At 61.8% G+C, this 42,497-nt stretch carries 43 protein-coding genes; 14 read left to right on the top strand and 29 right to left on the bottom strand.

What is annotated here, in order from left to right; translation table 11 throughout:
- The first annotated feature begins 184 nt into the window (after positions 1-184).
- A complete protein-coding gene (locus J4D28_RS26505; RefSeq protein WP_009050574.1) occupies positions 185-1,051 on the top strand; it encodes a fatty acid desaturase in 867 nt (288 codons plus the stop codon).
- Positions 1,052-1,179: 128 nt separating this feature from the next.
- Here J4D28_RS26505 and J4D28_RS26500 read toward each other — a convergent pair whose 3' ends face one another.
- The 14 genes from J4D28_RS26500 to J4D28_RS26435 all read right to left on the bottom strand — a co-directional run bounded on the left by J4D28_RS26500 (position 1,180) and on the right by J4D28_RS26435 (position 15,807).
- A complete protein-coding gene (locus J4D28_RS26500; protein WP_009050573.1) occupies positions 1,180-1,578 on the bottom strand; it encodes an EamA family transporter in 399 nt (132 codons plus the stop codon).
- 32 nt (positions 1,579-1,610) lie between these two features.
- On the bottom strand, positions 1,611-1,985 hold the full coding sequence (locus tag J4D28_RS26495) for an EamA family transporter (RefSeq protein ID WP_009050572.1): 375 nt from the start codon (positions 1,983-1,985) through the stop codon (positions 1,611-1,613).
- Positions 1,982-2,902: an arginase gene (locus J4D28_RS26490; RefSeq protein WP_103331145.1), complete on the bottom strand. Its 921-nt coding sequence runs from the start codon at positions 2,900-2,902 to the stop codon at positions 1,982-1,984. Before J4D28_RS26490 ends, J4D28_RS26495 begins: the two co-directional genes overlap by 4 nt.
- Before the next feature lie 216 nt (positions 2,903-3,118).
- Positions 3,119-3,448, bottom strand: a complete 330-nt coding sequence (locus J4D28_RS26485) for a GlpM family protein (RefSeq protein ID WP_162096444.1) — start codon at positions 3,446-3,448, stop codon at positions 3,119-3,121.
- A gap of 30 nt (positions 3,449-3,478) precedes the next feature.
- Entirely contained in the window at positions 3,479-4,804 is a 1,326-nt protein-coding gene (locus tag J4D28_RS26480; RefSeq protein ID WP_009050570.1) for a sigma-54 dependent transcriptional regulator, read from the bottom strand.
- On the bottom strand, positions 4,801-6,702 hold the full coding sequence (locus J4D28_RS26475) for a sensor histidine kinase (RefSeq protein WP_009050569.1): 1,902 nt from the start codon (positions 6,700-6,702) through the stop codon (positions 4,801-4,803). The genes J4D28_RS26480 and J4D28_RS26475 overlap by 4 nt, the downstream gene beginning before the upstream one ends.
- A 177-nt stretch (positions 6,703-6,879) precedes the next feature.
- Positions 6,880-7,614 (bottom strand): amino acid ABC transporter ATP-binding protein, encoded by a 735-nt coding sequence (locus tag J4D28_RS26470; protein ID WP_007927141.1) that lies wholly within the window; start codon positions 7,612-7,614, stop codon positions 6,880-6,882.
- On the bottom strand, positions 7,611-8,282 hold the full coding sequence (locus J4D28_RS26465; protein WP_009050567.1) for an amino acid ABC transporter permease: 672 nt from the start codon (positions 8,280-8,282) through the stop codon (positions 7,611-7,613). The genes J4D28_RS26470 and J4D28_RS26465 overlap by 4 nt, the downstream gene beginning before the upstream one ends.
- Positions 8,282-9,028 carry an amino acid ABC transporter permease gene (locus J4D28_RS26460; RefSeq protein ID WP_009050566.1) on the bottom strand — a complete coding sequence of 249 codons (747 nt, stop codon included), beginning with the start codon at positions 9,026-9,028 and terminating at the stop codon, positions 8,282-8,284. Before J4D28_RS26460 ends, J4D28_RS26465 begins: the two co-directional genes overlap by 1 nt.
- A 189-nt stretch (positions 9,029-9,217) precedes the next feature.
- Positions 9,218-10,132 carry a glutamate/aspartate ABC transporter substrate-binding protein gene (locus J4D28_RS26455; RefSeq protein WP_009050565.1) on the bottom strand — a complete coding sequence of 305 codons (915 nt, stop codon included), beginning with the start codon at positions 10,130-10,132 and terminating at the stop codon, positions 9,218-9,220.
- Positions 10,133-10,570: 438 nt separating this feature from the next.
- Entirely contained in the window at positions 10,571-12,109 is a 1,539-nt protein-coding gene (gene glpD / locus J4D28_RS26450) for a glycerol-3-phosphate dehydrogenase (RefSeq protein WP_009050564.1), read from the bottom strand.
- A gap of 411 nt (positions 12,110-12,520) precedes the next feature.
- Positions 12,521-13,276: a DeoR/GlpR family transcriptional regulator gene (locus tag J4D28_RS26445; protein ID WP_007922413.1), complete on the bottom strand. Its 756-nt coding sequence runs from the start codon at positions 13,274-13,276 to the stop codon at positions 12,521-12,523.
- 95 nt (positions 13,277-13,371) lie between these two features.
- Positions 13,372-14,877, bottom strand: a complete 1,506-nt coding sequence (gene glpK / locus J4D28_RS26440) for a glycerol kinase GlpK (protein ID WP_009050562.1) — start codon at positions 14,875-14,877, stop codon at positions 13,372-13,374.
- A 78-nt stretch (positions 14,878-14,955) separates the two neighbouring features.
- Complete coding sequence (locus J4D28_RS26435; RefSeq protein WP_009050561.1) at positions 14,956-15,807, bottom strand: MIP/aquaporin family protein; 852 nt, start codon at positions 15,805-15,807, stop codon at positions 14,956-14,958.
- A 381-nt stretch (positions 15,808-16,188) separates the two neighbouring features.
- Between J4D28_RS26435 and ybaK the strand changes: the two genes are divergently transcribed.
- A complete protein-coding gene (gene ybaK / locus J4D28_RS26430; RefSeq protein WP_041984396.1) occupies positions 16,189-16,659 on the top strand; it encodes a Cys-tRNA(Pro) deacylase in 471 nt (156 codons plus the stop codon).
- Positions 16,660-16,755: 96 nt separating this feature from the next.
- Here the strand turns inward: ybaK and J4D28_RS26425 are convergent, their stop codons facing one another.
- Both J4D28_RS26425 and argF read right to left on the bottom strand, forming a co-directional pair.
- Positions 16,756-17,865 carry an ABC transporter ATP-binding protein gene (locus J4D28_RS26425; RefSeq protein WP_009050559.1) on the bottom strand — a complete coding sequence of 370 codons (1,110 nt, stop codon included), beginning with the start codon at positions 17,863-17,865 and terminating at the stop codon, positions 16,756-16,758.
- Entirely contained in the window at positions 17,862-18,782 is a 921-nt protein-coding gene (argF, locus tag J4D28_RS26420) for an ornithine carbamoyltransferase (RefSeq protein WP_103331144.1), read from the bottom strand. The genes J4D28_RS26425 and argF overlap by 4 nt, the downstream gene beginning before the upstream one ends.
- 508 nt (positions 18,783-19,290) lie before the next feature.
- Between argF and J4D28_RS26415 the strand changes: the two genes are divergently transcribed.
- From J4D28_RS26415 to grxD, 3 genes are all read left to right on the top strand, one after another.
- A complete protein-coding gene (locus tag J4D28_RS26415) occupies positions 19,291-19,581 on the top strand; it encodes a hypothetical protein (RefSeq protein WP_016703436.1) in 291 nt (96 codons plus the stop codon).
- A 126-nt stretch (positions 19,582-19,707) separates the two neighbouring features.
- Positions 19,708-21,816, top strand: a complete 2,109-nt coding sequence (locus J4D28_RS26410; protein WP_101283370.1) for a molybdopterin oxidoreductase family protein — start codon at positions 19,708-19,710, stop codon at positions 21,814-21,816.
- A 96-nt stretch (positions 21,817-21,912) separates the two neighbouring features.
- Positions 21,913-22,251 carry a Grx4 family monothiol glutaredoxin gene (gene grxD, locus J4D28_RS26405; RefSeq protein WP_007922425.1) on the top strand — a complete coding sequence of 113 codons (339 nt, stop codon included), beginning with the start codon at positions 21,913-21,915 and terminating at the stop codon, positions 22,249-22,251.
- 118 nt (positions 22,252-22,369) lie between these two features.
- Here the strand turns inward: grxD and bfr are convergent, their stop codons facing one another.
- Positions 22,370-22,843, bottom strand: a complete 474-nt coding sequence (bfr, locus tag J4D28_RS26400; protein ID WP_009050554.1) for a bacterioferritin — start codon at positions 22,841-22,843, stop codon at positions 22,370-22,372.
- Positions 22,844-23,044: 201 nt separating this feature from the next.
- A complete protein-coding gene (locus J4D28_RS26395; RefSeq protein ID WP_016703434.1) occupies positions 23,045-23,263 on the bottom strand; it encodes a bacterioferritin-associated ferredoxin in 219 nt (72 codons plus the stop codon).
- A 326-nt stretch (positions 23,264-23,589) separates the two neighbouring features.
- Between J4D28_RS26395 and J4D28_RS26390 the strand changes: the two genes are divergently transcribed.
- Complete coding sequence (locus tag J4D28_RS26390) at positions 23,590-24,192, top strand: peroxiredoxin (protein ID WP_007922432.1); 603 nt, start codon at positions 23,590-23,592, stop codon at positions 24,190-24,192.
- A 70-nt stretch (positions 24,193-24,262) separates the two neighbouring features.
- Here the strand turns inward: J4D28_RS26390 and rnt are convergent, their stop codons facing one another.
- A complete protein-coding gene (rnt, locus tag J4D28_RS26385) occupies positions 24,263-24,937 on the bottom strand; it encodes a ribonuclease T (RefSeq protein ID WP_009050553.1) in 675 nt (224 codons plus the stop codon).
- Positions 24,934-25,980, bottom strand: coding sequence for a dihydroorotase (gene pyrC, locus J4D28_RS26380; protein WP_038576260.1), 1,047 nt, complete (start codon positions 25,978-25,980; stop codon positions 24,934-24,936). Before pyrC ends, rnt begins: the two co-directional genes overlap by 4 nt.
- A gap of 156 nt (positions 25,981-26,136) precedes the next feature.
- Between pyrC and J4D28_RS26375 the strand changes: the two genes are divergently transcribed.
- The 3 genes from J4D28_RS26375 (at position 26,137) to J4D28_RS26365 (ending at position 29,368) form a co-directional block, all read left to right on the top strand.
- Positions 26,137-27,045 (top strand): OmpA family protein, encoded by a 909-nt coding sequence (locus tag J4D28_RS26375; protein ID WP_009050551.1) that lies wholly within the window; start codon positions 26,137-26,139, stop codon positions 27,043-27,045.
- A 129-nt stretch (positions 27,046-27,174) separates the two neighbouring features.
- On the top strand, positions 27,175-28,392 hold the full coding sequence (locus tag J4D28_RS26370) for an argininosuccinate synthase (RefSeq protein ID WP_009050550.1): 1,218 nt from the start codon (positions 27,175-27,177) through the stop codon (positions 28,390-28,392).
- A 349-nt stretch (positions 28,393-28,741) separates the two neighbouring features.
- A complete protein-coding gene (locus J4D28_RS26365; protein WP_007922442.1) occupies positions 28,742-29,368 on the top strand; it encodes a response regulator transcription factor in 627 nt (208 codons plus the stop codon).
- Positions 29,369-29,557: 189 nt separating this feature from the next.
- On the opposite strand, the gene J4D28_RS26360 is transcribed toward J4D28_RS26365, so the two are convergent.
- The 8 genes from J4D28_RS26360 to metG form a co-directional block, all read right to left on the bottom strand.
- Complete coding sequence (locus J4D28_RS26360; protein WP_007922443.1) at positions 29,558-29,737, bottom strand: PA3496 family putative envelope integrity protein; 180 nt, start codon at positions 29,735-29,737, stop codon at positions 29,558-29,560.
- 107 nt (positions 29,738-29,844) lie between these two features.
- Positions 29,845-30,483 (bottom strand): endonuclease III, encoded by a 639-nt coding sequence (nth, locus tag J4D28_RS26355; protein ID WP_007922445.1) that lies wholly within the window; start codon positions 30,481-30,483, stop codon positions 29,845-29,847.
- Between the two features lie 7 nt (positions 30,484-30,490).
- On the bottom strand, positions 30,491-31,087 hold the full coding sequence (locus tag J4D28_RS26350; protein WP_103331143.1) for an Rnf-Nqr domain containing protein: 597 nt from the start codon (positions 31,085-31,087) through the stop codon (positions 30,491-30,493).
- Positions 31,080-31,691, bottom strand: a complete 612-nt coding sequence (locus J4D28_RS26345; RefSeq protein ID WP_096375299.1) for an RnfABCDGE type electron transport complex subunit G — start codon at positions 31,689-31,691, stop codon at positions 31,080-31,082. The genes J4D28_RS26350 and J4D28_RS26345 overlap by 8 nt, the downstream gene beginning before the upstream one ends.
- Positions 31,688-32,683: an RnfABCDGE type electron transport complex subunit D gene (locus J4D28_RS26340; protein WP_103331142.1), complete on the bottom strand. Its 996-nt coding sequence runs from the start codon at positions 32,681-32,683 to the stop codon at positions 31,688-31,690. The genes J4D28_RS26345 and J4D28_RS26340 overlap by 4 nt, the downstream gene beginning before the upstream one ends.
- On the bottom strand, positions 32,670-33,890 hold the full coding sequence (rsxB, locus tag J4D28_RS26335) for an electron transport complex subunit RsxB (protein ID WP_103331141.1): 1,221 nt from the start codon (positions 33,888-33,890) through the stop codon (positions 32,670-32,672). Before rsxB ends, J4D28_RS26340 begins: the two co-directional genes overlap by 14 nt.
- Entirely contained in the window at positions 33,887-34,474 is a 588-nt protein-coding gene (locus tag J4D28_RS26330; RefSeq protein ID WP_103331140.1) for an Rnf-Nqr domain containing protein, read from the bottom strand. Before J4D28_RS26330 ends, rsxB begins: the two co-directional genes overlap by 4 nt.
- Positions 34,475-34,606: 132 nt before the next feature.
- The gene (metG, locus tag J4D28_RS26325; protein WP_103331139.1) at positions 34,607-36,658 is read right to left on the bottom strand and encodes a methionine--tRNA ligase; all 2,052 of its coding nucleotides are present in this window, start codon (positions 36,656-36,658) and stop codon (positions 34,607-34,609) included.
- 195 nt (positions 36,659-36,853) lie between these two features.
- Here metG and apbC point away from each other — a divergent pair, with 195 nt between their 5' ends.
- Positions 36,854-37,948 carry an iron-sulfur cluster carrier protein ApbC gene (gene apbC, locus J4D28_RS26320; RefSeq protein WP_009050543.1) on the top strand — a complete coding sequence of 365 codons (1,095 nt, stop codon included), beginning with the start codon at positions 36,854-36,856 and terminating at the stop codon, positions 37,946-37,948.
- 69 nt (positions 37,949-38,017) lie between these two features.
- Here apbC and J4D28_RS26315 read toward each other — a convergent pair whose 3' ends face one another.
- Positions 38,018-38,776, bottom strand: coding sequence for an SDR family oxidoreductase (locus J4D28_RS26315; RefSeq protein ID WP_016703427.1), 759 nt, complete (start codon positions 38,774-38,776; stop codon positions 38,018-38,020).
- Positions 38,777-38,939: 163 nt separating this feature from the next.
- On the opposite strand from J4D28_RS26315, the gene J4D28_RS26310 reads away from it, so the two are divergent.
- From J4D28_RS26310 to groL, 4 genes are all read left to right on the top strand, one after another.
- The gene (locus J4D28_RS26310; RefSeq protein ID WP_103331138.1) at positions 38,940-39,671 is read left to right on the top strand and encodes a HugZ family protein; all 732 of its coding nucleotides are present in this window, start codon (positions 38,940-38,942) and stop codon (positions 39,669-39,671) included.
- Between the two features lie 66 nt (positions 39,672-39,737).
- Positions 39,738-40,214 carry an FxsA family protein gene (locus tag J4D28_RS26305; protein WP_007932702.1) on the top strand — a complete coding sequence of 159 codons (477 nt, stop codon included), beginning with the start codon at positions 39,738-39,740 and terminating at the stop codon, positions 40,212-40,214.
- Between the two features lie 253 nt (positions 40,215-40,467).
- Positions 40,468-40,761, top strand: coding sequence for a co-chaperone GroES (locus J4D28_RS26300; RefSeq protein ID WP_009050540.1), 294 nt, complete (start codon positions 40,468-40,470; stop codon positions 40,759-40,761).
- Between the two features lie 49 nt (positions 40,762-40,810).
- A complete protein-coding gene (gene groL, locus J4D28_RS26295) occupies positions 40,811-42,454 on the top strand; it encodes a chaperonin GroEL (RefSeq protein ID WP_009050539.1) in 1,644 nt (547 codons plus the stop codon).
- The last annotated feature ends 43 nt before the right edge of the window (positions 42,455-42,497 follow it).

The following is a 42,497-nucleotide window of genomic DNA, read 5'->3' as shown; positions in this document are numbered from 1 at the left end:
GGCTGAGTACCTCTGCCGGCATGCGCTGTTTCTGTAGGAGCGAGGCTTGCCCGCGATCCAGGCGCTGCGCAGTGCCTGAAGCACCGCGTCAGCATTCATCGCGAGCAAGCTTCGCTCCTATATCGGAGGAATTGGTCCACCCTTTGCACTGGCAGCCATGAACCCACTTTTCAGGAAGTTCTTCATGGCTCGTCCCGCTTATCGCCTGCTCGCCCATTCGTTGTGGGACATCGTCCCGATCCTGATGGCCCTGGCGCATTTTTCCTTCGTGCTCTGGCTGGTGCTGGCCTTTCACAGTCTGTCCTGGTGGGTGATCCTGCCGGCGGCGCTGCTGTATGCGGTCAGCCTGTCGTGGAGCATCAACAGCATCTCCCACAACCAGATCCACAACGCCTATTTCAGCCTGCCCTGGCTGAACCGCGCCTTCGACCTGCTGCTGTCGGTGACCATCGGTTTTTCCCAGACCCTGTACCGCGATATCCATAACCGCCATCACCGTGGCAACTCGGATCGGCCCGGGGCGGACGGCACCACGGTCGACCCGCTGTCGATCTACCTGCATGGCCGCAATGGCCAGCCAGACAATGTCTGGGCTTACACCTTCCTGAGTTTTTTCCGCGACGACCCCAAGGCCATCTACCAGGAAATGCAGCGCAAGCGCCCGGCGGACGCGCGTTGGGTCAAGGTGGAAATCGGCGTGACAGTGCTGGCCTATGTGGCGCTGGCGCTATACGACTGGCATGCGCTGCTGGTGCTGCTGCCGTTCTGGTACCTGGGACAGTCGCTGTCTTCGCTCAACGGCTACTACGAGCACCTGGGCGGCAACCCGGACCTGCCGATCGCCTGGGGCGTGAGTTCCTACAGCCGGCTCTACAACCTGATCTGGATGAACAACGGCTACCACGCCGAACACCACTACCGGCCGAAGATGCACTGGACCCGGGTCAAGGCCTTCCACCGCGAGATCCGCGAGCAGCAGCGGGCGGCGGGGGTGAAGGTGATCCCGCTGGCCCATGGCCTGGGCTTTCTGCTGAAACACCCGAAGCCCTGACACCCGCGCACCTGTAGCCGCTGCCGAGCCTGCGAGGCTGCGATCGACCGCGAAGCGGGCGCAGGATCTTGAGATCGCTGAAGGCCTCCGGCCTTATCGCAGCCTTCGGCAGCGGCTACAAAAGCCCTTCAGGCTTCCTCGCCCTCGGCCAGCAGGGCGATCCCGCCGATGATCACCAGCACCCCGACCCAGTGCAGCAGGCTGATCTGCTCGCCCAGGCCCAGCCAGGAGCCGAGCAACACCACCACGAACACCAGCGAACTCAGGGGGAAGGCCAGGGACAGGCTGCTGCGCCGCAGGATCAGCATCCACACGAAGAAGGCGCCGATGTAGCAGGCGATCGCCAGCAGCACTCCCGGGTTGACCGCCACCGCGGCCAGCCATTGCAGGTTGAAATCCATCTGGCCCAGCTGGTCGCCACCGACCTTGGTAGCGATCTGGCCGGCGCTTTCGAAGCCGATCAGCAGGGCCCAGAGCACCAGGGTGCCGAGGCGCCCGTGGAGCCAGCCGTGAGTCTGTGCAGTCATACCGTCTTTCCTTGTGAAGCGTTGAAGGGGGCTCAGGTGCTGGCGACGCACACCAGCATCACGCCGAGGGTGATGACCAGGGTGCCCAGCCAGCGCCGGCGGCTGACGTTCTCACCGAGGATCAGCTTGCCGGCCAGGACCACGCCGCAATAGGCCAGGGCCGCGGCCGGGAACAGCAGGCTCAGCGGCGCCCGGGACAAGGCTTCGAGCCAGACGAAAAACTCGATCACATAGGCGCCGATGCCGCACCACAACAGTGGTGCGTTGAACACCTGGCCCCAGAAGGCGTTCAGGCGAAAACCGCCTTCCAGCTCCGGCAGGCGGTCCAGGCCGAGCTTGAAACAGAGCTGGCCGATCACGTCGAGGACGATGGAAAAAGCCACCAGCAAGATAACGGTCAGGGTCACGGGAACAGCTCCTCGAACAGCGCCATCAGGGCTTCGTTGGTGGTCGCATTGCGCAGCAGGTCGGCCTCGCTCCAGCGTTCGGCCGGCGGCTGGTCGGAGCGCGCTTCCCAGCGCTTGAAGGCGTTGCTGAAGGCCGGCGCGGCGAACTCGCCACAGACGTCGATACCGAGGATGCGCTTGCGCGCCGCCAGGCTGTGCAGGGCTTGCAGCAGGTGGCTCAGGCGCATGCCGCCCTGGTCCCAGTTGGTCGCGGCGTCGGCGCTGGCCAGCACGTCCTTGTCGATGGTGATCCAGATCGCCTGGGTCGGCAGGCTGTCGATCATCTGCTCGAGGAAGGCAGGCCAGTCGAGCCCGGCCAGGTTGCGCCAGTGCAGGTGGTTTTCCTGCTGCTGGTGCCCGGCGCCGTCGCCGACCCGGCCCCAGACCTTGGAGGGCGCGTGCTGCCAGGGAAACAGCTGCAACTTGCCGCGTCGCAGCGCCTTGAGGTTGCCGCCGCGCAGCTGCGGGTTGTGCAGGTCGTCGCTGCACGGCCCGAGGGTGACGATGCGCTGGATATGCGGCAGCTGCAGGGCCCGGTTGACCCAGGAACCGCAGTGCCGGCGCGGCGCGAAGCGCACCCAGTCGGGGTGGTTGTCGAAGTGGATCAGGCTGACCGGCTGTTGCAGGTCGGCCAGGAAGGCCGGGGTCAGGTGGTGGTAGTCACCGGAGCCGACAAAGAAGATTTCCGGCTGCGGCCCACTGTGCGCGGGCCTTTGCCGCAGGCGCTCGGTGAAGTGGCGGTAGGTGCGTTCGGTGGACCAGAGCCGCAGTTTCGGGCCCAGGTCCAGCAGGTCCAGGCGTCGTGCCTGGCCGCTGCGCAGCCGGCGCTGGACAGGCTCTTGCGCGGTCAGGCTGTGGTCGAGATCGAGAATGTTCAAAGCAGGATTTACCCATGGCAGCGCCCCTCGAAAAAGCCGGCGTCACAGGTCGCAAACGCAGGCAGAGCGGGCTTTACAGGGTAAATGCAAGGGACGGGCCAGCACCTCGGCGAGGCAGGTCGGAGGTCATCGCGAGCAAGCTCGCTCCTACATGGACCCAGCGTCACCTGTAGGAGCGAGCTTGCTCGCGAAAAAAACGCATGGGCACCGCAGGCTTCAGGCGTGGACGCGGACCCAGACGCTGACCAGCACGGTGGCGGCCATCAGCCAGGCCACCGCGGCCACCGCCAGGGAGGCTTCCAGGCGCAGGCGGTCGACCATTACGTAGAGGGTTGCCAGGTACACGAAGTAGGGAATGATCGACCACATGCCGAAGACGATGGTGGTCTTCAGGTCGTCGATGGAACGGCCCTTGCCGACGATGTAGTGGGCGATCAGGGCGAAGGTCGGGAACAGCGGCACCAGGCCGGCGATGTAGTAGTTCCTGGTCTTGGCCAGGGCGGCGAGGATCACCACCACGGCGGCGCCCAGGCAGGCTTTCAGCAATAAATCCACGGTACTTCTCGCAGATGTCGGTTAGTGGCTCAGGCCGTATTTCTTGACCTTGTCGAACAGCGTGGTCTTGGCCATGCCCAGTTCCTGGCTGGCCTGGGTCAGGTTGCCGCCGCTGCGCTGCAGGGCGTCGTTGAGCAGGTTGCGCTCGAAGGCCTCGACCGCTTCGGCAAAGCCCAGGCCTTGCGCAGCGTTGCCGCTGGACTTCTTGAACGCCGGCAGGCCCAGGGCAAAACGTTCGGCGACGTTGCGCAGCTCGCGCACGTTGCCCGGCCAGTCGTGGCTCATCAGGTTCGACAGGGTCTGGTTGTCCAGCTCCGGCGCGGCGCGGTCGAAACGCAGGGACGATTGCTGCAGGAAGTGCTCGAACAACTGCAGGATGTCCTCGCGCCGTTCGCGCAGCGGCGGCAGCTCCAGGGTCACCACGTTCAGGCGGTAATACAGGTCGCTGCGGAACTGGTTGGCGCGCCCCAGCTCGTCGAGGTCGGACTTGGTCGCCGCGATCACCCGGCAATCCACCGCCACGCTCTGGTTCGAGCCCAGGCGTTCCAGGGTGCGCTCCTGCAACACCCGCAGCAGTTTGATTTGCAGGTTCATTGGCATGCTTTCCACTTCGTCGAGGAACAGCGTGCCTTCGTGGGCGTGCTCGATCTTGCCGATGCGCCGCTTGCCGGCGCCGGTGAAGGCGTTGGCCTCGTGGCCGAAAATCTCGCTTTCGAACAGGTTTTCCGGCAGGCCGCCGCAGTTGAGGGCGACGAACTGGTGGGTATGGCGGCGGCTGAAATCATGCAGGCAACGGGCGACCAGTTCCTTGCCGGTGCCGGTCTCGCCTTCGATCAGCACGTTGGCCGAAGTGTCGGCGACGTTGGCGATCAGTTCCCGCAGGTGCTGCATGGCCGGCGAGCGACCGATGATCCGTCCTTCGAGGGAGTCGCGCTCGGCCAGCTGGCGGCGCAGCGACGACACTTCCCGGGCCAGCCCGCGCTGCTCCAGGGCGCGCCGGGCGACCTCCACCAGGCGTTCGGGGGAGAAGGGCTTTTCCATGAAGTCATAGGCGCCTTTCTGCATGGCGCCGACGGCCATGGAGATATCGCCGTGACCGGTGATCAGCACCACCGGCAGGCTGCGGTCGCGGGCCTTGAGGCGGGTCAGCAGTTCCAGGCCGTCGATGCCCGGCAGGCGGATATCGCTGATGACGATCCCGGCGAAGTTGTCGCCGACCCGCTCCAGGGCTTCTTCGGCGCTGCCGACGCCGACGCAGGGAATGTCTTCCAGGGCCAGGGCCTGCTGGCAGCCGAGCAGGACATGGGGGTCGTCTTCGACGATCAGGACGGTAAGGTCGTTGTTCATAGCGGCTCGGCTTGTGTAGGGCTGACCAGGGGCAGGCTGAGGACGAAGGCGGTGCCGCCGTCGGCCGGGTGCTCGACGCCCAGGTTGCCACCCGTGGCGGCGGCCAGGCTGGCGGACAGGGTCAGGCCGAGGCCCAGGCCCTGTTCGCCGGGTTTGGTGGTGAAGAAGGGTTCGAACAGATGCTTGCGCGCCTCGGCGTCGATGCCGTGGCCATTGTCGCGCACCCGCAGGCGGTATTTGCCTTCGACGCTTTCGCCTTCCAGCCACAGCTCCGGCCGCGGCTGCGCCTGCATGGCGTCCAGGGCGTTGCCGATCAGGTTGACCAGGATCTGCTCCAGGCGGGTCTGGTCGATCTTGACCTGGACCTCGCTGAAGTCGCGGTGCAATTGCAGCGGCAGGTTTTCCAGGCGTGCGTTGAGCAGTTGCAGGGCAGCGTCCACGGCCTTGCCGAGGCTGGCTTCGCCCTGGTCCTCGCCACGACGGGCGAAGGAACGCAGGCTGGCGGTGATGCGGCCCATGCGGTCGATCAGTTCGTTGATGGTCTTGAGGTTGGTGCTGGCGGTGTCCAGGGCGCCGCGCTCGAGGAAACGCACGGTGTTGCCGGACAGGGTGCGCAGGGCGGCCAGCGGCTGGTTCAGTTCATGGGCGATGCTGGTGGACATCTGGCCGATGGCGGCGAGCTTGCCGGCCTGGACCAGTTCGTCCTGGGCGCGGCGCAGGGTTTCCTCGGCCTGGCGGCGCTCGCGGATCTGGCCCTTGAGCCGCTCGTTGCTGGCGCGCAGGTCGCTGGTGCGTTCGGCGATCCGCCGTTCCAGCTGGTTGTTGGCTTCCTGCAGGGCTTCGCGGGCGGCGAGGCGGGTGGCGATGACCTTGCGTCGCTCGTTCCAGGCGATCAGCAGGAAAGCCACCAGGGCGAAGGCCACGGCCACCAGGATGCCCTGGTTGATGGCTTCGCGGCGCAGGTCCTTGAGCGGGGTCAGCAGGGTGAAGTTCCAGGGCGTATCGCTCAGGGGCCGGGTCTGGGACAGGTAGCTGATTTCCTTGTCGTCGGATACCAGCTCGGTGTTGGCCGGGAAGGTCAGCTTCTCCACGCCTTCGGCCAGGCGCTCGCGGGCCAGCGGCTCCAGTTCGTTGAGGGTGAACCAGTAATATTGCAGGCTGCGCGCCAGACGCTCCTTGGTGTCGTCGCTCAGCGGGCGTACCGACCGCAGGCGCCGGGCCGGATCGCTGGAGAGGATGATGATGCCGTTCTCGTCGCTGACGAAGCCTTCCAGGCGGGCGCGTTGCCAGCGCTCTTCCAGGGCCTCCAGGCGCACCTTGACCACCGCCACGCCGATGATCTTGCCCTGTTCTTCCAGGCCGTGGGCCAGGTAGTAGCCGGGTTCGCCGTTGGTACTGCCGATGCCGTAGAAGCGCCCGGGCTGGCCGCGCACGGCATTCTGGAAATAGGCCCGGAACGACAGGTCTTCACCCAGGTAGCTGTCGACGTCGCGCCAGTTGCTGGTGGCCAGCACGCGGCCGGTGGTGTCCATCACGTAAATGGCCCGGCTGCGGCTGCGTCGGTTCAGGCCTTCGAGGTAATTGTTGACGGTCTGCCGGTGTTCCGGCGTCGGCTCGTTGAGCAGCAGCGAAACGCTGGATTCGAGTTCCAGCAGGCTGGGCAGGTAGGTGTATTTGCTGATCTCGCTTTCGACTGCGCGGGCGTGCAGTTCCAGCTGGCGTTCGCCGTTCTCGCTGAGGCTGCGGATGCCGTAGTGCTCGCTGACCCAGAAGCCGACGTAGCCCAGGCCGATCATCAGCAGGATGACCAGGGGCGGCAGGAACAGGTGACGGATCAGACGGGGTTTCACGGCGAGTGATGGCGGCGCGGCGCGATAGAGAGTGGGGTCGCATTTCATCACAGTGGTCCCGGGTGTACCAGTTGTCCGTCCATGGTGACGTCCCCGTGGTATTGCGAGCTGTAGCCGCTGCCGAAGGCTGCGATCGCCCACAAGGTGGGCGCCCGATCTTGAGATCGCTGAAGGCCTTCGGCCTTATCGCAGCCTGCGGCAGCGGCTACAGGGATTGCATGGTTTTTAGTGCTGCAGGATTTTCTCGAGGAAATGCTGCGCACGCTCGGAGCGGGCGTTGATGTCGCCGAAGAATTCCTCTTTCGGGCAGTCTTCGATGATTTTGCCGGCATCCATGAAGATCACCCGGTCCGCGACCTTGCGGGCGAAGCCCATTTCGTGGGTCACGCACATCATGGTCATGCCTTCGTGAGCCAGCTGCACCATCACGTCCAGCACTTCGTTGACCATTTCCGGGTCGAGCGCGGAAGTCGGTTCGTCGAACAGCATGACAATCGGGTCCATCGCCAGCGCGCGGGCGATCGCCACGCGCTGCTGCTGGCCACCGGACAACTGGCCCGGGTGCTTGTGGGCGTGGGCGGACAAGCCGACGCGCTCCAACAGTTGCAGACCTTTCTTGGTGGCTTCTTCCTTGCTGCGGCCCAGCACCTTGATCTGCGCGATGGTCAGGTTCTCGGTGATGGTCAGGTGCGGGAACAGCTCGAAGTGCTGGAACACCATGCCCACGCGAGAGCGCAGTTTCGGCAGGTTGGTCTTCGGGTCGGCGATGGACGTGCCGTCGACCACGATGTCACCTTTCTGGAACGGCTCCAGGGCGTTGACGCATTTGATCAGGGTGGATTTGCCGGAGCCGGACGGTCCGCACACCACGATCACTTCGCCTTTCTTGACCTCGGTGCTGCAATCGGTCAGCACCTGGAAGTCCCCATACCACTTGTTGATGTTCTTGATAGAGATCATACGGCAAACCTTTTTTGCAGACGCTTGACCAGCACCGAGGCGGCAAAGCTGATTGTGAAGTACACCAGACCGGCAACGATCAGGAACTCATTGGAGCGGCCGATGATGTCGCCGCTGGAGCGCGAAGCATTGAGGAAGTCCACCAGGCCCACGGTGTATACCAGCGAGGTGTCCTGGAACAGGATGATGCTCTGCTGCAGCAGCAGCGGGGTCATCTTGCGGAACGCCTGGGGCAGGATGATCAGGCGCATCATCTGGCCATAGCTCATGCCCAGTGCCTGGGCAGCGCCCATCTGGCCCTTGGGAATCGACTGCACGCCGGCGCGGACGATTTCGCAGAAGTACGCCGCTTCGAACATCATGAAGGCCACGATGCACGAGCCGAACGCACCGATCGGGGTGTCTTCGCCGGTGATCCAGCGCAGCACGAAGGGCACCGCCAGGTAGAACCAGGTGATCACCAGCAGCAGCGGGATGGAGCGGAAGTAGTTGACGTAGACGCCGGCGATGTTCGACAGCAGCTTGCTGTGGGACAGACGCATCAACGCCAGGATGGTGCCGAGGATGATCCCGCCGACGACGCCCAGGGCCATCAGCTTGAGGGTCATCAGCATGCCGTTCCACAGGCCGGGAATGGCCGGGACGACGCCAGTGAAATCGAATTCCATTATTTGCCCCCCACGGAGATCAGGCCGGGCACTGCGACTTTCTTCTCGACCATGCGCATCAGCAGCATCAGGCTCATGTTCAGGGTGAAGTAGATCAGCGTGGCCAGGGTGAAGGCTTCAAACAGGTTGGCCGAGAACTCGGCGGTCTGCTTGGTCTGCGCCAGCAACTCCATCAGGCCGATCAGCGAGGCCACGGAGGAGTTCTTGAAGACGTTGAGAAATTCCGAGGTAAGCGGCGGAATGATGATCCGGTAGGCCTGGGGCAGCAGCACGTTCCAGTAGATCTGCGGCAGCGAAAAGCCCATGGCGCGGGCCGCGGATTCCTGGCCGCGTGGCAGCGCCTGGATGCCGGTGCGCACCTGTTCGCAGACGCGGGCGGCGGTGAACAGGCCCAGGCACACGACGACGCTCAGGTAGGCCGAGGTGGTCGGGTTGAGGTCCTGCTTGTACCAGTCCTGCAGGTTTTGCGGCAGCAGGTCCGGTACCAGGAAGTACCAGATGAACAGCTGAACCAGCAGCGGTACGTTACGGAAGATCTCCACGTAGACGGTGGCGATGCCCGACACCAGGCGGTTCGGCACGGTCCGCATGACGCCCAGGATCGAGCCCAGCAGCAGCGCGACGATCCAGGCCACCACGGCAATGGCGATGGTCCAGCCCAGGCCCGCGATGAACCAGTCGAGATAGGTCTCGCTGCCCACGCCGGTGGACTTGAAGAACACGCCCCAGTCCCAGTTGTAATTCATTAGGGTCTCCCCTCTGATCGATCGATGTACAAGCACCCGCTTGGGGAAATCCGTTCCCGCCTGGATGACGCCCAGGCACACGCGATCGGCTCGACAACCACCGGTTCGAGTGTTTCCAAAAAAAGCCAGCAGGTAGTGACAGTCTCCTGAAAGGGCCGGGCCCTTTCAGGAGACAAGGTTAGTCAGGAATCAGGACTTTTTATCGTCAGCCGCTTTGTCGGTCGGGTTGGCGATCAGGGCCTTGAGCTCGTCGCTCATCGGGAACATCAGGTTCAGGCCTTTTGGTGGAATCGGCGACTGGAACCATTTGTCGTAGATCTTGTTGATCTCGCCCGACTTGTAGGTCGCGATGATGGCGTCGTCCACGGCCTTCTTGAACGGTGCGTCGCCCTTGCGGACCATGCAGCCGTAGATTTCGTAGGATTGCGCGGTACCGGTCACGGCCCAGTCGGTCGGTTTGCGAGCCTTGGCCATTTCACCGGCCAGCAGTGCGTCGTCCATCATGAAGGCGACGGCGCGGCCGCCTTCGAGCATGTTGAAGGACTCGCCGTGGTCCTTGGCGGAAATCACGTTCATGCCCATCTGTTTGTCGGCGTTCATCGCCTTGAGGATGCGCTCGGACGTGGTGCCGGCGGTGGTCACGACGTTCTTGCCTTTAAGGTCCGGGAAGTCCTTGTAAGGCGAATCTTTCTTGGACAGCAGGCGGGTGCCGATCTCGAAGATGCCGACGGAGAAGTCGACCTGCTGCTGGCGCTCGACGTTGTTGGTGGTGGAACCGCACTCGACGTCCACGGTGCCGTTCTGCACCAGCGGGATACGGGTCTGCGAGGTAACCAGGTTGTATTTGACCTTGAGATCCGGCATGTCGAGGTCTTTTTTCAGGGCTTCGACGATTTTCAGCTGGATGTCGTGGGAGTAGCCGACTGGAACGCCGGATGCATCCGCGATGTAGGAGAACGGAATGGAAGCGTCGCGATGTCCGAGGGTGATGGTGCCGGAGTCTTTGATTTTCTTCAGCGTGCCGGTGAGTTCGGCGGCGACCACTGGAGTGCTAATCAGAGCAGCAGCAATGGCTGCGCCCAACAGATGGGGAACGATGCGCATCAATATTTCCTCGACATTTGTTTTTTTTATGAAGCCAGTTCGACGGCTCTCTTATACAGCGAATGCCTTGACGGCTCCTGATGTGTGTTGGCGCATCAGGCATTCGTCGGAGAGTGTAGAGCATGAGTCGTGCCAGGCCAGCTGATCCGTATCAAGGCCTTGATTTGAAAGGCTATTAAATATTTATGGCGAATATTGTCGACGGTCTTTATCCGGTTATCCGAATCGACCCGAAAGTCGCGTTCGGAAAACCGAATGTCCAGCAAAGCCGGGCCTACCCCCTGTAGGAGCGAGCTTGCTCGCGATAGCGATCCGACTGTCGACACCTATGTCGAATGTCACGCAGTCATCGCGAGCAAGCTCGCTCCTACATAAAGCGGTGGCCATGAAAAAGCCCCCGGGCCGTGCGGCGCGGGGGCTTCTTTATAGAAGGGGCGATCAGGCGGCTTCGATCTTTGCCCGATTCTGCTCGACCTTCTGCAGGTAGTGCTGCAGTTTTTCCTGCTCGGCCGGTGTGGTGAACAGGCCCAGCTTGCTGCGGCGCCAGAGGATGTCCTGGGCATTGACCGCCCATTCTTCGCTGCACAGGTAATCGACTTCACGGGTGTACAGGCCGCCGCCCAGGTGTTCGCCCAGGTCGTTCAGGCTGTGCACGCCTTCCAGCAGGCGCCAGGTGCGGCTGCCGTAGCTGGTGGCCCAGCGGCGGGCGATTTCGCTGGGCACCCAGTCGAACTTCTGGCGAATTGCTTCGGCCAGCGCCTGCGGCGTGGTCATGCCTTCGCCGCCGGGCAGGGTCGAGTGGGCGGTCCAGCTCGGCTTGATGTGCTTGAAGAACGGCGTCAGCTGGGCCATGGCCGATTCGGCCAGCTTGCGGTAGGTGGTCAGCTTGCCGCCGAACACCGACAGCAGTGGCGCTTCGTCGGCATTGCCGGACAGCGCCAGGGTGTAGTCGCGGGTCACGGCCGACGGGTTGTCGGACTCGTCGTTGCACAGCGGGCGCACGCCGGAGTAGGTGTGCACGATGTCCTGGCGGCTCAGCTGCTTCTTGAAGTGGGCATTGACCACTTTCAGGATGTAGTCGGTTTCGCCTTCGGTAATCGCCACTTTCGCCGGATCGCCGGTGTACTCGCGGTCGGTGGTGCCGATCAGGGTGAAGTGGTTCAGGTACGGAATGGTGAAGACGATGCGCTGGTCTTCATTCTGCAGGATGTGCGCATGTTCGCCTTCGTACAGCTTCGGCACGATCAGGTGGCTGCCCTGGATCAGGCGGATGCCGTACGGCGAATCCAGTTTCAGGTCGTCCTTGATGAACTTGGCGACCCATGGGCCGGCGGCGTTCACCAGGGCCTTGGCTTGAATCGAGAACAGGCTGCCGTCGGCGCGCTCCAGGTGCAGGTGCCACATGCCCTTGCCGCGGCGGGCGCTGATGCAACGGGTCTGGGTGTGCACGTGGGCGCCTTTTTCGCGGGCGGCCATGGCGTTCAATACCACCAGGCGCGCGTCGTCTACCCAGCAGTCGGAGTATTCGAAGCCTTTGGTGATCTCGGCTTTCAACGGGCTGTCGGGACCGAACTTGAGGCTCTTGGAACCGGCGAGTTTTTCCCGCTTGCCCAGGTGGTCATAAAGGAACAGGCCGGCACGGATCATCCAGGCCGGACGCAGGTGCGGGCGGTGCGGCAGGACGAAACGCATCGGCTTGACGATATGCGGGGCCTTGGCCAGCAGCACTTCGCGTTCGGCCAGGGCTTCGCGCACCAGACGGAATTCATAATGTTCGAGGTAGCGCAGGCCGCCGTGGATCAGCTTGCTGCTGGCCGAGGAGGTATGGCTGGCGAGGTCGTCTTTTTCGCAAAGGAACACGGACAAGCCACGCCCGGCGGCATCGGCGGCGATACCGACGCCATTGATTCCACCGCCGATCACGGCAATGTCATAAATCTCGGCGAGAGGGGGCGCGGGCAAGGTGGAAGTGGGCATCGGCTGGCCTCGTGTTCTTCTGATATTTGAAATCGAACATTAATGTTCATTTACGAAAATACTAGCGCAGAAACACGTCGACAGCCAGTGGACTTCGATTGAAAAAACTCATCGAAAGGCGGGCAAAGGAAAATTTACGAACATTGTCGGACGCAAGGCAGGTGAGGCCGGGGAGCGCGATATGTAGTCGCTGCCGAGCCCCGACGAGGCTGCGGCTACAGGGAATAGGTTCCGGCAGGTGTAGCCGCGGTCGAGCACCAACGAGGTTGCGCTCGATCTGGGCGGCACTCCGACGCAGCGGGCGCCAAACCGGACGACACCATCGATCCGACATATCGCGTCGCCTGGTTTTACGGGGCTGCGCCCCGATCGCAGCCTCGCCAGGGCTCGGCAGCGGCTACGGGAGAGGGGTCAGACGACTTCCAGGCGAATCTTGTGTTGCTGCAGCAATTGGGTCAGCGCCGGAACCGGCTGCTGGTCGGTGACCAGGCAATCGATCAGGCTGATGGGGCCGAGGCGGATCATGGCATTGCGCCCGAACTTGCTGGAGTCGGCGGCCAGGATCACCTGGCGGGCATTGGCGATGATCGCCTGGGACACCCGTACTTCCTGGTAGTCGAAGTCCAGCAGGCTGCCGTCTTCGTCGATACCGCTGATGCCGACCAGGGCGAAATCGACCTTGAACTGGTTGATGAAATCGACGCTGGCCTGGCCGACCACGCCGCCATCGCGACGCACATTGCCACCGGTCAGCAGCACGTCGAAATCGTCCTTGGCGCTGAGCATGGAAGCCACGTGCAGGTTGTTGGTGATGATCTTCAGGTGGCTGTGATTGAGCAGCGCCCGGGCAATGGATTCGGTGGTGGTACCGATGTTGATGAACAGCGAGGCGTGATCGGGGATCTGCGCGGCGATGGCTTCGCCGATGCGTTGTTTCTCATCGCGCATCTGATCGGCGCGCATGGCGTAGGCGGTGTTTTCGACACTGGAGTCGTAGGCTGCGCCGCCATGGTAGCGACGCAACAGGTTCACTTCCGCCAACTGGTTGATATCGCGGCGGATGGTTTGCGGTGTAACGACGAACAGCTGGGCCATTTCCTCGATGCTGACATAGCCGCGTTCGCGGACCAGCTCGAGGATTTGCTGCTGACGGGGAGGCAGATTCATGGGGCTTCCTTTGGGCTGCCGTGCAAAATTTGCCCATGATGCCGCAGGAATCCGCTCCCGACCAGTTACAACCCGATACGAATCCGCGACTTGGCTTATTCAGCGCCTTCGTGCGGTTCCCAGTCGCGGGTACGGCTGACGGCTTTTTTCCAGCCGGCGTAGAGCTTTTCCTTCTCGGTTTCGGCCAGCTGTGGTTCGAACTCGCGCTCGATCACCGCCTTGCCGCGCAACTCTTCCAGGCTGCCCCAGAAACCGCAGGCCAGGCCAGCCAGGTAGGCCGCGCCCAGGGCCGTGGTTTCGCGCATTTGCGGGCGCTCGACCTGGGTGCCGAGGATGTCGGCCTGGAACTGCATGAGGAAGTTGTTGGCCACTGCGCCACCATCCACGCGCAGGGCCTTGAGGCGTTCGCCGGAGTCCTGCTGCATGGCGTCGAGGACGTCGCGGGTCTGGTAGGCGATCGACTCCAGCGCGGCGCGGATGATGTGGTCCACGCGCACGCCACGGGTCAGGCCGAACAGCGCGCCACGGGCGTAGGGGTCCCAGTACGGAGCGCCCAGGCCGGTGAAGGCCGGGACCAGGTACACGCCGTTGCTGTCCTTGACCTTGCTGGCGAAGTATTCGGTGTCGTGGGCATCGTTGATGATCTTCAGCTCGTCGCGCAGCCACTGCACGGTGGAGCCGCCGTTGAACACCGCGCCTTCCAGGGCGTAAGCCACTTCGCCGCGGGGGCCGCAGGCGATGGTGGTGAGCATGCCGTGCTTGGACTTGACCGCCTTGTCGCCGGTATTCATCAGCAGGAAGCAGCCAGTGCCATAGGTGTTCTTCGCCTGGCCCGGCTCGACGCACATCTGGCCGAACAGCGCGGCCTGCTGGTCGCCGGCGATCCCGCCGATGGCGATGCCGCTTTTGGTACGGCCGTAGATTTCCGAGGACGACTTCACTTCCGGCAGCATTTCCCGCGGGATATCCAGCACTTCCAGCATCTTCGCATCCCACTCCAGGGTGTGGATGTTGAAGAGCATGGTGCGCGAGGCGTTGGTGTAGTCGGTGACGTGGGTCTTGCCGCCGGTGAATTTCCAGATCAGCCAACTGTCGACGGTGCCGAACAGCAGTTCACCGTTGCGCGCGCGTTCGCGGCTGCCTTCGACGTTGTCGAGGATCCACTTCAGCTTGGTGCCGGAGAAATACGGGTCGGTGACCAGGCCGGTGGTATCGCGGATGTACTCTTCCAGGCCGTCACGCTTGAGCTGCTGGCAGATCTCGGTACTGCGGCGGCACTGCCAGACGATGGCGTTGTAGATCGGCCGGCCGGTGGTCTTGTCCCAGACCACGGTGGTTTCGCGCTGGTTGGTGATGCCGATGGCGGCTACCTGGTCATGGTGCAGGCCGGCTTGCGCCAGGGCCTCGACCATCACTGCGCTCTGGGTGGCGAAGATTTCCATCGGGTCGTGTTCGACCCAGCCGGCTTGCGGGTAATGCTGGACGAATTCGCGCTGGGCGGTGCACACGACGTTGGCGTCGCGATCGAAAATGATCGCGCGGGAGCTGGTCGTACCCTGATCGAGGGCAATGATGTAGTTCTTATTCTGAATGTCGGTCATGTCGATTGCCTTGGACAAAAATAAGGAAGTGGGCAAGAGGCGCAGGTCAGGGTTGGGCAGGACCTTGCGCCACCGGTTTCAAGAAGTTCTTACTTTGCCGTCAATGGCTTTTTCGGCATCCGTTGGAGCAGGGGCGACGGTTGGCAGGTGACGGGCAATCAACCCGCGGTAGGCCACGGCGCCGAGGCAGGCACCGATAATCGGCGCGAAGATCGGTACCAGGAAGTACGGAATATCGCGGCCGCCGGTGAAGGAAACCTCGCCCCAACCCATGAAGAATGTCATCAGTTTAGGGCCAAAATCCCGCGCCGGGTTCATCGCGAAACCGGTCAGCGGACCCATGGCGCTGCCGATCACGGCAATCAGCAGGCCGATCAGCAGCGGCGCCATCGGGCCGCGTGGCAAGCCGTTGTTGTCATCGGTCAGGGACATGATCACGCCCATCAGGATCGCGGTAATCACCACTTCGACCAGGAACGCCTGGGCGGTGGACAGCGCCGGGTTGGGATAGGTGGAGAATACCGACGCCAGTTCAAGGCTGGCCTGGGAGCCGCGGACCATCTGGTGGGCTTGTTCGTAATCGAAGAACAGGTTGCTGTACAGCGTGTAGACCAGCAGCGCCGCGCAGAAGGCGCCGGCGATCTGGGAGAAGATGTAGAACGGCAGTTTGCGCTTTTCGAAGTCGGCAAAGATGCACAGGGCGATGCTGACTGCGGGGTTGAGGTGCGCGCCGGAAACGCCGGCGGTGAGGTAGATCGCCATGCTCACGCCGATCCCCCAGATGATGCTGATTTCCCACAGGCCAAAGCTGGCACCCGCGACCTTGAGCGCGGCGACGCAACCGGTGCCGAAGAAGATCAACAAGGCTGTACCCAGGAATTCGGCCATGCACTGGCCGGAGAGCGACGGTTGTTGTAACGCAGTTGTCATGGAAAACCTCGGTTTTTGTTGTTGTCTGGCGCTGGCGTGAAGCGCTGAGCGCGATTTTCACCGTCGGCAGGATCCCCATCCTGGGCGCGGCTTACTGCTGGTTACGGCTGCTGGATCTACAACATGATATTCGCAAACGAAAAAATATAGACAAGAAACATTACTGTCAAAGGTCGAAAGTGAACCATTGGTCATTTTATAACTATCAGTTGTGTGAATGATCTTGCGGGAAGCGCGCGGGTTTTGTGCAAAAGGCGCGGCCAGCCTGGTGCCGGCGGTTGCCTGGGTTAGGGGATGGGCCTTGGAATAGAGCCTTTTGCTGGCGGATATCCTAGAATCGCCGGCACTGTTTCTGTTCTTTTCCCTGCCTATGGAGTTGCCATGACCCCTGCACTGGATCTGCTGAAAAAAGTTCGCGCCGAACATCGGGTGCACAGTTATGAACACGACCCGAAGGCGGCCTCCTATGGTCTGGAGGCGGCGGAAAAGCTCAGCCTCGATCCGGCGCAGGTGTTCAAGACGCTGTTGGCCAGTAGTGAAAAGGGCGAATTGCTGGTGGCCGTGGTGCCGGTCGTCGGAAGCCTCGATCTCAAGGCCCTGGCACACGCCGCCGGGGTGAAAAAAACCGAGATGGCCGACCCGGCTGCCGCGCAGCGCGCCACCGGTTACCTGCTGGGCGGGATCAGCCCGCTGGGGCAGAAAAAGCGCCTGCGCACCTTTATCGACAACAGTGCACAACCCTTTGCCAGCATCTTCGTCAGCGCCGGCCGGCGCGGGCTTGAGGTCGAACTCGCGGCCGCCGTGCTGGCCGAGCACACCCAGGCGACATTCGCCGATATCGGTCGCGACTGACTCGGCGTGCAGCCTGAGGTTTCAGTGTTGGTCGGGAAGGGAAGCGTTGAGGGGCATAACGACACAGGAGCCGGCGAACCGGCTCCTGCGGGATTGTCAGTGGGCGCCGCTGTAGCGACGAACGCCCGATTCAGACTGTGGCAGCTGCGCCGCGGTGCTGCCGGAGGCCTGGAACAGCACCAGGTGTTCGGCGGCCACGCGGATTCCCACATCAGCACCGACCTGGTGATCGGCGTGGCTTGGGAAGATCGACTCGAGCTGGCTGCCGGTCGGCAGTTGCAGGCGGTACAGGGTCGAGGCGCCCTGGAAGCTCTTGCCGACGATCCGCGCCTTGAGGGCGCTGTCCGGTGCATAAACGATATCGTCTGGGCGTAGCAGCACATCCACCGCGCCGCCGGGTGGCCAGGTGTAGGCACGGTTGCCGCGCAGTACGCCGAGTTCGGTCTGCACCGATTCCGGGCTGTCCAGCTGGCCACGGATGAAATAGCCCTGGCCGATAAAGCTCGCCACGAACGGCGTCAGCGGTTCGTGATAGAGGTTGTACGGCGTGTCCCATTGCTCCAGGCGGCCTTCCTTGAACACCCCGACGTGATCGCTGACGGCGAAGGCTTCTTCCTGGTCGTGGGTCACCAGGATCGCACTGGTGCCCCGCGCCTTGAGGATGTCGCGCACTTCGTGGCTGAGCTTGCGCCGCAGTTCGCCATCGAGGTTGGAGAAGGGCTCGTCGAGCAGCAGCAACTGCGGTTCCGGCGCCAGCGCCCGGGCCAGTGCGACGCGTTGTTGCTGGCCGCCGGACAGCTCATGGGGGAAGCGCTTGCCGAGGTTCTTCAGGTTGACCAGTTCCAGCAGCTCCTCGACCACCCGGTTCTTCTGCGGGTGCTTGCGGATGCCGAAGGCAATGTTGTCCGCCACGCTCAGGTGCGGGAACAGGGCGTAGTCCTGGAACACCATGCCGATCCGGCGGCGCTCCGGCGCCAGGGTGAAGCCGGCGCTGGAGATGGTTTCGCCGGCCAGCTGGATTTCACCTTCGTGCACCGGCTCGAAACCGGCAATCGCGCGCAGGGTGGTGGTCTTGCCGCAGCCGGAGGAGCCGAGCAGGCAACCGATATCGCCGGCGTTGAGGTGCAGGTTGAGGTTCTGCACGACCCGTTGGTCCTGGTAGCCGCAGGCGAGATTGCGCAGGTTAAGCAGTAATGGCTGGCTCATGCGTGGTGGTACGCCGGCTCGACCAGAAACTCGAGCAGGGCCTTTTGTGCGTGGAGACGGTTTTCTGCCTGGTCCCATGCCACGGAACGCGGATCGTCCAGCAGGTCGAGGCTGATTTCTTCGCCACGGTGGGCAGGCAGGCAGTGCATGAACAGCACGTCTGCGGCGGCCAGGTCGAGCAGCGCGCGATTGACCTGGAACGGTGCGAACAACTTGAGGCGCTCGGCGGTTTCTTCTTCCTGGCCCATGGAGGTCCAGACGTCGGTGCTTACCAGATGGGCGCCGATCACCGCGTCTTTCGGATCGCGCACGATGCTCACCCGATCGCCGGCCTGGGCGACGAATTCAGGGTTGGGGTCGTAGCCTTCGGGGCAGGCGATGCGCAGTTGGAAGTCGAACTGGATCGCCGCTTCTATATAGCTGTTGCACATGTTGTTGCCGTCGCCGATCCAGGCCACGGTCTTGCCCTGGATCGAGCCGCGGTGTTCGAGGAAGGTTTGCATGTCGGCCAGCAACTGGCACGGGTGCAGGTCGTCGGACAGGCCGTTGATCACCGGTACGCGGGAGTTGGCCGCAAACTCGGTCAGGGTGCGGTGGGCAAAGGTACGGATCATCACCGCGTCGAGCATGCGCGACATGACGATGGCGCAGTCGCTGATCGGCTCGCCGCGACCCAGCTGGGTGTCGCGCGGGGACAGGAAGATTGCCTGGCCGCCGAGCTGGATCATGCCGGCTTCGAAAGACAGGCGGGTGCGGGTAGACGACTTCTCGAAAATCATCCCGAGAACGCGGTTTTTCAGAGGCTCGAAGAGTACGCCGCGATTACGCAGGTCCTTCAGCTCGATGCCTCGACGAATCACGCTGACCAGCTCTTCGGGCGTGCAATCCATCAGGGAGAGAAAGTGCCTTGCGCTCATCATTAACTACCTTTTTGCAACAGACCGCAGATACTCAAAGCCTTGTTTTATCGAGAAACGGGCGAGACCTGCGGCGAAAGCCGCACGGGGCGACGAAATAGGGGAAGGCGCGATCTTATAATTAAATGTCGCGTCTTACCAATAGCAGGCTTGGTTTCTAAGGCTTTCACCACGTGCAGCGAGTGGCCAGGGTCAAAAAAACGGGCCATTCGTGACGTTTTCCAGCGTGTTCAGGTGGGCCCAGTCGGATGTGGAGTCGATCCACTTTGCGTAGGTCCGCAGCAGCATTTGTACACTGCGTCTCGACCGCTTTGCAACGCGACGCGTGGCCCATGCCGCTATCAGGCATCTGGCTGGCGCGGGCTGGTTTTTTCTCTGCTCGGCTCCTGGGTACTTTGAGCGTGGCGGGAAATGGAACGGCTCGCGGCAGGGGATATCGGCCAGAAATATTTCCTAAGGTGAAGGGCTGGGGTTATAAATGCGCACCGGCAACAGGGAAGTGCTTGGAATGGACTCGAAAGAACAGCAACTGAAGACACTGTTGGGGTTGACGACGCGAACCCTGACCGACCTGACGGCATCGATCACCTCGATGTCCTTCGAGTTGCTGCGCAGCGAAGACAGCACGACGCGCAACGCCGCGCGACAGATGATCGATCGCATGATGACCATCAGCAGCCATCTCGATGAGCACTGGCGATTGCTCGCCGAATTCAGCGGGCAGGGCAGCGAAGCACCGTTGGACGGCATGCTGCCGATCGCCCGGCAGGACGACCCTCCGAGGCTGCCCTCCAACTGAACCATCGGCTGGCTTGATGCTTGCCGATTCACAAGATGAACGTCCCTGGCGCTGATGTCGGTCTGGCACCATAGTTTTGTTCCCGCGGCCTGACGCTGGCCGCCCCGAATAAAATAGAGACTGGCCATGACCAAGACTCTCCATCACCGTGCCTGCCACCTGTGTGAAGCCATCTGTGGCTTGACCATCGAAACCACCGAAGTCGACGGCACCGGTCCGCAGATCACCTCGATCAAGGGCGATGCCCAGGACAGTTTCAGCCGCGGCCATATCTGCCCCAAGGCAGTGGCGCTGCAGGACATCCAGAACGACCCGGATCGACTGCGTCAGCCCATGCGCAGGGTCGGCAGCGATTGGCAGGCGATCGAGTGGAAGGAGGCCTTCAACCTGGTGGCCGAGCGCCTGGCGGCGATCCAGGAGCGGCACGGCAATAATGCGGTGGCGGTCTATCAGGGCAATCCCAGCGTGCACAACTATGGGTTGATGACCCACAGCAACTATTTCCTCGGCCTGCTGAAAACCCAGAACCGCTTTTCCGCCACCTCGGTGGACCAATTACCGCAGCACTTGAGCAGTTACCTGATGTACGGCCACGGGCTGTTACTGCCGATCCCGGATATCGATAACACCGACTTCATGCTGATCCTGGGCGGCAATCCGCTGGCGTCCAACGGCAGCATCATGACCGTGCCGGATGTGGAGAAGCGCCTGAAGGCGATCCAGGCGCGTGGCGGCAAAGTGGTGGTGGTCGACCCGCGGCGTAGCGAGACGGCAGCCATGGCCGACCAGCATGTGTTTGTCCGTCCTGGCGGGGATGTGGCGCTGCTGTTCGGCATGCTGCAGACGATCTTCGCGGAAGGGCTGACGCGTGACAGCCATCTGCCGGTGGATGGCCTGGCCGAGGTGCGTGAGGCCATTTCCCGTTTCAGTGCCGAAGCCATGAGCCCTTTGTGTTCGGTGCCGGCGCAGCAGATCCGCCAGTTGGCGCGGGACTTCGCCGCAGCGGACAGGGCGGTGTGTTATGGCCGGATGGGCGTGTCCACCCAGTCGTTCGGCACCCTCTGTCATTGGCTGGTGCAACTGCTCAACCTGGTGACCGGCAACCTGGACCGGGTCGGCGGCGCCCTGTGCACCGAGCCGGCGGTGGATCTGGTGGCGGCGACTTCGGGTGGGCACTTCAATGCCTGGCAAAGCCGGGTTTCCGGACGCCCTGAATACGGCGGCGAGTTGCCGGTCTCGGCCCTGGCCGAGGAGATACTGACCAAAGGGGAGGGGCAGGTGCGGGCGCTGATCACGGTGGCGGGCAATCCGGTGCTCTCCACCCCCAACGGACGGCAGCTGGAGCAAGCGCTGGATGGCCTGGAGTTCATGGTCAGCATCGATCTGTATATCAACGAAACCACCCGTTACGCGGATCTGATCCTGCCATCGACTTCGGCCCTGGAGAACGATCACTACGACACCACGTTCAATATGTTCGCGGTGCGCAATGTCAGCCGCTTCAACCAGGCGATCCTGCCCAAGCCGGAAGGGGCATTGCATGACTGGGAAATCTTCGTTGGCCTGGCCAGGGCCTTCGCCGGGCGGACCGGCAAGGAGCTCAAGCCGACCGTGCCGCCAGCGCAGATGATCGATAGAGGGCTGCGAGCGGGACGGTACGGCGAGACGTCCGAGTTCAATCTGTCGCTGGCGACGCTGGCCGACTATCCCCACGGAATCGACCTGGGGCCGCTCAAGCCCAATCTGGCGGCGCGCCTGAAAACCGAGAGCCGCCGGGTGCAGGCCGCTCCCGCGGCGATCATGGCGGACCTCAAGCGCTTTGCCGCGTTGCAGGCGCCGGCGGCCGATGAGTTGGTGATGATCGGCCGGCGCCATGTGCGCAGCAATAATTCGTGGATGCACAACTACCATCGGTTGGTGAAGGGCAAGCCTCGGCACCAGTTGCTGATGAATCCCGATGATCTGGCCCGGAGGGGGCTGGCTGACGGGCAGCGCGTGCGGGTCAGTTCGCGGGTCGGGGCGATCGAGGTGGAAGTCCTGGCCAGCAGCGAGATGATGCCCGGGGTGGTCAGCCTGCCCCATGGCTGGGGGCACGGTCGGCCGGGCGTACAGATGAGCATCGCGATGGCGCAACCGGGGTCGAGTGCCAATGACCTGACCGATGAGCGTCAGCTGGACGAGCTATCGGGCAATGCGGCGCTCAATGGCGTGCCGGTGACGGTGGAGGCGGCCTGAGGAGTCTGTCGGAGAGGCCGAGCATGGCGCTCGGCTTTCCGTTACAATGCGCCACCGTGTCGACAACAGAGTCGGAAAGTTCAGCCGAGGTGCTCCATGGATATCATCGAAACTATTAAAGAGCAGATTGCCAACAACACCATTCTGCTTTACATGAAAGGCTCGCCGAATGCCCCGCAGTGTGGCTTCTCCGCGAAAGCCGCTCAGGCCGTGATGGGTTGTGGTGAGAAGTTCGCTTACGTGGACATCCTGCAGAACCCGGAAATCCGCGCCAACCTGCCTAAATACGCCAACTGGCCTACTTTCCCGCAACTGTGGGTAGCCGGTGAACTGGTCGGCGGCAGCGACATCATGGCCGAGATGTTCGCCAATGGTGAGTTGCAGACCCTGATCAAGGCCGCCGCTGAAAAAGCTGCCGCCAAGACCGAAGCCTGATTTGCCCCTTGCAGGAGCGACACGTTCGCTCCTGCAAGTTGTGTGGATTTGTCCACGCAATAAAAAGCCCCGCCCTCGGAGAGGCGGGGCTTTTTTATGGGCTGAACCTTGAGAGAAGTTACTCGTCGCCCATCTGCGATTGCAGGTAGTTTTCCAGGCCGACTTTATCGATCAGGCCCAGTTGGGTTTCCAGCCAGTCGATATGTTCTTCTTCCGATTCCAGGATGTCTTCCAGCAGTTCGCGGCTACCGAAGTCGCCAACCGATTCGCAATGGGCGATGGCGGCTTTCAGGTCGGCGTGGCCGGTGCGCTCGATGCGCAGGTCGCATTCGAGCATTTCCTTGGTGTGTTCGCCGATGTGCAGTTTGCCCAGGTCCTGGACGTTCGGCAGGCCTTCGAGGAAGAGGATGCGCTTGATCAGCTTGTCCGCATGCTTCATCTCGTCGATGGACTCGTGGTATTCGTGCTTGCCCAGCTTGTTCAGGCCCCAGTCTTCATACATGCGCGCATGCAGGAAGTACTGATTGATCGCGACCAGTTCATTGGCAAGGATCTTGTTGAGATGCTGGATGACTGTGATGTCGCCTTTCATGATGGGGTCCTGCCCTGTAATTAGCGGTATATAAGGCAGAGTCTGAGCCGCACGATGATTAGTGTCAAACCTAAGTTATTGAATAATATATGAAAATTAATCGGAATAAGAATGTTTGTGTTCCGCGTTATGACGCTAAGCGATTGAATTACAGGCATAAAAAAGCCGGACATGAAGTCCGGCTCTTTTAAATGGCGTTAATTACGCAACATTAAATTCTACTGGGTAAGGAATCGCTGGCTGGCTGCTTTGCAGTTCGGTCAGGGTTTCACGTACCACCTGCTTGGCGAGGCAGGCGCATTTGCCACATTGACCGGCAACGCCTGTTGCTTGGCGTACTTCACGATAGCTGCAGCAACCGTCGTAGATTGCATCGCGGATTTGTCCGTCGGTGACGCCAGTGCAGAGGCAGACATACATAAGGTGAGAACCGTCGCTGGTTATGGCTCAATGCGACGGATCTTAATGTTAACGAGAATGATTGTCAAAGTGGTTTCCTGGAGCTTTTTGCCAGATGCGTGACTGGCAGACGAACGGTTTTTTCTACCACGGCCGATGAGCTATCCAGCAGGGCGGCTTTTTTGCTGCCTGAACCCGGGGGATGGAAAAACCACTAAGGACAGCTCAAAAACGCGGTGTATGATGTGCGGTCCTTACGAAGCGGGATCGAGTCACAGGGTTGTCGCTTGACGGCGGCACACTAGACTGGGTCCCATTCTTCATTCGATCACACCAGGAGATATCCAATGAGCGTACTCGTAGGCAAACAAGCCCCTGACTTCACCGTTCCCGCCGTTCTCGGCAATGGCGAAATCGTCGACAGCTTCACCCTGTCCTCGGCCATCAAAGGCAAATACGGCCTGGTGTTCTTCTACCCGCTGGACTTCACCTTCGTCTGCCCGTCCGAGCTGATCGCCCTGGACCACCGCATGGCTGACTTCAAGGCACGCAACGTTGAAGTGATCGCTGTTTCGATCGACTCGCACTTCACCCACAACGCCTGGCGCAACACCCCGATCAATGCCGGCGGCATCGGTCAGGTTCAGTACATCATGGCTGCTGACATGAAGCACGACATCGCCAAGGCCTACGACGTTGAGTCCGAAGGCGGCGTGGCTTTCCGTGGCGCATTCCTGATCGACGACAAAGGTGTCGTTCGTTCGCAGATCGTCAACGACCTGCCGCTGGGCCGTAACATGGAAGAGCTGATCCGTCTGGTCGACGCTCTGCAGTTCCACGAAGAGCACGGCGAAGTCTGCCCAGCCAACTGGAAGAAGGGCGACAAGGGTATGACTGCTTCGCCAGAAGGCGTTGCCGCTTACCTGAGCGAGAACGCCGGCAAGCTGTAAGCCGCGCTTCACGCATAAAAAAACCGGCCTCAGGGCCGGTTTTTTTATGCGCGGTCGATCAGCGACGGTATCAGTCGTTGAAGTCTTCCCAGCCGCCCATTTCCTTCCAGCGATTGACGATGCCGCAGAACAGGTCGGCAGTCTTCTCGGTGTCGTAGCGGGCGGAGTGCGCCTCACGGCCATCGAAGTCGATGTCGGCAGCCTGGCACGCCTTGGCCAGCACGGTTTGGCCATAAGCCAGGCCGGCAAGCGTCGCGGTGTCGAAGCTGGAGAACGGATGAAACGGGTTGCGCTTCATGTCCAGGCGCGCGACAGCCGCGTTGAGGAAGCCCAGGTCGAAGCTGCTGTTGTGCCCGACCAGGATCGCGCGTTTGCAACCGTTGGCCTTCAGCGCCTTGCGCACGCTGCGGAAGATATCGTTCAGCGCGGTTTCTTCACTGACGGCCATACGCAGCGGATGGTCGAGCTTGATCCCGGTGAACTCCAGCGCCGCGGCTTCGATGTTGGCGCCTTCGAAAGGCTCTACGCGGAAAAACAGGGTGTGCTCGGGGAACACGAAGCCTTTTTCGTCCATGCCGATGATGGTCGCGGCAATTTCCAGCAAGGCGTCGGTGGCCGAGTTGAAACCACCGGTTTCAACGTCGACGACTACCGGCAGGTAACCGCGAAAGCGTGCCGCCATTGGATGACGCGAGCCACCACCGTTGTGACCGTCCTGCTCGTCGTCGAAATGGTCTTCACTCACGCGTGTTCCTCCAGCAGGCGCCAGCGCAGTTTTTCACCGGCGCGCAGCGGGATGACGGTCAGCTCGCCGAAAGGCAGGCTGGCAGGGGCGGTCCATTCTTCACGAACCAGGGTGATGCGATCGGTGTTGGCCGGCAGGCCGTAGAAGCGCGGGCCGTTGAGGCTGGCGAAGGCTTCCAGCTTGTCCAGCGCATTGCGCTGTTCGAAGGCCTCGGCGTACAGCTCGATCGCGGCATAGGCGGTGTAGCAGCCGGCACAGCCGCAGGCCGCTTCTTTGGCGTGCTGGGCGTGGGGCGCGGAATCGGTGCCGAGGAAGAACTTCTGGCTGCCGCTGGTGGCGGCGTCGAGCAGCGCTTCCTGGTGCACGTTGCGCTTGAGAATCGGCAGGCAATAGAAGTGCGGGCGAATCCCGCCAACCAGCATGTGGTTGCGGTTGTACAGCAGGTGATGGGCGGTGATGGTCGCGCCGACGTTGGCCGAGGCCTCGTTGACGAACTGCACGGCGTCACGGGTGGTGATGTGTTCGAACACCACCTTGAGCGTCGGGAAGCGCTCGACGACGCGGCGCATGTGCTCGTCGATGAACAGCTTCTCGCGGTCGAACACGTCGACCTCACTGCGGGTGACTTCACCGTGGATCAGCAGCGGTAGGCCGACTTCGGCCATGGCCTCCAGCGCCGGGAAAATCTTGTCGATGCTGGTGACGCCCGAGTCCGAGTTGGTGGTCGCGCCAGCCGGGTAGAGCTTGGCGGCATGGACGAAACCACTGGCCTTGGCCGCGCGAATTTCTTCGGGCTGGGTGCGATCGGTAAGGTAGAGCACCATCAGCGGCTCGAAGCGGCTGCCGGCCGGCCGCGCAGCGAGAATGCGCTGGCGATAGGCGTCGGCTTCAGCGGCGTTGCGCACCGGAGGTACCAGGTTAGGCATGATGATGGCGCGGCCAAAGGTGCGCGCGACATCCGCGACAGTATTGGTCAACACGGCACCATCGCGAAGATGAATATGCCAGTCGTCGGGACGCAGCAGGGTCAGGCGGTCGGACATTGGGGATTCCAGGCGGGTCAAACTCCAGTGAATGCTACCGGAAAAGACTCTTCCAGGCACTCGCTATCAAGTTTTGCGTGAAGCTTCCGATATCCCGAAGGTATGCCGTAAACAGGCATTTCGATTTTCGTGATGTACAAGTCAGTGGAGCCTCCCGTGCGCCAGCGTTATCTAGCCTTGCTCAGTGTGTTCGCCAGTCTTCCCGCGATGGCGCTGACTTTCCAGACCCGTCTGGAGAGCATTGAGTGGACGGTCGAAGGCGATAAATTCGAGTGCCGTCTGAGCCAGCCGATCACCGATTTCGGTTCCGGGGAGTTCGTGCGTCGCGCCGGCGAGCAGGCGACCTTCCGCCTCAAGGCCTACAACCCGATGCTCGCTGGCGGTTCGGCGACGCTACTCGCAGCGGCCGCGCCGTGGCAGCCGGGGCGCGGCGACATCAACCTGGGTTCGGTGCGGCTCGGCAGCGGCGATGTGCTGTTCAACAGCTCGCAACTGCAGGCCGGGCGGCTGATCGGTGGATTGATGGATGGGCGCAGCCCGGTGGTTCGCCACTACTCCCGCGAGGGCGGGGTGTCCGAGGTGCGCTTGTTGCCGGTCAAATTCAGCAAGGCGTATGGCGACTATCAACGTTGTGTTGCCAAGTTGTTGCCGCAGAACTTCGATCAGGTCAGGCAATCCGAGGTCGGCTTCCCTGGGGGCGGTATCGATCTGGATGCCAAGGCCAAGGCCAAGTTGCAGGTGATGCTGGAGTTCCTCAAGGCCGATCCGACGGTCAATCACATCCAGCTCGATGGCCACTCGGACAACAGCGGCAACCGCTTGACCAACCGTGACCTGTCGCGCCGCCGGGCGCTGGCGGTGATGGAGTTCTTCAAGGCCAACGGCATTCCCGAATCGCAGATCGAGATGCGTTTCCACGGCGAACGCTATCCATTGGCACCCAACACCAACGCGGCGAACCGGGCGAAGAACCGTCGGGTCAACGTACAGCTGCAACGCGTCCCGGTCGCGGAAAAACCGGCACCCCAGGCTGCTGCTCCCGCCAACGCCGCGGCGACTTCCTGAAACGGCTGTCGTCGTCGCGCACTCGACATAATCTGTCGCTTCGTCGTCATAAGCTGTCGCGCCTCTGTAAATTATCCGCGTTGATCGGTAGACTTGATGGCTTTCCGTAGAACCCCGTGGAGTGATGGCATGGCGGACGTAAACAAGGTCGTTCTGGCGTATTCCGGCGGCCTGGACACTTCGGTGATCCTCAAGTGGCTGCAGGATACTTATAACTGTGAAGTGGTGACGTTCACCGCTGACCTGGGTCAGGGCGAAGAGGTCGAACCTGCACGTGCCAAGGCGCAAGCCATGGGCGTGAAAGAGATCTACATCGACGATCTGCGCGAAGAGTTCGTCCGCGATTTCGTTTTCCCGATGTTCCGCGCCAACACCGTCTACGAAGGTGAGTACCTGCTGGGTACCTCCATCGCTCGTCCGTTGATCGCCAAGCGCCTGATCGAGATCGCCAATGAAACCGGCGCCGACGCCATTTCCCATGGCGCTACCGGCAAGGGCAACGACCAGGTTCGTTTCGAACTGGGCGCCTACGCCTTGAAACCAGGGGTGAAAGTGATCGCTCCTTGGCGTGAGTGGGACCTGCTGTCCCGCGAGAAGCTGATGGACTATGCCGAGAAGCACGCGATCCCGATCGAGCGTCACGGCAAGAAGAAGTCCCCGTACTCGATGGATGCCAACCTGCTGCACATCTCCTATGAAGGCGGCGTGCTGGAAGACACCTGGACCGAGCACGAAGAAGACATGTGGCGCTGGACCGTCTCCCCGGAGAAGGCTCCTAACACCCCGACCTACATCGAGCTGACCTACCGCAACGGCGACATCGTGGCGATCGACGGCGTCGAGATGACCCCGGCCACCGTGCTGGCGACCCTGAACCGCATCGGCGGCGAAAACGGCATCGGTCGTCTGGACATCGTGGAAAACCGCTATGTCGGCATGAAGTCCCGCGGCTGCTACGAAACCCCTGGCGGCACCATCATGTTGCGCGCTCACCGGGCGATCGAATCGATCACCCTGGATCGCGAAGTGGCTCACCTGAAAGACGAGCTGATGCCCAAGTACGCCAGCTTGATCTACACCGGCTACTGGTGGAGCCCTGAGCGTCTGATGCTGCAACAGATGATCGACGCTTCCCAGGTTCATGTGAACGGCGTGGTTCGCCTGAAGCTGTACAAGGGCAATGTGATCGTCACCGGTCGCAAGTCCGATGAGTCGCTGTTCGATGCCAACATCGCGACCTTCGAAGAAGACGGCGGCGCCTACAACCAGGCGGATGCGGCTGGCTTCATCAAGCTCAATGCCCTGCGCATGCGTATTGCGGCCAACAAGGGTCGGACTCTGTTCTGATACTTTTTGAGCCGTTTTAAAAGAGCCCCGCTATGAGCGGGGCTTTTTTATGCCTGATGATTTAATCGATCAGGCAGGTGTCCGAAGACCATGACTAAAGTTTCCACTGGCCATTGTTTCAATGGGGTTCGACTATCTTTCAGTCTGTTCTTTTCAATACGAAGTGTAGGAAAGTCAGGAGTGGTTATATATAGCGGGCGACGTTCAATTTTTCCTTGTAGGGCAAATCCGTATTGTTTGTAAGGAACTTCTCGGGGCGATGCTGGCTCGGGGCGTGGCCATGCCATGGGCCAAATGACTGGGTTATGGTGTTTGCTTGAAAAACCAATAGCGGACTCTGGACTTACCCATGAAGAAAGTTTTGATCGTAGATGATCATCCCGTTACTCGGCTGGCTGTGCGCATGCTGATGGAGCGGCACGGTTTTGAAGTAGTTGCCGAGGCGGACAATGGCATGGATGCCCTGAAACTGTCTTATGAACATGTTCCAGACATCCTTATTCTTGATATTGGTATTCCCAAACTCGATGGCCTGGAAGTTATCGCCAGACTTTCGTCAAAAGCCATGTCGACCAAAGTGCTGGTATTGAGCCTGCAAGTACCTGGCCCGTTCTCCATGCGTTGCATGCAGGCCGGCGCGGCCGGTTATGTGTGCAAGCAGCAGGACATCACTGAATTGATCAGCGCGGTCAGGGCAGTCCTGGCTGGCTACAGTTATTTTCCCAACGAAGCCTTGCATACCCTGCGCTCGAGCCTGGGTATCGCCAGCGAGGAGGGGATGTTGTCCAGCCTGTCCGGGCGGGAGCTGATGGTCCTGAAGCAGCTTGCCGGAGGGCAGACCAACAAGGAGATTGCCGAGGGCCTGTGCCTGAGCAGCAAAACGGTGAGCACCTACAAAAGGCGGCTGTTGGGGAAACTCAACGCCCGCTCGCTGGTGGACCTGATCGAGTTTGCCAAGCGCCATCAGCTGGTATGAAGGTTGAGGGGCTACAACAAGGCTCGAGAGGGAAAAACAGCGGTTTCTGCGAGCCTCCATTGCGTTGTGGGCTTGCCGCTCTGTCGACGATGTTGGATCCATCGGCCGCGCATGGCCTGGTTTGAGAAACCGATTTGGAGTGTTAGCTGGTGTAACAAAAAAGCCTCCGTAAAAGGAGGCTTTTTGTTACTAAAGATCAAAGTCGTAATCGGCCAGTTGCTTTTGCAAGCGCCGCTCTTCCAGAAGGTTGTCGATGGTCCGGCGTTTGCTCAAGTTGGTCTTGGCCACCTCTACCACAGGCTCCGCATCTTCTGTTTCAACAGGGGTGAAATCGTCTTCTACGTCCAGTTGTTCTTTACCAGTACTCATAAGGTTAACTCCAGGCTAAGACTGCCATTGGCGCTCCTTATATCGATATTCTCGGGACTGGTAAAAAAGATTTTTTCAATCGACCTATCATCAAAATCAATGATTGCTCAATCGTCAGAGGTCTTGTGCTTGTATTCGCACAGGTCCTCGATCCGGCAGCTGCCACAGCGTGGCTTGCGGGCCAGGCACACGTAGCGGCCATGGAGGATCAGCCAGTGATGGGAGTCGAGCAGATACTCCTTGGGCACGAACTTCATCAGCTTTTTCTCGACTTCCACGACATTCTTCCCGGGGGCCAGCCCCGTGCGGTTACTGACCCGGAAGATGTGCGTATCGACGGCCATGGTCAGTTGGCGGAAGGCGGTATTGAGTACCACGTTGGCGGTCTTCCTGCCGACGCCTGGCAGGGCTTCGAGCTCTTCGCGGGTCTGCGGGACTTCGCTGTTGTGCCGCTCCACCAGCAGGCGGCAAGTCTCGATCACATTTTTGGCCTTGCTGTTGTACAGGCCAATGGTCTTGATGTACTCGGACAGGCCTTCGACGCCAAGCGCATAGATGGCGGCCGGTGTATTGGCCACCGGGAAGAGCTTGGCCGTCGCCTTGTTGACCCCGACATCGGTGGACTGGGCCGAAAGAATCACGGCGATCAGCAGCTCGAAGGGCGACGAATAGGCCAGTTCGGTTTTCGGTTCCGGATTGTCTTCGTGCAGCCTGCGGAAAATTTCCAGGCGTTTTGCAGCATTCATGGGTGAGTCATTTCCTTGAAGGCGATCGGTGTGAGGTCGCAGCAGCCCTGGCCTGCCGGGCGGCCAGCAGCAGCCCCAGCAGGATAAAACCGCCAGGTGCGAGTGTAAGCAGGTGCAGGCCGCCCTGGGCGGACAAAACCCAGCCTGGCCAGTCGACGTCGTTCATCCCCAGCAACCATTGCAGATGATTGCCGAGGGTGCCACTGCCGAAGGCTTCGCGCAGCGCGCCCAGGATAACCAGCAGCAGGCAGAACAGGCTGGCAAAGCGCACGCGCACGGGGCGCTGGAAAAAATCCTGGTACTCCAGCACGACGCATTGCACGGCAATCAGGCCCAGGTAAAGGGCCAACTGTTGTTGCAGTTCGAATGCCCAGGCCTGCGCGGCCAGCATGGCACAACTGGTGAGGGTGGTGCTGAGCAGGATACTGGCGCCCAGGCGGCCCTGACCAGCCAGGCGTGGGCGCAGGGCATTCATGCACAGGCCGAACACGCAACTCACGCAGAGAAACACCAAGGCCAGGCCCAGGGCCTTGACCAGGGAGTCGCTGGCACCGATCAGCGGCGCCAGCATCAGGGTGTTCTGCAGGGTCGAGGATTTATTCATGGGCGGGACTTCCCAGCAGTTGTTCGCGATGCTCGTCGAAGTAACGCAGGCTATCGTGAATCCCCTCGACCACCGCCCGTGAGGTGATGGTGGCTCCGGCCATCTGGTCGAATTGGCCATTGTCCTTTTTCAGCGCCCAGCCGGCATCGCCCGGGTCGCCCACGGATTTGCCGATAAAACCCTGCAGCCAGGCATTCGGGCGTTCGGCGATGCGCGCGCCCAGCCCGGGCGTTTCCGAGTGCCTGAGGGCCTTGCTGCCCAGCAGTTTGCCGTTGGCAGCAATGCCGATCAGCAGCTCGACCGGGCCGCCATAACCGTTGACCTGGCTGCGCAGCAGCACGGCGCTGGGCTGGCCGTTGCGGGTGGCGCGATAACCGCCGAGCAGGGTGCTGTGGCTGAGTGGGATGTTATCGACGGCCAGGGGCTGATCCAGCGGCTGATTGTCGTAGCTGTCGGCGGGCAGGATATCCAGCAGGTTGCGTGCCTGGATGGCGCGCTGTTCGCGCTCGATGCGGGGGGCCGTGGCCTGATGGACGAAGAAGGTGCCGGCGGCACCGACAGCCGCCAGCAATGCCAGCAGCCCCAGAGTCATCACGCGGTTCATGGCAGGGAAGGCTCGGGAGGCGGAGCAGCCAGGCGCTCCAGGGCGGGGACGGCGAGGTTCATCAGCAGTACCGCGAAGGCAACGCCGTCCGGGTAACCGCCCCAGGTCCGGATCAGGTAGGTCAGCAGCCCGACCCCAACCCCGAACAACAGGCGTGCCTTTGCGCTCTTGGGCCCGGAGACTGGCTCGGTGACGATGAAAAAGGCGCCCAGCATGGTCGCGCCGGTCAGCAGGTGGAAGAACGGCGAACCGTGGGAGTCCGACCCGGAGCCGTTCCAGCACAGCAGGCTGATGACGAACAGGCTGCCGAGCATGCCGGCTGGTGCGTGCCAGCTGAACACCCGCTGCTGCAGCAAAAAGGCGCCACCGGCGAGAAAGGCCAGGTTGACCCATTCAACGCCCTTGCCGCCGAAATGGCCGAAGGCGGCGTTGCCGGCGAACAGTTCGTCGATGGTCAGGCTCTTGTTGATACGCAGGCTGTCGAGTGCCGTGGCCTGGGCCCAGGCATCGGGTGCGCTGCTGTCGGAGGTTATGCCGAAGACCTGCTGCAGGCCGCCCAGCAGGTCCAGGCCATGGGAGGCCGGCCAATGAGTCATCTGCTGCGGGAAAGAGACGAGTACCAGGGCATAACCGAGCATCGCCGGGTTGAACGGATTCTTGCCGACGCCGCCATACAGGTGCTTGCCGAACAGCAGGGCGCAGGCCGTCGCACTGACCGTCAGCCACCACGGGCAGTACGGTGGCAAGGCCAGGGCCAGCAGGGTGGCGCTGACCAGGGCGCTGCCATCGCCCAGGAAGGGACGCAACGGCCACTGGCGTAATCGGAGTACCGCGGCCTCGACGGCAAGGGCGGAGGCACAGGCCAGCAGGAGGTTGATCAGAATTCCCCAGCCAAACAGCCAGAACAGCGCCAGCAGCCCCGGCAGGGTCGCCAGAAGCACACGCTTCATGGCTTGTTGCAGGCGTTCGTCCGGTTGCTCAAGGGGCGTCATGGGCTTGTACCTGGCGCTCGGCTTCGGCCAGCCGTTCGCGGGCCCTGGCCAACAGCGACGGCGGAGTGTCGCCGTGGCGTTCCAGCTTGCTGACTTCTGCTCGAGCGTAAGCCAGTTCGGTTTTCAGTTGCCGCAGGCGGGCGTCGATCGGGCGCTTCTCGACCCGTTCCAGATTGGGGGCCGGTTTTCCGCTGGCGTCTTCAGCCGCATGCAAGGCCTGTTCTGCGTCTTTCAGGGCCTGCTCCAGGCTGGCCAGCTGTTCGGCAGGCGCCTGGTTGTCCTGGGCCTTTTTCAGTTCGGCGCGGCGCATCGCCAGCTGGATTTTTGCGCGCTTGAGTTCGGCGTCTTTGGCGGGCGGCGGTGAGGTAGCGGGAGCGACAGTACTTTCGGCAGCGCTTTCGAGCTGGGCAAGAGCCTGTTCGGCGGCCTCGAACTGGCGCTGCAGGACGATCAGTTGCGACTGTTGCTCGAAGGTCGGCGGATGGCCGAAGGCTTTCAGCGATTTGTTCAACTGGGCCCGGCTCATCGCCAGATCGATCTTGGCTTTTTTCACCGCGGCATCGGCGGCCGCCGCCTTTTGCGCGCGTACCCGCTCGATGGCCGCCTGCACCGGGTTCAGGCTGGTTTCGCTGGGCTGCGCCGCACGTTGTGCGCGAGCAGCACGTTCGGCCTGCTTGTGCTGTTCCTCGCGTTGCAGCCGGGCGTTGCGGCGCTCGAAGCGCTGGCGCGCGTGATCGCGTTTGGCGGTCCGGGCGCGCAGTTCTTCGAGGCTGGTGGCCAGGCCACCGACGATCGGCAATACATCATTCAGCGGCAGCGGGTGCATCTCGATGCAGTCCACCGGGCACGGCGCCACGCAGAGATCGCAGCCGGTGCATTCGTCGATCAGCACCGTATGCATCTGCTTGGCCGCGCCGACTATGGCATCCACCGGGCAGGCCTGGATGCACTTGGTGCAGCCGATGCATTCGGCTTCGCGGATAAAGGCCACCTGGGCCGGCGCCGGGCCGCGGCTGATGTCCAGCTCCACGACCGGGACATTCAGCAACCTGGCCAGGCCGGCGATGGTTTCGTCGCCACCGGGCGGGCACTTGTTGATCGCCTCGCCGTTGGCGATGCCTTCGGCGTAGGGCCTGCATCCGGGATGGCCGCACTTGCCGCATTGGGTCTGCGGCAGCAGGGCGTCGATGCGTTGAATCAGACTCATGGGTTGAGCAGTCCGTTGAAACCGAGAAATGCCACGGCCATCAGGCCGGCGCTGATCAGGTCGATCGGCAGGCCGCGAAAGGGCAGGGGCACATCGTTGTTGAGAATGCGCTGGCGCAGGTCGCTGAACAGACTCAGCACCAGCCAGAAACCGAGGCCCGCGCCCAGGCCCAGGGCGAGGCTATGACCGATTCCCCGATTGGCCTGGACCGCCAGCAGCAACGCGCCGAGCACGCCGGCATTGCCCAGCAGCAGCGGCCGGAGGCCGTCGAACGGCAGCCCGGGCAGCATCCGGGTCAGCAGCTTGAGCAGCGGTGCGATCAGCAGCACGCTCAGCGGCAGGAACACGAACAGTTGCAGCGCGGTCAGGCCCAGCGGCACCAGCAGCACCTGATAGAGCCCATAGCCCAGCAGGCTGCAGAGCAGCATCAGGCAACTGGTGGCGATCCCCAGGGCATGGATCCGCCGCCGTGCCACCTGCGGTTCGGCACTGGCCTGCAACAGCGGATCGACACCCAGCGGCCACTGCAACACGAAGTTGTTGATCAGGGCAGCGCTGATGAGCGTGAGGACAATCTCGGTCATGTTCGTGGCCGGTGAGGGCGGGCGGATACCTGAAGACTAGGCAATTATCCGGCAAGGGCGCAGGCCCATCCAGATATGAAAATCCCCCCGCCACGCAGCGGCGCGACGGGGGGATCGATCCTGCGGGCAGATTTACTTGATCCGCTGACCCGGCTTGGCGCCGCTGTCCGGGCTCAGCAGGTAGATCTCTTCGCCGCCAGGGCCGGCCGCCATCACCATGCCTTCGGAAATACCGAATTTCATTTTCCGTGGCTTGAGGTTGGCGATCATCATGGTCAGGCGACCGTCGAGCTTGGACGGATCCGGGTAGGCGCTCTTGATCCCGGAGAACACGTTGCGTTGCTCGTCACCGATATCCAGGGTCAGGCGCAGCAGCTTGTCGGCGCCTTCCACGTGCTCGGCCTTGACGATCAGGGCCACGCGCAGGTCGACGGCGGCGAAAGTGTCGAAGTCGATTTCTGGCGACAGCGGATCCTTGGCCAGCTCGCCGTTGCCCGCAGGCTTGGCTTCGCCGGTATCGGTCTGGCTGGCGGTCAGGTCTTCTTTCGAGGCGTCGGTCATGGCTTGTACTTTTACTGGGTCGATCCGCGTCATCAGCGGCTTGAATTCATTCAACTGATGGTTGCTCAGCAGGCTCTGGTGGTCGTTCCAGGTCAGTGGGGCGACGTTGAGGAACGCCTCGGCGTCGGCAGCCAGCAGCGGCAGCACCGGCTTGAGGAAGATCACCAGCTGGCGGAACAGGTTGACGCCGGTGGCGCAGATGGCCTGGACCTCATCCTGCTTGCCTTCCTGCTTGTTCAACGACCATGGCGCCTTGTCGGCGATCCAGGCGTTGGCGCGGTCGGCCAGGGCCATGGTTTCACGCATGGCGCGGGCGAAGTCGCGGGCCTCGTAGGCGTCGGCGATGCTTGGCGCGGCTGCGAGGAAGGCGTCGGTCAGCTCCGGCGCGGCGTTCTGGTCCACCAGCACACCGGCGTTGCCTTTGTGGATGAAGCCGGCGCAACGGCTGGCGATGTTCACCACCTTGCCCACCAGGTCGGAGTTGACCTTCTGCACGAAGTCTTCGAGGTTCAGGTCCAGGTCGTCGACGCCACGGCCCAGCTTGGCCGCGTAGTAGTAACGCAGGTATTCCGGCGACAGGTGGTCGAGGTAGGTCCGGGCCTTGATGAAGGTGCCGCGGGACTTGGACATCTTCTGGCCGTTGACGGTCAGGTAGCCGTGCACGTTGATGCCGGTCGGCTTGCGGTAGCCGGCGCCTTCGAGCATGGCTGGCCAGAACAGCGCGTGGAAGTTGACGATGTCCTTGCCGATGAAGTGGTACAGCTCGGCCGTCGAGTCCTTGCCCCAGAACGCGTCGAAGTCCAGCTCCGGCGTGCGATTGCACAGGTTCTTGAAGCTGGCCATGTAGCCGATCGGCGCGTCCAGCCAGACGTAGAAGTACTTGCCCGGCTCGTCAGGAATCTCGAAGCCGAAATACGGCGCATCGCGGGAGATGTCCCACTGCTGCAGGCCGACATCCAGCCATTCGGCGATCTTGTTCGCCACGGCGTCCTGCAGGGTGCCGCTGCGGGTCCACTCCTGCAGCATCTGCTGGAAGTCCGGCAGCTTGAAGAAGAAGTGCTGGGAATCCTTGAGCACCGGGGTGGCGCCGGAAATCGCCGACTTCGGATCCTTCAGGTCGGTCGGCGCGTAGGTGGCGCCGCATTTTTCGCAGTTGTCGCCGTACTGGTCCTCGGTGCCGCATTTCGGGCAGGTGCCCTTGATGAAGCGGTCGGCCAGGAACATTTGTTTTTCCGGGTCGAAATACTGAGTGATCGAGCGCGTGGCGATGTGCCCGGCGTCGCGCAGCTTCAGGTAGATCTGGCTCGATAACTCACGGTTTTCTTCGGCGTGGGTCGAGTGGAAGTTGTCGAAGTCCACCAGGAAGTCGGCAAAGTCGGCGCTGTGTTCAGCCTGGACGTTGGCGATCAGTTGTTCCGGGGTGATGCCTTCCTTTTCCGCGCGCAGCATGATGGCCGAGCCGTGAGCGTCGTCGGCGCAGACATAGATGCATTGGTTGCCGCGGTGCTTCTGGAAGCGCACCCACATATCGGTCTGGATATATTCCAGCATATGGCCGAGGTGGATCGAACCATTGGCATAGGGCAGGGCGCTGGTGACGAGGATCTTGCGTGGCTCGGACATGGGGCTCGGCTACTTGATGAAACGGAGGTCGGCCACTATAAAGCGCCGAGAAATATATTTCACCCCGTGAGCCCGGTTTTCCACGGCCGTCCTAGCCATCGGCGAGCGTGCTATATGATGCTTTGGCATCCCGCCCACGCCACGGAACAGGTAGGATAGCCGCCTGATTTTCCCGTCTTGTTATCGGAGTTGCCCATGAGCGCCGTCAATCGCGCAGCGGTGGAAGCCGTTCTTCGCCAATACACCGACCCTTACCTGAACCAGGACCCGGTCAGCGCCGGTTGTGTCCGTTCCATCGACATCCAGGGCGACGAGGTGCGTGTCGAACTGGAGATCGGTTATGCCGCCGGTCTGTTCAAGAGCGGCTGGGCCCAGTTGCTGAAGCTGGCCATCGAGAACATGGACGGCGTGGTCGTCGCTCGCGTCAATGTCACCAGCGTGATTGCCGCGCACAAGGCCCAGGCACAGATTCCGGGCCTGGCCAACGTCAAGAACGTGGTGGCGGTGGCGTCCGGCAAGGGTGGCGTGGGCAAGTCCACCACCGCGGCCAACCTGGCCCTGGCGTTGGCCCGCGAAGGCGCCAAGGTAGGGATTCTCGATGCCGACATCTATGGCCCGAGCCAGGGCATCATGTTCGGCATCGCCGAGGGCACCCGGCCGCAGGTCAAGGACCAGAAATGGTTCGTGCCGATCAAGTCCCACGGGGTCGAGGTCATGTCCATGGCTTTCCTGACCGATGACAACACGCCGATGGTCTGGCGCGGGCCGATGGTCTCCGGCGCCCTGCTGCAACTGGTGACCCAGACCGCCTGGGGCGACCTGGACTACCTGGTGATCGACATGCCGCCAGGCACCGGCGATATCCAGCTGACCCTGGCGCAGAAGGTCCCGGTGGCTGGCGCAGTCATCGTCACCACCCCGCAGGACCTGGCGCTGCTGGACGCGCGCAAGGGCGTGGAGATGTTCCGCAAGGTCAACATCCCGGTGCTGGGCGTGGTGGAAAACATGGCGGTGCACATCTGCTCCAACTGCGGCCACGCCGAGCACCTGTTTGGCGAAGGCGGTGGCGAGAAGCTGGCGACCCAATATGGCGTCGAACTGCTGGCCTCGCTGCCGCTGTCGATGCTGATTCGTGAGCAGGCCGATGGCGGCAAGCCGACCGTGATCGCCGAGCCGGAAAGCCAGATCGCCATGGTCTACCAGGAACTGGCCCGCCATGTCGGCGCGCGCATCGTGCTGCAGGAAGCAGCGGCGCCGGCAATGCCGAACATTACCGTCAGCGACGACTGAGCCGGTTGGGCCAACAAAAAAGCCCGGTGCAGTGCACCGGGCTTTTTTATGGGTGTTTATGGGCGGGGTTCAGATCCGCAGGCCGCCGTCCAGCTCGAGGATCCGGCCGGTGTAATAGTCGTTCTCGAAGATATAGGCCGCTGAGTGAGCGATTTCTTCCGGCTTGCCCATGCGCTTGAGCGGGATGCCGGAGGTCATTTTCTCCAGGGCTTCGGGTTTCATGCCCAGGGTCATTTCGGTTTCGATGAAGCCCGGTGCGATGCCGGCCACGCGAATGCCGTAGCGCGCCAGCTCCTTGGCCCAGGTCACGGTCGCCGCGGCGACCCCGGCCTTGGCGGCGGAGTAGTTGGTCTGGCCGATATTGCCTGCACGGGAGATCGAGGAAATATTGATGATCGCGCCGCTGGTTTTCAGCTCGATCATCTTCGCCGCGACTTCGCGGGTGCAGAGGAAGACGCCGGTGAGGTTGACGTCGATCACCGACTGCCATTGGGCCAGGCTCATCTTGGTCATTTCGCCGTCCTTGACCTTGAGCAGCAGGCCGTCGCGCAGGATGCCGGCGTTATTGATCAGGCCGTGAATGGCGCCGAAGTCGGCGGCGACCTGGGCGACCATGTGTTCCACCTGCTCTTCATTGGCGACGTTGCACAGGTAGGCGCGGGCCTCGACTCCCGCGGCCTGGCAGGCGGCAACGGCCTGGTCGAGCTTTTCCTGGTTCAGGTCGACCAGCGCCAGCCTGGTGCCTTTGCTGGCGAAATACTCCGCCATGGAGCGGCCCAGACCCTGGCAACCGCCGGTGATAATGATTACTTTGTCATTGAGTTGCATTCGCATGCTCCGAAAGCAGAACTGGAGTGGTGTCCTTTAAGGCGCCTCTCTTGTGCGTCGGGCATGGCCTGGCTGCAGATTGAGAATTGCCCCGATGGCGTCGCTGGAACTTTGCTCCAGACGCCCGTCCGTTTTAGACGGATTCTATATAAGGAGTCATAAATTGAGCGTTGAAGCTGCGAAGCATGCACGAGAATTACTGCTCAAGGAATACCGTGGCGTGCTGTCGACGCACTCCAAGGCCATGCCGGGTTTTCCCTTTGGCTCGGTGGTTCCTTATTGCCTGGACGAGCAGGGGCGGCCACTGATCCTGATCAGCCGTATTGCCCAGCACACCCATAACCTGCAGAAGGATCCCAAGTGTTCGCTGCTGGTGGGCGAGCGCGACGCCGAGGACGTCCAGGCGGTGGGCCGCCTGACTTATCTGGCCGAAGCCGAAAAGCTCGAGGACGCCGCGGTGATCGAGGCGGCCGCCGAACGCTACTACCGGTATTTCCCTGAGTCGCAGAATTACCACAAGGCCCACGATTTCGATTTCTGGCTGCTCAAGCCGGTGCGTCATCGCTACATCGGCGGCTTTGGCGCGATCCACTGGATCGACCAGGTAACGCTGGCCAACCCGTTTGCCGGCAAGGCCGAGCTGAGCATGGTCGAACACATGAACAGCGATCACGCCAAGGCCATCGCCCATTACGTCGACCTGGCCGGGTTGCCGAAAACCGCGGCGGCGCAACTGGCCGGCATCGATACCGAAGGCATGCACCTGCGGATCGGCCAGGGGTTGTACTGGCTGCCGTTCCCCAGCCCTTGTAATACGCCGACACAAGTGCGCGAGGCCTTGGTTTTTCTGGCTCACGCCGAGCAATGGCCGAAAAATGCCGGGGCCGAGGCTTGAATTCACGAATTGCCGACGTCATCTAGGGTCTACTGGAAGGCATTCTTCCGTAGAGGAAACCATTTGATGCGCCCTTTTCTGTTGCTCTTTCTGCTGTTCCCGGTGCTAGAGCTGTTCGTATTCGTCAAAGTCAGCGGTGCGATCGGGTTTTTCCCGGCGTTGCTGCTGATCATCCTGGGCTCGATGCTGGGTGTGCTGGTCCTGCGCGTCGCGGGGCTGGCCACGGCATTGCGTGCCCGTGAAAGCCTGAACCGCGGCGAGCTGCCGGCCCAGACCATGCTCGAAGGCCTGATGCTGGCCCTGGCGGGCGGCCTGTTGATCCTGCCTGGCTTCATCAGTGACGTATTCGGCCTGTTCATGCTGTTGCCGATCACCCGTCGCCTGCTGGCCAACAAGATGCGCCAGCGTGCCGAAGAACAGGCCATTCGTCAGCGTGCCTTTGCCGACGATATGCAGGCCGCCCGTGGCGGACCCGCGCCGCAGCGCCCTCTGGGCCGCGAGCCGAATGTGATCGAAGGCGAGTTCGAGCACCGCGATTCCTGAGTCTCTCAATGATCGACACGGCACCTTCGGGTGCCGTGTTCGTTTTGCCCGACTGAAAATCTAAAAAAATTCACTGGGCAGCCCTTGTAATAAGCATATGCGCCCACATGTATCGGTCACCGCAAGGTTTCTGGTGGCAACACCAGACAGACTTCCGCGTCTCGCTCGTCGAGCCGCAACCGGCCACGCCGGATTTGTTAACCCGCCGGTAACGACACCGGCCGCTGAAAACCATAATTAGGAGAGATCGACAATGAAGCTTCGTCCTCTGCATGACCGCGTCGTCATCCGTCGCAGCGAAGAAGAATCGAAAACCGCTGGCGGTATCGTTCTGCCAGGTTCGGCCGCTGAAAAACCTAACCGTGGCGAAATCGTCGCTGTAGGTACCGGTCGTATCCTCGACAACGGTGAAGTACGTGCGCTGGCCGTGAAAGTGGGTGACAAGGTTGTGTTCGGCCCTTACTCCGGCAGCAACACTGTGAAAGTAGACGGCGAAGACCTGCTGGTAATGGCTGAGAACGAAATTCTCGCCGTTATCGAAGGCTGATTACCCGCTCATTTTCCCGTTACTACAAAGTATTTAAGGAATATCGATCATGGCTGCTAAAGAAGTTAAATTCGGCGACTCCGCCCGCAAGAAAATGCTCACCGGCGTTAATGTCCTGGCTGACGCGGTAAAAGCGACCCTGGGCCCGAAAGGCCGTAACGTGATCATCGAGAAGAGCTTCGGCGCTCCGACCATCACCAAGGACGGCGTTTCCGTCGCCAAAGAAATCGAGCTGAAAGATCGCTTCGAAAACATGGGCGCACAGCTGGTAAAAGACGTTGCTTCCCGTGCCAACGATGACGCCGGCGACGGTACCACCACCGCTACCGTACTGGCTCAGTCGATCGTCAACGAAGGCCTGAAAGCCGTCGCTGCCGGCATGAACCCGATGGACCTGAAGCGCGGCATCGACAAGGCGACCATCGCCATCGTCAAAGAGCTCAAAGGTCTGTCCAAGCCATGCGCCGATTCCAAGGCGATCGCTCAGGTCGGCACCATCTCCGCCAACTCCGACAACTCCATCGGCGACATCATTGCCGAAGCCATGGAAAAAGTCGGTAAAGAAGGCGTGATCACCGTTGAAGAAGGCTCGGGCCTGGAAAACGAACTGTCTGTCGTTGAAGGCATGCAGTTCGACCGTGGCTACCTGTCCCCTTACTTCATCAACAAGCCGGACACCATGGTCGCCGAGCTGGACGGCCCGCTGATCCTGCTGGTGGACAAGAAGATCTCCAACATCCGCGAAATGCTGCCAGTGCTGGAAGCCGTTGCCAAAGCCGGCCGCCCACTGCTGATCGTGGCTGAAGACGTTGAAGGCGAAGCCCTGGCGACTCTGGTTGTGAACAACATGCGTGGCATCGTCAAAGTCGCTGCCGTCAAGGCACCAGGCTTCGGCGACCGTCGCAAGGCCATGCTGCAGGACATCGCCGTCCTGACCGGCGGTACCGTTATCTCCGAAGAGATCGGCCTGAGCCTGGAAAGCACCACCCTGGAGCACCTGGGTAACGCCAAGCGCGTGATCCTGTCCAAAGAAAACACCACCATCATCGACGGTGCTGGCGTTGAAGCGGACATCCAGGCTCGCGTGACCCAAATCCGTCAACAAGTGGCCGACACTTCGTCCGACTACGACCGTGAAAAACTGCAAGAGCGTCTGGCCAAGCTGTCCGGCGGCGTTGCGGTGATCAAGGTTGGCGCCGGTTCCGAAGTTGAAATGAAAGAGAAGAAAGCCCGCGTTGAAGACGCCCTGCACGCTACCCGTGCAGCCGTTGAAGAAGGCGTGGTGCCTGGCGGTGGCGTAGCCCTGATCCGTGCTCTGCAATCGATCAGCGGCCTGAAAGGCGACAACGCCGACCAGGACGTGGGTATCGCTGTTCTGCGTCGCGCTGTCGAAGCGCCTCTGCGCCAGATCGTTGCCAACTCCGGCGACGAGCCAAGCGTAGTGGTCGACAAGGTCAAGCAGGGTTCGGGTAACTACGGTTACAACGCTGCCACCAGCGAATACGGCGACATGATCGAAATGGGCATCCTGGACCCAACCAAGGTGACCCGTTCGGCGCTGCAAGCGGCATCCTCCATCGGCGGTCTGATCCTGACCACCGAAGCGGCTGTTGCTGAAATCGCTGAAGACAAGCCTGCAGCTGGCGGCATGCCAGACATGGGCGGCATGGGTGGCATGGGCGGCATGATGTAAGCCAGCCTTACCCCGTACGAAAAAGCCCCGCCAGCGAAAGCCG

It is taken from the genome of Pseudomonas sp. GW531-T4, assembly GCF_017349615.1.
In the GTDB taxonomy this organism is placed as follows: Bacteria; Pseudomonadota; Gammaproteobacteria; order Pseudomonadales; family Pseudomonadaceae; genus Aquipseudomonas; species Aquipseudomonas chlororaphis_I.
The sequence above is the reverse complement of the archived record's forward strand: the minus strand, read 5'-3'. Positions and strand labels throughout refer to the sequence as shown.

Bases quoted from the DNA above. Each gene is read 5' to 3' on its own strand.
- J4D28_RS26445 (WP_007922413.1), bottom strand. From the start codon at position 13,276: ATGAATCTGCCTCCCCGTCAGCAGCAAATCCTCGAGCTGGTCCGCGAA.
- pyrC (WP_038576260.1), bottom strand. From the start codon at position 25,980: ATGTCCGACCGCCTGACCCTGCTGCGTCCCGACGACTGGCATATTCAT.
- J4D28_RS26370 (WP_009050550.1), top strand. From the start codon at position 27,175: ATGGCGGACGTAAACAAGGTCGTTCTGGCGTATTCCGGCGGCCTGGAC.
- apbC (WP_009050543.1), top strand. From the start codon at position 36,854: ATGAGCGCCGTCAATCGCGCAGCGGTGGAAGCCGTTCTTCGCCAATAC.
- grxD (WP_007922425.1), top strand. From the start codon at position 21,913: ATGGATATCATCGAAACTATTAAAGAGCAGATTGCCAACAACACCATT.
- J4D28_RS26330 (WP_103331140.1), bottom strand. From the start codon at position 34,474: ATGACCGAGATTGTCCTCACGCTCATCAGCGCTGCCCTGATCAACAAC.
- J4D28_RS26455 (WP_009050565.1), bottom strand. From the start codon at position 10,132: ATGCGCATCGTTCCCCATCTGTTGGGCGCAGCCATTGCTGCTGCTCTG.
- J4D28_RS26500 (WP_009050573.1), bottom strand. From the start codon at position 1,578: ATGACTGCACAGACTCACGGCTGGCTCCACGGGCGCCTCGGCACCCTG.
- J4D28_RS26395 (WP_016703434.1), bottom strand. From the start codon at position 23,263: ATGTATGTCTGCCTCTGCACTGGCGTCACCGACGGACAAATCCGCGAT.
- groL (WP_009050539.1), top strand. From the start codon at position 40,811: ATGGCTGCTAAAGAAGTTAAATTCGGCGACTCCGCCCGCAAGAAAATG.
- J4D28_RS26315 (WP_016703427.1), bottom strand. From the start codon at position 38,776: ATGCAACTCAATGACAAAGTAATCATTATCACCGGCGGTTGCCAGGGT.
- J4D28_RS26340 (WP_103331142.1), bottom strand. From the start codon at position 32,683: ATGACGCCCCTTGAGCAACCGGACGAACGCCTGCAACAAGCCATGAAG.
- nth (WP_007922445.1), bottom strand. From the start codon at position 30,483: ATGAATGCTGCAAAACGCCTGGAAATTTTCCGCAGGCTGCACGAAGAC.
- J4D28_RS26415 (WP_016703436.1), top strand. From the start codon at position 19,291: ATGGACTCGAAAGAACAGCAACTGAAGACACTGTTGGGGTTGACGACG.
- J4D28_RS26470 (WP_007927141.1), bottom strand. From the start codon at position 7,614: ATGATCTCTATCAAGAACATCAACAAGTGGTATGGGGACTTCCAGGTG.
- glpD (WP_009050564.1), bottom strand. From the start codon at position 12,109: ATGCCCACTTCCACCTTGCCCGCGCCCCCTCTCGCCGAGATTTATGAC.
- J4D28_RS26365 (WP_007922442.1), top strand. From the start codon at position 28,742: ATGAAGAAAGTTTTGATCGTAGATGATCATCCCGTTACTCGGCTGGCT.
- J4D28_RS26480 (WP_009050570.1), bottom strand. From the start codon at position 4,804: ATGAACAACGACCTTACCGTCCTGATCGTCGAAGACGACCCCCATGTC.
- metG (WP_103331139.1), bottom strand. From the start codon at position 36,658: ATGTCCGAGCCACGCAAGATCCTCGTCACCAGCGCCCTGCCCTATGCC.
- bfr (WP_009050554.1), bottom strand. From the start codon at position 22,843: ATGAAAGGCGACATCACAGTCATCCAGCATCTCAACAAGATCCTTGCC.
- J4D28_RS26410 (WP_101283370.1), top strand. From the start codon at position 19,708: ATGACCAAGACTCTCCATCACCGTGCCTGCCACCTGTGTGAAGCCATC.
- J4D28_RS26465 (WP_009050567.1), bottom strand. From the start codon at position 8,282: ATGGAATTCGATTTCACTGGCGTCGTCCCGGCCATTCCCGGCCTGTGG.
- J4D28_RS26460 (WP_009050566.1), bottom strand. From the start codon at position 9,028: ATGAATTACAACTGGGACTGGGGCGTGTTCTTCAAGTCCACCGGCGTG.
- J4D28_RS26360 (WP_007922443.1), bottom strand. From the start codon at position 29,737: ATGAGTACTGGTAAAGAACAACTGGACGTAGAAGACGATTTCACCCCT.
- J4D28_RS26475 (WP_009050569.1), bottom strand. From the start codon at position 6,702: ATGAAATGCGACCCCACTCTCTATCGCGCCGCGCCGCCATCACTCGCC.
- J4D28_RS26390 (WP_007922432.1), top strand. From the start codon at position 23,590: ATGAGCGTACTCGTAGGCAAACAAGCCCCTGACTTCACCGTTCCCGCC.
- glpK (WP_009050562.1), bottom strand. From the start codon at position 14,877: ATGACCGACATTCAGAATAAGAACTACATCATTGCCCTCGATCAGGGT.
- J4D28_RS26345 (WP_096375299.1), bottom strand. From the start codon at position 31,691: ATGAACCGCGTGATGACTCTGGGGCTGCTGGCATTGCTGGCGGCTGTC.
- J4D28_RS26425 (WP_009050559.1), bottom strand. From the start codon at position 17,865: ATGAGCCAGCCATTACTGCTTAACCTGCGCAATCTCGCCTGCGGCTAC.
- rsxB (WP_103331141.1), bottom strand. From the start codon at position 33,890: ATGAGTCTGATTCAACGCATCGACGCCCTGCTGCCGCAGACCCAATGC.
- J4D28_RS26350 (WP_103331143.1), bottom strand. From the start codon at position 31,087: ATGAATAAATCCTCGACCCTGCAGAACACCCTGATGCTGGCGCCGCTG.
- J4D28_RS26435 (WP_009050561.1), bottom strand. From the start codon at position 15,807: ATGACAACTGCGTTACAACAACCGTCGCTCTCCGGCCAGTGCATGGCC.
- ybaK (WP_041984396.1), top strand. From the start codon at position 16,189: ATGACCCCTGCACTGGATCTGCTGAAAAAAGTTCGCGCCGAACATCGG.
- argF (WP_103331144.1), bottom strand. From the start codon at position 18,782: ATGAGCGCAAGGCACTTTCTCTCCCTGATGGATTGCACGCCCGAAGAG.
- J4D28_RS26505 (WP_009050574.1), top strand. From the start codon at position 185: ATGGCTCGTCCCGCTTATCGCCTGCTCGCCCATTCGTTGTGGGACATC.
- J4D28_RS26300 (WP_009050540.1), top strand. From the start codon at position 40,468: ATGAAGCTTCGTCCTCTGCATGACCGCGTCGTCATCCGTCGCAGCGAA.
- J4D28_RS26305 (WP_007932702.1), top strand. From the start codon at position 39,738: ATGCGCCCTTTTCTGTTGCTCTTTCTGCTGTTCCCGGTGCTAGAGCTG.